Here is a 52,352-nt window from a genome sequence, read left to right as displayed (position 1 = left end):
GCATCAACGGGCGGGAAATCACGCGCAAATGGGATAATCTGACAGGACGTCCTGTCAGCGAAAGTGTGGATGGCAATACCCTGCATTTCGGTTATAACCTGTCGGGGAGTCTGAATCACTTTCAGCTTAACCAGCATGCGCCACTGACATTCCAGCATGATGCACTGGGACGGGAAACGGTGCGCGAAAGTGCCAACGGGTTTATCCTTGCCAGCCGCTATACAGCAACCGGTTTACTGGCACATCAGTCGGCAGGGCAAGCCACCCAATTTTTCAGGGAAACACTGGCGCAAAACGACCCGCACTTCCCGCCACAGGCCACCGCCGTCAACCGGAGCTGGCAATATGACCGTGCGCATAACGTCCGGGTAATTGACGACAGCCGCTGGGGACAAACCCGTTACCGTTACAATACTAACGACCAAATACTGCATACCCTGTTCGAGGGTACGCGTCCGCATGAAGAGCAATTCAGCTATGATGCCAATGGCAATCTAAGCCAACATCTACCGACCGATGCACACGGGGCGGTGGCACAAATCAACCAATGCCAGCAAGCCGGTCGCGTCGTGCAGCAAGGGAATGTCCGTTATCGCTATGATGACAATGGGCGTCTGGTGGAAAAAAACGAACACCGTGATGGTTTCCGTCCGCAAATCTGGCGCTATCGCTGGGATACGCAAAACCAGCTGACCCACTGCGAAACTCCGGATGGCTCACGCTGGCATTATCGCTACGATGCGTTTGGCCGAAGAGTTCGGAAGCTGAAAGTGCATGATGGTAAGCTGACTGCTGCTAACCTCCAGCGCTGGCTGGATGGCAAACCGGATTTAGCGCCGAGAGCCAATGCAATCATGGGGCAGGATTACCTATGGAGCGGTGACCAACTTATCGAGGAAACACCGATTTATGCGGATGGTACACCGGCGGAAGGTCAACGTATCCGTTGGTTATATGAACCCGGCACACTAACGCCTTTGGCACGTTTTGAAAAAGGTAAACTCCACTATATCGTCAGCGACCATCAGGGCACCCCGCGTGAGATGCTCAATGAGGAAGGCCAGCTCATCTGGGCGCAGCGGCTAAGAACATGGGGACAAGTAGATCGTTTTCAGGTGCTCGCTTCCAATAATGCAGATTATCATGTTAACTGTAACCTGCGCTTTATGGGCCAGTATGAGGATGAGGAAAGCGGGTTATACTATAACCGCTTTCGGTATTATTCGCCGAAGACCGGGCAGTATATAAGCCCTGACCCGATTGGGTTAGAAGGTGGGCTGAATCCTTATGCTTACGTACATAATCCAGTTAACTTCATTGATCCCTATGGGCTGGCAGGTGGGCCGGGGAATAAAGGGGATCTTATTACCTATAGAGGTGATACACGAAGTCCTGATGAGATTTTTAATGATGGATTTAAACCATGGGGAACTAGCAAAGATCTGTACAAACATACATTGGATGCTCAGGATCCACCTAGTTATTTTATAAGCACTACAACTTCGCCGGGTGTTGCAGCCGAATTCGGCTCCGAATTTTACACATCCAAAGGTTTTGTATATGCAATAAAAGATAAAAAAGGTGTAGGAATAGATGTTAATGCAACACTTGGTAAAGCTAGTGAGTTTGGTAAAGAAGCAGAAATTGCATATCCTGGCGGGATTACATCAGAAAAAATATTAGGTGCAAGTCCTGTCAGCGAAAGTGGGGATTTCATAGGTTATAGTGTTTTAAACCCAAACAGGTATGGAAAAAAATGAAAGAGCGAAAAGCTGAAATCAAAGTAATAATTAATGGTAAAGAAGAAAATGCCAAACTGTCTCTAATTTCAACCGAAAAAAGAGAGTGTTTTTTGCAAATTTCAATTTCTAATATCTACCAAGGAGAGTTTTCTGGTAGGGATTTTTTTGATTGTTTTGCAAACTTAAGAAAAGAATTAAGAGATGTTATTTTTCTTTGTAAGGGAGCAAAACTAAACGTATATCCATCAGGTATGGCTAGAGATATGGCTATGGGGCTGGCTGCTTATGAATATACTTTAGGAAAAGAAGTGGGCCGTGAAAACCTAGTAGGTACTTTTGACTTCGAAGACCAAGATGTAGAAGTTTCTCCTCATAAGCAAAAAGAATATTTTTATCAGTGGATTGAATCAGTAAGAAAAAATAGGTAATAAATTGATATTATAAACCGGAAAGATCACCATGATCTTCCGGCTTTATGGGGCAATATATCTCGCCTGATCCTCTGAATCTCGAAGGGGGCTTGAATCCTTACGGCTATGTCGATAATCCGGTCAATTTTGTCGATCCATTTGGACTAGCAGGGAAAGATTGTGGTAATGCGTTAGAGCAAGAAAGCAGACTAGCGAAGCAAGACCGTGTAAGAAGACATACTTCAAGTTCAGCGGAATATCCCAAACATACTCGTGCGAGAACTCAAGAAGAGGCAATGGGGCTTTCTAGCAAAGGGGGGCAGCTCAATATTGGGATGAGAGTATCGGTCGTGGGAAAACAACAAGTGATCAGGTAACTAAATTTAGAAACAGAATAGAAAAAGAAGCTTTGCAAAAAGGTACACATTCTCCTCAATCAGGAGGTTTCGATTATTATATTTATGATTCTGGGAGAAATATTGGGTATAACAATGGTAAACCCACTCAATATATGCGAGTTGAAGTGACAAAAAGTACAAATGAATTTCATGGGCATCCTATTTCTGCTCAGGATTATTATGGTTATTTGAAAAAGGTTAAATGATGATTAATATTTTCCAGAAATACAAACCGTTAGAATGCTTTCATATTCCGGCAGGTTGGCTTACTATGAAAAACAACATGTATGATGTACCTCCAAGTGTCTTAGATGATATATCTTGTGAGGAGGAACGTTTTTTAGTAGAAGACGCTTTCTTTCGTAATGATATATTTATTGCTAGGACTGACTATCCATTATCTACGACTAATGAAATTAGAGGGGTAGTATCTATACATGGTAGGTTGTTTAATTCTAGTGATTATGAAGGTAATTATTCTTGTTTTTATGATGTTGAGATTTCTATCTTTATTGGAAAGAAAAAGCATGAGAATATTTATTATGAGGAAAAAGTGGCAAATAATAGATTTGATGCTGCAAGAATAACATCAAAATATATGTTTGTTTTTTCTAATTATATATCTTCAGCATTCGCCCTTGGTAAGTTAAATAAAAATAGTGATTTTGGAGAGTTTATATCTATGGCTTTTTCTGATAAAGGCCAGATATAAAATATCATCTTAAAGTGGTGATCAATAAACCTTGAAATCAGCCGGAAAGATCCCCATGATCTCCCGGCTTTGTTCTTTTTAAGAGCAGCTCAGTCCCTGCCCTTAGCGGCTTGTATAGTCACCAAGCAGTTCCCGCATCCGCAGCTTAATCTCACTGAGCTGATCTTGCTGGCGCTGGTACTGTTGCCGGATAGCACGGGTGTTATCGCTGTCAGGGAGCAGCACCAGACAGCCATCCATAATCTTCACGGTCAGGGTGCAACCCTTATCGAACCCAGCCGCCTTAAGCCACTGGCCTTTAAGATGAATGGCAGGCGGAGCGGTGGTCTTGTTATTTTGCGGCACGTATCCCACGGTGTAATAACGTTCGGTTTTGGCGGCTTTATTTACCGCGCGGTTTTGCTTAGAATGCGCCTTAGCCATGTTCAACTCCTCGTTAGTTGCTTATGGTAAGCGGTGTTGATGTGTTGCAACCACATCATCCAAATATGGCACAGTAATTTTGGTCATCGTAATAAAGGTGATATTTTCACTGGCTCACCACGTTCGATTACAATCCTGACGGTGCGCTGACTACAATGGTGCTGCCGGCCGGTGACACCTTTGCTTACGGTTATGATGAACACGGGCAACTTATCGAAAGTGCCCTGCCAACCGGTGAGTGTTGGCAATTTCACTATGATGAGCAGGGCAACCTGACGACACTGACCAATCCGCTGGGGCACAAAGAAGAATACCAATATGGCACCCACGGTGAATTGCGCCAGCGCCTGTTGCCGGATGGTACCACTCAGCAACTGGCCTATGACAGTGAACGGCGTGTGGTGGCAGTGACTGATGGCGAAGGCCGCACTACTCGCTACACTTACGGTGCGTTTGACTTGCTCAATCAGGTCACACGACCCGATGGCACCATGTTGTACTTTGGGTATGACCGTTTGACCCGGTTGAATTCCGTGACCGCCTCCACCGGCGAAACCTACCGTTATGAGCGGGATGCCGCCGGGCAGATTATCCGGGAAACTGATTTTACCGGGCGTACCATTGATTATCAGTACGATAAGCTGGGCCGCCGCACACTGACTCAATATCCCGACGGTCAGCAGCTTCGCTGGCACTATTCGGCGGTTGGTTTGCTGGTCAAACAGGAAAGCTGGCAGCCGGAAGAAAATCAACTGGTGCTGAAAGCCACGACTCGTTATGAATACAACAAGCGGCATCAGTTGGTGAAAGCCACTAATGCCGATGCCGTGGTGGAATACGAATATGACAAGGCCACTGGCCTGCCGACCTGTGAGCGTATCAACGGACGGGAAATCACTCGCGAATGGGATAACCTGACCGGACGTCCGGTCAGTGAAAGTCTGGACGGCAACACCCTGCACTTCGGTTATAACTCAATAGGTGCACTGAACTATTTCCAGCTGAACCAGCATACACCGCTGACGCTCAAGCATGACGCATTGGGACGAGAAACTGTACGTGAAAGTGCCAACGGTTTTATCCTCGCCAGTCGCTACACTGCGACCGGATTGCTGGCACATCAGTCTGCGGGACAGGCCACCCAATTTTTCAGGGAAACGCTGGCACAAAACGACCCGCACTTCCCTCCGCAAGCGACTGCCGTCAACCGGAGCTGGCAATATGACCGTGCGCATAACGTCCGGGTAATAGACGACAGTCGTTGGGGGCAAACCCGTTACCGTTACAATACTAACGACCAAATACTGCATACCCTGTTTGAGGGGGCACGCCCCCATGAAGAGCAATTCAGTTATGATGCCAATGGCAACCTGAGCCAACATCTACCAGCCGATGCACGCGGGGCGGTGGCGCAAATCAACCAACGCCAGAAAGCCGGTCGCGTCGTGCAGCAAGGGAATGTCCGTTATCGCTATGATGACAATGGCCGTTTGGTGGAAAAAACCGAACAGCAGGATGGCTTCCGTCCACAAATCTGGCGCTATCGCTGGGATACGCAAAACCAGCTTACCCACTGTGAAACCCCGGACGGTTCGCGCTGGCATTATCGCTACGATGCTTTTGGCCGAAGAGTTCGGAAGCTGAAAGTGCATGATGGTAAGCTGACTGCTGCTAACCTCCAGCGCTGGCTGAATGGCAAACCGGATTTAGCGCCGAGAGCCAATGCAATCATGGGGCAGGATTACCTATGGAGCGGTGACCAACTTATCGAGGAAACGCCGATTTACGCCGATGGTACATCGGCGGAAGGTCAACGTATCCGTTGGTTATATGAACCCGGCACACTAACGCCTTCGGCCCGTTTTGAACGCGGCAAGCTCCACTATATCGTCAGCGACCACCAAGGTACACCGCGTGAGATGCTCAATGAGGAAGGCCAGCTCATCTGGGCGCAGCGACTGAGAACATGGGGACAGGCAGATCGTTTTCAGGTGATCGCTTCCAATAATGCAGATTATCATGTTAACTGTAACCTGCGGTTCATGGGCCAGTATGCGGATTAGGAAAGTGGGTTATACTACAACCGCTTTCGGTATTACGCGCCGGAGACGGGGCAATATCTCAGTCCTGACCCCATTGGGCTGGCGGGGGGATTTAATCCGTATTCCTATGTGCATAATCCGGTATCTTGGGTTGACCCATTTGGATTAACAAGCTGCCCTCCACCAGAAATAAGAGGCACTCAAACTGGATTTAGGAATCCACAACAAATAGACGGCATAAAAAGAGATATGCTTAATGGATCTTTTGATTTTCAACATATAGAAAAGAGGATTGGTGGATATCTAGATTCAAAAGGGACTTATCATGTCACGGAAGGTCATCATAGAATGGCTGCTGCTCAGGAAATATATAAAGAAACTGGTGACTCTAAATATATTAAGCAGTTATTAAATGAGGGAAGATGGACTAAACAAGACTTACCACCTATAGAATCCAGACCAATGCCATCAAGAGGTTTTTTTGGTAATTTAAGAAATAAATTAGGGTTTTAGTTATGAGAAAAATCGATATATATTCCAATATGTTATGGAGATCTCTTTCATATATAAGAAATATTCAAACTCAGACTTTCATTGGAAAAGCTTTTAATAAATCGTGCTATTACGAGGCGGAGTTATTGCATAATGTTGTGATGTCTATTACCGAAGAAGAAATGACTTCTAATGATATATATTTCCTGAATACTCAAGCCAGATTCTATTTGGAAAATGCTGACAAAAGAAAATGTACAAATTATTTCTCTCATGAAAATGATATAAAAAAGCTATTTAGCATCGTTCCTGAGCACTTGAAAGAAAAGCTCGAATGGCATGGCCCAGAGTAATATTTTGTAGTAATTAAATCTAGCCGGAAAGATCCCCATGATCTTCCGGCCTTGTTCTTTTTTAGAGTCGCTCAGCCCCTGCCCTTAGCGGCTTGTGTAGTCGCCAAGCAGCTCGCGCATTCTCAGCTTAATCTCACTGAGCTGGTCTTGCTGGCGCTGGTACTGTTGCTTGATGGTGCGGGTGTCGTCACTGTCAGGAATAAGCACCAGACAGCCATCCATAATCTTCACGGTCAGGGTGCAACCCTTATCGAACCCGGCCGCCTTAAGCCACTGGCCTTTAAGATGGATTGCAGGCGGAGCAGTGGCCTTGTTGTTTTGCGGCACATATCCCACGGTGTAATAACGTTCTGTTTTGGCGGCTTTTATCCTTACAGTTATGTGCATAACCCGGCTAACTGGATCGACCCCCTTGGATTAATGATGTTATACCGAGGAATGCATCTTGATGAATATGATGAATTGATGAAAACAGAGAAATGGGCCGGAGGGAATGGTTCTATGGAAGGCAAATGGTTTGCTGAATCCTATAAAGATGCTGTTACTTGGGGAAAAAGAATGGGACATAGTGGTAACTTCCAAGTTGTTCAAATTCATGTACCAGACCGCGTAGCGAATGCTGCTTATTCAGTTAAGAACTTAGATAATATAGGTAATGCTCGATATATTGAGGTAACTGATCTTAATAAGGTACAGGCTAAACCTCAATGGACTAAGCTGATTTCTGTCTCATCATGTTAAGTAGAGAACATTTTATGGAAAAATTAACAGTTAATGTCAAAGTTAATTGGGTTGCTGAAGCTCAGGGTGGAAAAGCCACGTTACCACTTAATGTATTATATTATGTTATTACTGAACCAATGAGAGGCAAGGTTGGTGAACCAACATCTTGGAGCTTAGTATTAGACATAAAAAGTAACTCTCATGATGAAGGAGGCAGCAGAATAGGGTTAGGTAAGGCTTATTTTTTAGTTGAGAATGCCCCTGATTTCTTACTTACTCAAGGGCTTACTCTAAATGTCTATGAGGGACCTAAGTTTGTTGCCATAGTTGAAGTTCTTTAAGGGTAGTAATGGAATATTTCGCTGATTAAAATTTTTTTAATTCAAGCCGGAAGATCACAGATATCTTCCGGCTTTCTTCTTTTTTAAGAGCGGCTCAGCCCCTGATAAGCGTCCGGTGATCTCACATTGCTTTATCAGATAAGGTACAAAGTGGGATTTAGCTAAATGGGTTCTCAGGCCAAGGAAGGAATTCATTCAACCAGTTGTTCGGCCAAGTGCGTAGCATAGCAAAAGCAAATCGGGGAAATTGCTGGGATAATTCCCCAATGGAAAGAGTCTTTCGCAGCCTGAAGAGTGAATGGGTTCCCCCGGAAGGGTATCTGGATATCCATGATGCCATACGGGATATCACGCCATATTTGGGCGGCTATTACAACCATGATCGTCCGCATAGTTTTAATGGTGGACTTTCACCGGTTGAATATGAAAAGCAGTGGGAAGAGGCTAAAAATGTGTCCAGTATTTCTTGACCACTACAAGTATAGCGGCGGGACTATTCATGGACACCCAATATCACAGAACGAATTTAAGAAGCTGACAAAAAAATGAACATTAATTTTTCAGAAAAGAGCGGAGTAATCACTTTTAATGACTTTTATATTAGTGATGATATTCCACTTGAGAATCAACTTGATGAATTAAAAGAAGATATGTTGCAGGTAGAATTTCCTAATGGATATCTTTTAGACATAGGCTGGAGACCTTCATTTGATATCGATGGGCAGTTTAACTTGATGTTAATTAAAGATTTTAACTGGGAAAATCCTGTTTATTTAGGTTCAGCGAAAAATTTATCTGAGCTAGAAGAAAAGATTCAATCAGCAATGCATAAATTATAGTTGATGAAATTTAATAGCCGGAAAGATTCCTCTGATCTTCCGGCTTTGTTCTTTTTAAGAGCCGCTCAATCTCTGTCCTTAGTTGCTGTTGTAGTCGCCAATCAGTTCCCGCATTCTCAGTTTAATGTCACTGAGCTGGTCTTGCTGGCGTTGGTACTGTTGCTTGATGGTGCGAGTGTCATCGCTGTCGGGGATCAGCATCAGACAGCCCTCCATGATTTTAACCGTCAGTGTGCCGCCAATATCAAAGCCGGCCGCCTTAAGCCATTGCCCTTTCAGGTGGATGGCAGGCGGACCGGGGAATAAAGGGGATTACCTTATAACGTATCGCGGAGATACACGAAGCTTCACTGAAATTTTTGATAAAGGATTTGAAACCCGTGGCCCAAGCATGGATTTGTATAAGCATGCATTAGATAATCTAAATCCGCCGAGCAATTTTGTCAGTACTACTATTGATCCGAGTAAAACTATTGGCTTTGCAACAGATTATGGAAGCAAAAGCGGATATGTGTACACCATGAAAACTAATAATGGTATAGATGTAAACAAGGTACTAGGTTCAAAATCGCCATATCCTGGAGAAGCAGAAATTGCAATACCCGGCGGGGTCAAATCTGAAAATATATTAGGCGCAAGACCAATTAATGCCGACGGTGAAATGTGGGACTATACAATTTTAAATCCAAAGAGGTATGGAAAATGACAGGTGTTGATAAAAGAAAAATCAAAATAATAATAAATGGAAAAATGGAAGAAGCTGAATTGCACCTGATCACCTCTCCTAATAGAGATTGTTGTTTGAAAATATTTCATAATAATAATCAGTTAGCAGAATCAAATGATACCGATTATTTTTCATGCTTTATAGATTTGAGAAACCAATTAAAAGATATAGTTTTTCTTTGCAAAGGAGCAAAAATAAATGTGTTTCCATCTGCAATGCAGAGAGATATGGGGTTAGGCAAAGTGGCTTATGAGACTACATTAGGTCAGCATGGTTTACCTCAAGATATGGTTCATATATTTGACTTTGAAGATAAAAATGTTGATGTTACCCCAGAAGAACAAGGTAAATTTCACCTTCAATGGTTTGAATCGCTACGATAAAATAACTGATTTATGAGCTTAGATTAAGCAGGAAAGATCTCCATGATCTTCCTGCTTTATTCTTTTTAAGAGCGGCTCAGTCCCTGCCCTTAGCGGCTTTTGTAATCCCCAATCAGTTCCCGCATTTTCAGCTTAATTTCACTGAGCTGGTCTTGCTGGCGCTGGTACTGTTGCCGAATGACAAGAGTGTCGTCACTGTCGGGGATCAGCACCAGACAGCCATCCATGATTTTGACGGTCAGTGTGCCACCAATACCAATATCAAAGCCTGCTTCCTTTTATCTGAATCCGCCACTTGCTATTATTATCACTCCACTCCGCCATCATCAACGGTGGAGTGGTTAATTTCGGTTGTTACGTTCTCAACCCCCGGCCAGATTCAATTAAGTACCAAGCCAGAAAATAAAATAAAGCAATAAAGATACTCAACATACCTAATGTCATCGCCAGAGAGACATCCGAAATACCCAGAAAACCATAGCGGAAACCACTAACCATATAGACAATCGGGTTGAGCTTTGACACGATTTGCCAGAAGGTAGGCAACAGGGTAAGGGAATAAAATACGCCTCCCAGATAAGTCAGTGGTGTCAAAACAAAGGTTGGGATGATGCTGATATCATCGAACGTTTTCGCAAAAATGGCATTCAACAGCCCCGCCAGAGAAAACAAAATAGACGTTGCCAGCAAAGTAATCACTACCATGCCCCATGAATGTATCTGTAACGGTACAAACAATAAGGAAACCAATGTCACCAGAATGCCAACACATACACCACGAGCTACCCCACCGCCAACGAATCCAGCAATGATGACATGGGTTGGAACCGGAGCAACCAGTACTTCTTCGATACTGCGCTGAAATTTGGCGCCAAAGAAGGACGAAGAGACATTCGCGTAAGAGTTGGTGATTACTGACATCATTATCAGCCCGGGCACAATAAACTGCATGTAACCCACCCCGCCCATTTCACCAATGCGAGAACCCACCAGATTGCCGAATATAACGAAATACAGAGACATGGTGATTATAGGCGGTAATAATGTCTGCACCCAAATACGACCAAAACGAGTGACTTCCTTAATCCAAATGGTTTTCAGGGCCACCCAGTACAATTGGATCATTATCTATCTCCTTGATTATTATTGGTCAACCCAACAAACAGCTCTTCCAGGCGATTCGCTTTATTGCGCATACTGCTAATCTGAATGCCCTGTGTACTTAGCTGGGAGAAAATATCATTCAGCCCCTGTCCACGTTTTACATCAACTTCCAACGTGGCTGCATCAACCAGACGATAATCATAACCATCAACGATAGGTACTGTTCCTTTAAGCTCTAAATCAAACAAGAAAGTTTCACGTTCAAGCTGACTGAGCAGGCTTTTCATACTGGTGTTTTCTACCAATTCACCATGCTGGATGATACCAATATTGCGACACAGCATTTCAGCTTCTTCCAGATAATGAGTCGTCAGAATGATCGTGGTTCCCTGCGCATTCAATTCTCTCAAAAATTCCCACATAGATCGGCGCAGTTCAATATCCACTCCCGCTGTAGGTTCATCAAGGATGAGCAATTTCGGCTGATGCATCAAAGCACGAGCAATCATCAAACGACGTTTCATACCGCCGGACAAACGAATAGCCCGTTCGTCGCGCTTTTCCCATAGATCCAGTTGGTTAAGATAGATTTCAGCCCTGTCCTGTGCAACATCGCGCGGAACGCCATAATATCCCGCCTGATTCAGTACTATCTGAATCACCGTCTCAAATTGATTAAAATTAAATTCCTGAGGAACAAGACCAAGCTGACGTTTGGCATTAACGATATCTGTATCAATATCGTAGTCAAATACCTTAACCTTACCGCTACTTTTATTGACCAAAGAACTGATAATACCAATCGTAGTGGATTTCCCTGCACCATTTGGCCCCAAAAGCGCGTAAAAATCGCCAGCTTCTACATGCAAATCAATCCCCCGCAGCGCTTTCACTCCACTTTCATAAGTTTTAGTGAGCTGCGTTAACTCTAATGCGTAAGCCATAAGTAAAAAACACCTTTATTCTTTGCTATTTTTGAGTGCAAGATGGGAATTATGCCATGATTCTTCCCGCCTTTCTTAGCAATGACAGGGATCAAATAAAAAACATTCTTCAATTAAATATTAAATTCTCAATTAATGTTGTATATGATTCTATCTCAAAAACGTTGTCAGGCTATTAGTTATGATGAGAAAAATTGAAGAGCTTTTTGCCAGGAACAAACAGTGGTCAAAGTCCGTAAACGATGAAAATCCGCTTTTTTTCAAAGAATTATCAAAGGCGCAAAAACCCCATTTCCTGTGGATAGGCTGTTCTGATAGCCGAGTACCTGCTGAAAAACTGATTGATGCTGCACCAGGCGATCTTTTTGTTCACCGAAACGTTGCAAACCTTGTTATTCATACCGATTTAAACTGTTTGTCCGTTGTACAATATGCTGTTGATGTCTTGCAGGTTGAGCACATCATTATCTGCGGTCACTACGGCTGTGGTGGTATTGAAGCTGCTGTGGATGGCACTGAACTGGGCTTAATCAATAACTGGCTGCTCCACATCCGGGATTTGTGGTACAAGCACAGTTCTATGCTTGGCGAATTGCCGCCTAATGATCGACTGAACCGCCTGTGTGAATTGAATGTCATTGAACAGGTTTACAACCTCGGCCACTCTACCATTATGCAATCTGCGTGGAAACGTGGTCAGAAGGTGATGATCCACGGTTGGGTATATGGTTTAAAAGACGGTGAATTACACGATCTGGATATTACGGCGGATAGCCGCGAGAAACTCGAACTTAATTATCGCCAGGCTATTTCCAAATTGTCTCAAGCCAAATAACAGGCTGATCTAAAAAACAAATGGCAGCTTTTCGCTGCCATTTGCTCATAACTCGACTGATTACTTAAAATTACCGCAAAAATCAATCTTCCAATAAGGTGACGTGCCCGATATAAGGCAGGTGACGATAATGCTGGGCATAATCAATGCCGTAACCAACGACAAACTTATCTTCAATCGAATAACCAATCCACTCAACGGGAACATCAACCTCACGACGAGATGGTTTGTTCAGCAAAGTACAAATCGCCAGTGAATTCGGTTCACGCAGCCCCAAAATCTCACGAACTTTGTTCAGTGTATTGCCTGAATCGATAATATCTTCAACGATCAACACATCTTTGCCACGAATGTCCTCATCCAGATCTTTAAGGATTTTTACATCGCGGGTAGAACTCATCTCATTGCCATAGCTGGATGCGGTCATGAAGTCCACTTCGTGAGGAACCTGTACTTCACGGCATAAATCTGCCATAAAGATAAATGACCCTCTCAGCAAGCCGACCAGCACGAGTTCACGATCGCTCTTACGATAATGCTCTGTAATCTGTTGCCCCAGCTCAGCAATACGTTGCTTAACCTCCTGTTCGGAGATCATCACATCTACAATATGTTTCTTCATCAATATAACCAGTTGATTTTGTTTTAAATAATCACAATACAAACCCAATGATAAATGTGATTATTTATACACCGCTCAATACCATAAGCTCACCAAGCGCATAAAATAACACTCTATGCCATCAGAACAAACCCTATTCGTTAATGCTCAATTAAATTTTTTTATTGGCAGAAAAAATGGCAATTTTCCCAACATTAAGTAAATTAAGTTTGGCTAACACAGATATTAATATGATAATTTAAGTAAAACAGTAGAAAATCAGTATAATAGAAATTATGCAAAAAATTGCCTTATTGACTTACATCCTGGTTCTGTTCGGTTTTGCGCAACCCGCAAAAGCCCTGTCTGAAAGTGAAGCTGAAAATCTTGCTGATTTGACTGCGGTCTATATTTACCTGAAATATGACTGTGGCTATAGCCAGATCCCAGATCGTGAGATCAGACGCACAATTATCTATTTTGCCCAACGCCAGAATTGGGATCTCAGTAACTATGATGGTCAGTTAATGGAGGAATTGAATCAATTAGGTTATAACGACTTAAAGGAAATTAACTTACCTCATGAAGTTAAATGTCGTTCTCTTGCACGACGTTCTCTTAGCCTACTCGCTTATGTAAAATAGTTCCCTAACAAAATATCTCTATAGGTCAATTTCGCAGTGCAACTAAGTTAATAGTTGGCTATTATGTGTGCCCAATTCCTGGGAACATCACAATGGAGAAATGCCTAAACATGTCACAAAAAGAAATTTGGTATGAAACGTTGCATTCCAATTTCGGTCAATATTTTACAGTTGAAAATGTGCTTTATCATGACAAAACAGAGCACCAAGACCTAATCATTTTCGAAAATACAGAGTTAGGTCGCATTATGGCGCTTGATGGTGTAGTTCAAACCACGGAGCGCGATGAATTTATCTATCATGAAATGATGGCTCATGTGCCATTATTTGCCCACGGTCAAGCTAAAAAGGTTTTAATCATTGGCGGTGGTGATGGTGGAATGCTACGTGAAGTCTGTCGTCATCACTATCTCGACAATATCACAATGGTAGAAATTGATGCTGGTGTAGTTGAGTTTTGCCGCCAATACTTACCAAACCATAATGCAGGGGCTTATGACGACCCTCGTTTCAAACTGGTGATTGATGACGGTGTTAGTTTTGTCAAAACCACGTCTGAAAAATTTGATGTCATCATTTCTGACTGTACCGATCCCGCCGGGCCAGGTGAAGGCCTATTTACCTCTGAATTTTATGAAGGCTGTGCCCGTTGCTTAAACGAAGGCGGTGTTTTTGTAGCCCAAAATGGCGTCTGTTTCCTGCAACAGGATGAAGCCGTCAATAGCCATAAAAAATTGAGTCGTTATTTTGCTGACAGCAGTTTCTATCAGGCTGCCGTTCCGACCTATTATGGTGGGATCATGACATTTGCATGGGCAACCCAAGACTCTGCCTTGCGTCAGGTTCCTTTGATAACACTGCAACAGCGCTTTGAAAGTGCGGCCATAGCCTGCCGTTACTATACACCTGCCATACATGCAGGAAGTTTTGCATTACCACAATACTTACTGAATGCACTGTCTGGAAACCAATAATCCCCCATTAGCCGGGAGGTGAATTAAATTGCTCAAACTGAAATTGCACGGCTTTAATAATCTCACAAAAAGCTTAAGTTTTTGTATTTATGATATCTGTTATGCAAAAACAAACGCCGATCGCGACAGTTATATCGCGTACATTGATGAACAGTATAATGCAACCCGCCTGACTGAGATTCTCAGTGAAACCTGTTCAATCATTGGTGCAAACATTCTTAATATTGCTCGCCAAGATTATGACCCACAAGGAGCGAGCGTTACCATTCTGATTAGTGAAGAACCCATTGACCCTAATTTAGTGGATAATACAGAAAATCCAGGCCCACTTCCTGATTCTGTCGTCGCCCACTTAGACAAAAGCCACATTTGTGTACACACCTACCCAGAAAGCCACCCAGATGGTGGTATATGTACCTTCAGGGCAGATATTGAGGTATCAACTTGTGGTGTAATTTCCCCTCTTAAAGCACTAAATTATCTGATCCATGAATTGGAATCTGACATTGTGACGATGGATTATCGTGTTCGTGGTTTTACCCGGGATGTCAGTGGCGTAAAACTCTACATAGACCATGAAATTAATTCCATTCAGAATTATGTGACAGAAGAGATCCAATCTCAGTACCATATGCTGGATGTAAATATTTTTCAGGAAAACCTTTTCCATACCAAAATGATGTTGAAAGAATTTGATCTGAATGAGTATTTATTCAATACCACAGCAGAAGAATTAAGCGAAATGGAAAAGAAAGAGATCACCCGCTTACTTAAAAAAGAGATACAGGAAATTTATTACGGCAGGAATTTACCTAATCTATAAATATTTGCATTCTATCTAACCTATTTGACTGGCAGCAAATTAATCTGCCAGTCATTAAATTCCATTTCGGTGAGAGTCTCGTTACCCTATTCTGACGGAACACCTAACTCAGCACTCGTTATAATTTCAGCATTATACATATTTTTTAAATAATTAAGGGCGGTATTCTGGTCAACCCCCGGAAAGACGCAAACAGCATCTGACAATACTTTAATATCATAACCTCGGATAAATGCGCCATAAGCGGTATGCTGAACACAACAATGAGTATGTTGCCCTGTCAGGACAACTTCTTTAACACCATATTGCTTTAAAACTTCTTCCAGATCAGTTCCATCAAAAGCGCTATAAAAATGCTTGGGCGAAATAATTTCACGAGCTGCGCCGATAGGGGCTAATTCCGCGACAACTTCAGCGCCCCTCGTTCCTGCCAACGCATGTTCTCCCCAAATATCTATTTCTTGATCACTTGCACAATGAGCATCATTGGCATACACCACCAACCAATCGTTCCGGCTTCTGGCATAGTTGATCGTCCGCTGGATCACGGGAATAATTTTCAGCGCGCTTTCTTCATTGGCGAGAGCACCTGTAACAAAATCATTCAACATGTCGATTACAATAAGAGCTTTCATCTGTAAGACCTTCTTTTACTTTTGCATGTGGAATTTTTCAGAAAAAACCATAATCAAAAAAAATCTTATTTGATAATAGTGTTATATTGTTTTATTTTGTAAAAAAATATTGAATATTTAATTACTTTAAATGAAAAAATCATAACTCCCTAATATACAAAATGATATGATATTCTTACCTCATGCATAATAATACCACAACCAATTTAATCAAATAACTTTACAATGTGAAGTTGGATTTACTTTCAATGATATAAATCAATTTATTTATATAAGTAATAATGTTAATCCATGTCATACATACGATACTAAAATGAAAAGCTGATAATATAGTAATGTAGTCCTATACATAAGGCCACTTAAATACGGTTATAAATATTAAGGAACAGTAATGATTAAAACCTAACAATACATATCTAGTAAAATTTTCCGATACTGATGTTGATGGATTGTGATGGATGTGAAGCCCAACTTGAAGGTAAAGGCATGTGACTATTGAAAGAGTAATTTCGTTTCAGCATAATCCGACCAATAAAGAATCATGGTAAAAATTTAACGCTATCAGATACTGAAAAACAACATATAAAACAAAGTAAATATCTTTAAATATAGTTTAATTTGTTTTTTAAATTTATTTATTTCATTTTGCAAAGCAAAAAAACCAATTAATGTAATTGGAACGATCTTCCACCTACTAACGACCGACTAAATAAAAAGTAATTACTATGTTATGGCGCATATAAAAACAACAGTTAAAATAATAAAAAAAAATCCAAGGTAATATAATTTAGTTGTTTTACAACAAAAATTGTTATCCAATTAACAGTTTTGGTTTAATTATTTGCATGATTTTTATTTTATGAACATTATGATATATAACTAGATTTATAATAAACACCCTACAATAAACAATAAAAATGAAGATAAAAATTGCTCTTATTGATGACCATGTTGTTGTCCGTTCAGGCTTTGCTCAATTATTGACTCTTGAAGATGACATTATAATCGTTGGTCAATACAGCAGTGCCAGTGAAGCATGGTCAGATTTACTAAAAAAAACGATTGATATCGTGATCATGGATATTTCCATGCCCATTGAAAGTGGTTTACAGCTTCTATCACGGTTACGCCCCACATGCCCTAATTTTCGTACTATCATGCTCAGTATTCATGACACTGCGGCTCTGGTACAGAGTGCACTTGATGCAGGTGCACGCGGCTATCTGACAAAATGCTGTGGGCCAGAAGAATTAATCCAAGCTGTACGAACTGTTCATAAAGGAGAAATTTACCTCTGCTCTGACGCATTAAAGGCCCTGCGTCAGAGACCCCAAGAAGTTACCGTATTACAAATACTAACCTCACGGGAAAAAGAAATTTTTAAATTGCTAATCAATGGTGTTAGCGTAAAAGATATAGCTGAACAACTTGAGCTAAGCCCCAAAACAGTACATGTTCATCGTGCTAATATTCTTAGTAAATTGCAGTGCGATTCCACTATTGAGCTTGTTCATTACGCATTACAACATCAAATCATTACGGGTTAGTAAATGAATTGGAAAGCACGTTTCGGTTTACAATCTCTATTTATATTTATTTTCTATTCAATTAGCTGGATTTCACTTTGGATCATTAGTTTTTATTTACATGAGGATGGGCAACAGGCAGTGCTTTTCCTACCACAAGGATTGAGGCTGGTTCTGATGATTCTGTTATGGAGGCGTTATTTACCGCTCCTCATTATCAGTGAAATCAGTATGCTGTCATGGTTAATTAACGAACAGTTAATTACCAACCCAGCTATATTATTTTCTCCAGGGATCAGCCTGATCACGGTCTTAATGATTCAACAAATCTGGAAACGCTATTCTCTTTATTGGCAACAACTTTCCATTCTGTTAATTGGCGTTATTATTAATAGCCTGTTACAAACTTTTTGCCTAAGTTTTTCACCATCATCTAAAGTAAATCTTTTTTTTCTCGCTTCAATCACCGGAGGTGTTCTTTTATCTCCGTTTGTTTATCTGATTTACATCTATTTATATGAGCAAAGTTTAAAAAACAACCATATTACAGACGATTCATTCTATCCACAATTACGATCATCTTTCTTAATGTGGTGTTTTCTATTCAGTTTATTAGGGATCAGTGGGCATTTCTTTTTATCCCCAAAAATTGAAGGACTTTTATCAATTTTAGTCTTTATTCCCAATGTTTTTATGGCTTATCGCTATGGTTGGCAAGGCGGTGTTTTTTCTGCATTATTAGGTAGCTTGATAGTAACTTTTGCTCGTCAATCCAGTGGCTCATTTAGTGAACTCCAAGAATTGGAAATCTTTTTGACTACCCAGGCTTTATTAGGTATTGGGCTTGGTATAGCTATCAGTCGGCAGCAACAGCTAGCAAGTAACCTAAGTCATTATCGTGCACGATTGGAAAAAGAATTAGTTGCACGTTATACCTTAATGCAAAACCTAGTACACATTGAAGAAGAGATCCGCAAAAATATTGCCAGAGAATTACATGATGAAATTGGACAAAATATCACTGCGATTCAAATCCAATCTACCTTGGTAAAACGTACAGCAAACTCACCACTGGTAATAAAAGCAGCAGAGCAGATCAAATATCTATCCCAACAAATTCATCAATCTACTCGTCAACTACTACGCGAACTACGCCCACCAGCCTTAGATGAAATGTCATTCGAACAGGCCATTCGTCACTTGGTAAATGAATTCGCTTTCGAGGAACAAAACATTATTTGCCAGTTTGATTATCGACTTCCACAAGAGCCGAAGAATAGCACCATCACCTTAACTCTTTATCGGCTTATTCAAGAATTACTGAACAATATCAGTAAACATGCCAACGCTAATACCATTACGATCATCTTAAAACAGAAAGAAAATTTAATTCAGCTCCAAGTCAGTGATAATGGAGTTGGCATCATAGATGATAAGAAAAATACAGGGTTTGGTTTGAAGGGTATTGAAGAACGAGTTCGTGTCCTTGGTGGTAACTGGAGCTTAAATACTCAACTAGGAACTCATGTTGTTGTTAATTTACCTATAAATTCTGATGAGAATATTAAATCATCAGAAATCATTTCTGACGTACTAAAACTATAGCTTCTAAGGCTTTTATGGAGATTTATTATGCAAACCAATAGCAATGAGCAGATTTCACAAAATTATCGCTATTGGAGAAGCCATCTGTTGATATCAATGATTGTGGGTTATGCCGCATTTCAATTAACACGTAAGAGCTTGAATATTGCTATGCCTGAAATGCAGATAGAATTGATGCTAAATAAAGATGATATTGGCTGGATAGCCAGTCTCTTTTATCTTGCTTATGGCTGTTCAAAATTTGTATCAGGAATTTTCCATGACCATACTGGATATAGCTGGTTTATGGGAGCTGGATTATTAGTAACTGGAATACTCAATATCATTTTCACCTTTTGCTCATCACTAACCGCTTTGTTGATTGTCTGGACACTAAATGGCTTTTTTCAGGGATGGGGATGGCCTCCCTGTGCACGACTATTAACTCACTGGTATTCCCGTAATGAACGAGGTTTCTGGTGGGGATGCTGGAATATTTCTATAAATATAAGTGGAATTCTTCTAACACTACTATCCGCACTGTTAACAACAACCTATAGCTGGCGAGCTGCTCTACTGATCCCTGGAGTTATTAGCATTATATTGGGAATCTGGTTATGCCAAAAACTACCAGGCATTCCACAACAACACGGTTTACCTAGCATCGGACATTGGCGGCAAGATGCAATGGAGCTAAGACAAGAACACTCATCTCCACCAATGTCAATGATGAAAATCCTACAAGAAACAATTTTGTTCAATCGTACCATTTGGATCCTTGGATGTTCCTATATATTGGTGTATTTCATTAGGATCGCAATACATGACTGGGGTAATCTTTGGTTATCAGAAAAACATGGAGCCAACTTATTCAGCACTAATGTTACCCTTTCACTATTTGAGCTAGGTGGTTTGTTAGGTGCACTTTGTTCAGGATGGGGATCTGACATATTCTTTCGTAGCCGACGAACTCCAATGATTCTGCTATTTTCTATCGGACTGTTTTTTTCAGTAACCGCTCTTTGGTTAGTTCCTATACAACACTATATTTTATTGTCCACTTGTATTTTCAGTATCGGTTTTTTTGTTTTCGGCCCGCAAATGCTAATTGGATTAGCCGCAACGGAATACTGTCATAAGAAAGCTGCCGGTACAGTCACTGGGTATTTGGGTCTATATGCCTACCTTAGCGCAGCTATCGCAGGATGGCCGCTAAGTCAAATAATTAACAACTACGACTGGTCTGGTATGTTTGCTTTGCTCACGTTAGCTGCTGCACTGATGGGATTATTACTAATGCCACTATTAATCGCAGATATTAACAAACACAGTAAAAAAACCTAACAAAATAGTCATATTTAATTCCAAAAGATCACCGATAGGTTTACTGAATCTATCACATTAGAGTGTAGGCAGCCCGATTCTACATACACTACGGCTGTTTCCGCTCTAGATATGTTTTATACTTCACAAAATGTCACTCGTATTCTACAATTTCCCTAATGAATTGAATGTTAATAAAAAGTCATAGCAATGATAAATAGAAGTGTTTTATATTTTCATTCAAACTTATTTTCTTCACAGAAAAATAAATATGCTAGAATATATTTTATACTGCAAAACAATGCCTGTTCATTAAACACTCTATTGTTGATTTTCACATTCGACATCAGTTGTTATAAAAATCCGGATATTAATACTACTTATGAGGTAATTATCATGTGGTAAGTATTATAAAGTAAATAATATGGAGTGCTTTGAAAAGAGATAAGACATGAAATTATCTCACTGGCCCATAATAGTTGGAAAATTTATTCTTTTATAAGTCAACATTCGACCAAATAGTTAAATAAAAAATTAATATTCTAAAAACAAAGTTAAAAGTAATTATTTAACATTAGACGCTTAACAAAAATAATAACACCTCATTAATTAAACTTTATAAAAACAAATAAAACCAACAAGTTTTGCTTCCTATTTAACATAGTCCAATACTCTGTAAAATAAAAAGAATTCAATAGAAATTATTGATTTTGTTATCTGGTTTGCAAATTTACTCTATTAATTTGCATAAAAAATTTAACCTTATCATGATGTCCAAAGAATGAATCGGCAGGACTCTATTTTAAAATTAATAATAAGAGTTTCGTTTATTAATATTCATCTTAACCCACCCAAAGTAGAAATTCTGAAAGTAAGGACATCATTAATGAAACTCAATTATATCGCCGCATTAATCACTCTGGGGCTAACAGCAGCTACTATAACCAGCAATACCCAAGCAGCAGGCAGACTGATTGTTTATTGCAGCGGTACTAATGCCCTATGTGAAACAGAAACGCGTGCTTTTGGCGAAAAATACAATATCAAAACTACATTTATTCGTAATAACACAGGTAGTACATTAGCTAAAATAGAAGCAGAAAAACGCAACCCACAAGCAGATGTATGGTATGGCGGTACACTTGATCCCCATTCCCAAGCCGGTGAATTGGATCTCCTGCAACCTTATCAATCACCGAACTTATCTCAAATCATGCCTCAGTTCCGCGATCCGGCAAAACGCAAAGGAAATTATTCTTCTGCCGTCTATATGGGAATTCTGGGTTTTGGTGTGAATACAGTACGTTTGAAAGAAAAAAATCTCCCCGTCCCGACATGCTGGAAAGATCTGACTAAACCAGAATATAAAGGTGAAATTCAAATTGCCGATCCACAAAGTTCCGGCACTTCCTATACCGCATTGGCAACTTTTATCCAATTGTGGGGTGAGAATGAAGCTTTTGATTATCTGAAAAAACTTAACAGTAATATTTCCCAATACACCAAATCCGGCATTGCTCCTGCACGTAATACCGCACGTGGTGAAACAGCCATTGGAATTGGCTTCCTGCATGATTATTCACTGGAAGTCGAAAATGGTGCACCAATGAAATTGATTTCCCCCTGTGAAGGCACTGGCTATGAAATCGGTGGTGTCAGCATTATCAAAAATGCCCGCAATATGGATAACGCCAAGTTGTTTGTTGATTGGGTACTGTCCAAAGAAGCTCAAGAGCTAAGTTGGAAGCAAGGGAAATCCTACCAGATCCTCACCAATACCACGGCAGAATCCTCCCCCATTACACTGAATCCTACTGAATTGAATCTTATCAATTATGACATGGATAAATATGGTTCCAATGACATGCGTAAGCAACTGATCAATAAGTGGCTCACAGAAGTTAAAATGGGAAAATAACGTTTTAAATCAAAATAATACCTATTCAGGCAGTGAGCCATAGACATCTATTCGCTGCTTGATCATGTGATTTACGTACTCTCTTCGTGAAATTTTATTGGGGGAATTATGTCTCATACCCTTACCTTGCAGAAAAAGCAGGGGCGGGATTCTGTTTTCTGGTGGGTTATATTGGCATGGTTGTCATTTGCTCTGCTGCCATCATGGAGTCTGGATTACGGCCTTTTTGATTCAACACAAGAAGAAATTCTGGCAGCTTATGGCTGGAACGATTTTAATATCAGCATATTATGGTTTTTGCTGCCATCAGTATTGCTATTGCGTCCACGGCTTCCCGCCGATCGCAACTCTCGTCAACGTCACTATTTTGACGCGGGATATGCCCTGCTATGCACACTGTTCATTATCACCAGTGCTACATTAGCCGGACGCGGGTTAGGTTACTCCTCCATCGCTTTGTTTATCGCATTGGGAGCAATTATTACCTTGGCTCTCGCACGCTTGGAATGGCTTGGCGGTGACAATTTCGTCATTGGTTCTCTGGTAGCAATCATTGCGTTGATTGGGGTATTTATTCTTTTCCCCAGTATCGCCATCTTTATTCCCATGTTTACGGATGAGTCCGGTCATTTCGCACCCTTCGCGTTTTTATCGATACTCGGACAATCCCATATACTGAAAATTATTGTCAATTCTGTGCTGCTCTCTGTTGCAGTCGGTTTTGGCTGTACATTCTTTGGATTGGTGCTGGCGATTTACACCGCCAGAATCGCCAAACGTTCCGCCATCATTGGGCGGGTGTTCTCCATTTTGCCAATCGTAACACCGCCATTTGTTGTCGGATTGGGTGTCACTCTAATGATGGGACGCTCCGGTTATATCACAGAGTTTCTGTCTACATGGTTTGGTTTAACTAACACAAACTGGTTATATGGTTTCACGGGGATTTGGATTGCCCAGGTGTTGGCGTTTACACCAATGGCGTTCATGATTTTGGATGGTGCCATCAAGACAATTCATCCTTCTTTGGAAGAAGCGGCCTATACCCTGAGAGCCAATCGCTATCAAACTTTCTTCCATGTTTTTATACCGTTACTCAAACCGGCTCTTGCCAATGCTTTCCTGATCGTCATTGTTCAATCTCTGGCTGATTTCAGTAATCCTCTGGTATTGGGCGGTAACTTTGACGTACTGGCTACCCAAATTTACTTCTATATCACAGGCTCACAGCTTGATTATCAAGCCGCCAGCACACTGGGCGCATCACTGTTGGTTTTCTCACTTCTGGTCTTCTGTGTTCAATATCTCTGGATTGGCAAACGTTCTTATGTCACGGTTTCCGGTAAATCTTACCGTGGCGATGTGCAGCCTTTGCCCGTTTCACTGGTGTGGGGTGTTTGCTCCCTGCTATTTGTCTGGGTGGTATTCAATATCCTGCTCTATGGCAGTATTTTCTACGGCAGTTTTACCGTCAACTGGGGCGTGGATTACTCTCTGACTCTGGATAATTTCATCAAGCTATTTGGTCAAGGAATGAGTGATGGCGCATGGCCTTCGTTGTTAGATACGCTGCTATATGCTGGCATTGCCGCTCCAATTACTGCCGTTTTCGGGCTATTAATTGCCTATATCGTGGTGCGCCAGCAATTCCGGGGCAAGAAAGTCATTGAATTCACTACGATGCTCTGTTTTGCAGTTCCCGGTACGGTAGCGGGAATTTCTTATCTTCTGGCTTTTAATAATGCACCATTCTATATCACAGGTACGGCATTCATTATCATCATCTCCATGACAATGCGAAATGTACCTGTGGGTATTCGAGCCGGTATTGCAGGGCTTGGTCAGATTGATAAATCGCTGGATGAAGCCTCTCTCAGCCTGCGGGCGGGTTCGATGAGAACAATATTGCATATTCTGCTGCCACTCTTACGTCCTGCTATCTTATCTGCATTGGTTTATAGCTTTGTGCGCGCCATAACCACGGTTAGTGCCATTGTATTTTTGGTGACCCCTGATACGCGTGTAGCAACAGCTTATATCCTGAATCGTGTTGAAGATGGCGAGTATGGTCTGGCTATCGCATATGGCTCCATTCTGATTGTGGTCATGCTGGCGGTAATTTTCCTATTTGACTATTTAGTTGGCGAAGCGCGTATTTCCCGCTCAAAAGCTAAAAATACCCAGTAATCATGGAGTGACGATATGACACTGCGACATTTTGTCGAATTAAAAAATGTGACCAAACGGTTCGGTAACAACACAGTAATCGACTCGCTGGATTTATCCATCCCACAAGGGCATATGGTCACTTTATTGGGGCCATCAGGATGCGGTAAGACGACGGTACTCAGGCTGGTGGCAGGGTTGGAAAAACCGACCTCAGGCAACATTTTCATTGATGGAGAGGATGTTACTGATCGCTCTATCCAGCAACGGGATATTTGCATGGTATTTCAGTCTTATGCCCTTTTTCCGCATATGTCGTTGGGGGAAAACATTGGTTATGGATTAAAAATGCTGGGGCGACCAAAAGCAGAGATCCGTGAACGTGTCAGAGAGGCATTGGAACTGGTAGATTTGAGTGGTTTTGAAGATCGCTATGTTGATCAGATTTCTGGGGGACAACAACAGCGTGTTGCTTTAGCTCGCGCCCTCATCCTCAAACCTAAAGTTCTGCTGTTTGATGAACCCTTAAGTAACCTTGACGCTAACCTGCGCCGCAATATGCGTGAAAAAATTCGTGAATTACAACAACAGTTCAATATCACTTCTCTCTATGTCACACATGATCAGAGTGAAGCCTTTGCTGTATCTGATACTGTCTTGGTCATGAACAAAGGAAAGATCATGCAGATGGATTCACCACAAACTTTATATTGCCAACCTGCATCAAAATTTATGGCGAGCTTTATGGGAGATGCCAATATTTTCTCTGCCACACAAGATGCAGATTATGTGGAGATTTTCCAATACCGGATACCACGCCCGGCTAATTTCACGACAACACAGGCATCCATTACTGTTGGCGTTCGCCCGGAGGCGATTACCCTTCGCCAACAAGGGAATGAAAGTCAACGTTGCCAAATCAACCATGTTGCCTATATGGGAGCACAATATGAAGTGACCGTTGACTGGCATGGACAAACATTATTGTTGCAGGTCAATGCCTCTCAACTACAACCGAAAGTTGGTGAAAATTATTATCTGGAAATTCATCCTGTTGGAATGTTTATTTTAGAAGAGTAACTACAAGCAAAATGTGTGTTCGGTAAGAGTCAAAATCCGTCACACAAAGCGCCTGCGGTCATCACCGCAGGCGCTTTTTTATCCGGCCAAATTCTTCACAAAACCATAGAGATAAATCACCTATTCTGCCTATCAACTCACCAATAAACCCTGTAAAATCTTCTACACTTTCTGGGTATGTCACACCACAAAAAGTCCATTCATTTCACTTCTAATAAATAGGTTTTACAATGCATCAGTCTGATGTTGTTGATCGTTCGCTTTTCTCATTAAGCTGGCCGATTTTCATTGATATCTTTCTGCATATGGCGACGTTATTAATTAATACGTACATGGTCAGCCATATTTCTTCTTCTTATCTCGCCGCGATGGGAGTGGGTAATCATGTTTTTGATCTCTTCATTACGATTTTCAATTTCATTAGTGTAGGTTGCAGTGTTGTCATCGCACAATATCTGGGATCAGGGAAGCGTGATAAAGCCAGTCAAGCGATTCATATCTCTATTGCATTTAATTTTTTGCTGGGTTTCAGTTGTGCGCTGATCACGATTTTCTTCGGTTATAAGATCCTGCATATCATGAATCTGCCCGAAAATCTGATGGAGGATGGGTTTGCTTATCTGCATGTTCTTGGTATCTGTCTGATACCTGAAGCTATTTCGATTATTTTGGCTGCCTGTTTGCGGGTTTATGGTAAAGCGAAAACGGCGATGTATGTCACGCTGATTGCCAACTTGCTGACGGTTGTCGGCAATATGATCGTTCTGTATGGGTTCTTCGGGCTGCCTCAATATGGGCTGGAAGGCGTGGCGTGGTCTACCGTATTTGGTCGTACTGTTGCCGTTATTTTACTCTGCGGATTACTGTTCTGTGGCTTGAGAATTAAATTTGAGCCTAAGTTGCTCGTACATTGGTCTAAGAATATGTTGAGCAAAATCCTGCATATCGGCTTACCCGCCGCCGGTGAAAATCTGGTCTGGATCCTGCAATATATGACCGCACAAGCGTTTATCGGCCTGATGGGGGAAACTTCTCTGGCTGCACAGACGCTTTATTTCCAGTTGTCTCTGTTCATTATGTTGTTCGGTATCTCCACCAGCATTGGTAATGAGATTATGGTTGGTCACCTTGTTGGCGCAAAACGCTTCGAGGATGCCTATATTCGCGGTATCAAGAGCCTGAAAATCGGCGTTATCGTCACAATCGGCGTCGTATTGGCCTTCTGGATTTTCCGGGAGCCGCTCCTTGAGCTTATGACGGAAGATAAGAAGATTATCGAGCTTCTGCTGCCGCTATTCCTGCTCTCCGTCTTTTTGGAGCCGGGACGTACCTTCAACATTGTGATGGTCAATGCCCTGCGCGCTTCCGGTGATGCCCGTTTTCCACTCTGTACCGCAATAATTTTCATGTGGGGCATCTCCATTCCTGTCGGTTATTTTCTGGGAATAACGATGGGGATGGGAATTCTGGGAATTTGGATAGGGTTCTTCTGCGATGAATGGATCCGTGGGTTAGTTAACGCATGGCGCTGGAAGTCTAAAAAATGGCAGACCAAGCGATTGGATATCTGATTTAAATATAAAATGCCGCATAGCGTTGCGGCATTTTTATTTCAAAACTTATAACTTTTCTTTACCATAGAATTCAGAGCGTGGGCCATACAGCAAATGACCATTTCCACCTGCACTTAACAGGCGATTAGTGGTAATGCCTGCAATATCATAGCCTCTGTCCGTAATGGTATTCGCGATCTGAGAAATAACAGCCGATACCAACATACCAACCAGACCACCACTAGAATAATTATCATTTTCTGTGGAAGATGCCGTCGCAATACCATTCCACAGCTGTTTACCCGTACGCAAATCCACTAAACGGGCTGTTGCACTAACACGAGTATCACTGTTAATAATTTGGTATTGCGTGCCGTACTGTGTGATATTCAGGTAAAGAGCGGAATCCGCACCAAAAATGTCATACAGTTTTTTATAACTGAGATTATGGATATCCTGTGCTTCTGTCACGCCATTTTGACGGAAGGTTTCTTCAACCACAGCAACGGGATAAACATAATAACCGGATTCTGCCAGCGGATAAGTCACTTGAGACAGCAAACTGCCGGAAGCCTGTACTTCCACCGATTTATTGACCGCAGGCAGTACCAGAATAGATTTAGGTTTACTTTCCCTCAGTGCTGAATAGTCATACGGTTTATGTTGGACACATCCTGACAGAACCAGCAATAATAAGGCACCCATTGCCCCCAGAAAACGGTTCATTATTTCACTCCCTTATTCTTGCTTAACAGAAAATCCATGTAAGGCGCTGATTCAGGAAATAAATTTTTCTCTATTTCAAACTGCTGGAAAGCATCTTCGATATTACCAACCTTGCTGTAAAGCAGTCCCATTTGTGCATGCAAACCAGGCGGAACCGGTTTATCTTTAGCTTTGGCCTGTTCAATCACTTTTTGCAATGCCTGAAGCTGCTCTTGTGGCCCGGTTTTATCCTGCTGGTAATACTGATAAAGCGTTTGCTGATAATCACCCCATACGTACATGGTTTTCGGTGCTTTTGCACATCCCACCAATAGCAGTACGCCTAACAACATCCCCGTCTTTTTCATCAAAAACATACAGCTCTCTTTCTTGTATAAACTTTCCGAAATACACTTACCTAAGTAAATTAGATAGTTGGCTTCCATGCCCCGCTTTCAATGCCAGCTACCAGATCATTGATCGCCTCGCGGATTGCCAAATCCAACACCTTGCCATTCAGGGTAGAGTCATAGCTGGAAGTACCGCCAAATCCAATGATTTCACGACTGGAAAGTTTATATTCCCCTGCTCCGGCAAAAGAAAAAACAACTTCGGCGGTTTCAACATTCACAACATTCAGCATCACTTTTGCGTAAGCAACTTGTGATTTACCACGGCCTAAAATGCCCCATAATTGATGATCACCGACTTCTTTGCGGCCAAATTCAGTCACGGAACCCGTAATAATATAATTAGCCCCTTTCAGTTTCTGAGCCTTGCCCTGCAAACCGGCTTCAGCTTTCAATTCAGCCAGATTGGTACGTTCCAACACGTTAAAACGGCCGGTTTGCTGTAGGTGAGTCACAAGAATTGTTTTTGACTGATTTCCTAAACGATCAATGCCGTCAGAAAAAATGCCATTTTGATAGCTTGAACGGTTTTCGAATTTCCCGACAGCGATTGGGCTGCGAATGCCTGCATAAGTAGTCTTATAAGAAGTGACTTTTTGTACCGGCAGTGTTGATGAAGATTCTGTCGCACAACCAGCCAACATAAGAGAAGCCAGACAAAGCGAGGCTAATGTGAGTTTGCTTTTCATTATTATGTCTTCCTGAATGAATGTTTAAATAAAAGTGCCCGATTTTTTGTACAGGCGGATGCTGCTAACATCAGTCCCACTAACACCAATGCTACTAACATCAAACGAAATAATAATAAATATTGTTATAGGAAAAGTCTATTTAATTCAAAAGTCAGGAGAGCAAACCATTCACTAACCTAATGTTTTATAATGATTAAAAATCACAAATTCAGTAAGACTCATTCAGGAGGGAATTAGTTCCCCAGTATTAATGTCAATCTTTTATTGATGAGTTAAATTCAATCGCTTTTATTATATAAAATCCACTAAAGGAAATAATATTATAATCCACCGGATTATTATTGATAAACTAAGGAATTAAGATAGCTATATTACTTATAGTGATACAGTCAGTCTATTTTATTATCTGAATCAAACAAAATCACCTTTGATATTCAATGAAAAATTATACTTTAAATAAAAATAAATTTTAACTCTCTTGGATATATCTGTTTAACCATAATAAACGAAAGCCTATTAACGTCGGATAAGGTGCTATTTCCAATCCATGTACCCAGATAAAGTTCATATACTGAACAATTTCACCAGTAAAAAACTCTAGATTAATATGCTGAACTACATCATAATATTAACAATAAAAAGGATTTAATACTAACAAGGTGTTTTGAACAAAAATAAGCGTGATAAAGTACACAATTTTTCCCTCTGGTTGTTTCAATTGTTAATATCACAAATACTCATAAGACCTTCTTACTTAAATTCAATTACTTTATTTATCAAGATGATACAAGAAAACCAGTTTTCTTTTTTGCACAATCTCCCTTTGCGGTTTTTCATTGAAAACAATAAGTAGCCATTTCTTCTTTATGAAGAAGTTGTTCTCTCTGAAATCGTATCAGATGGAGTGTTTAGGGAAATTTTTTCTCTTTGAAATCATTTACTATCAGCACACGACAATAACGTCACTAAAAGAGTGGTTAATCGTGTTTACGTGATGTATTTCCCCTTGTGCCTGTTCTATGCCCATTAAAATACCAAAGATGTAAGCGAGTGCTATTATGAAAACAGCAGCAAAAAACAATGATGTCACGCCCCACTTATCTCCGGCAGCCAAGTGCGCCAACATGACAGAAGATGAATGGAAAAAGGCGATAAAATTCGATAATACCGATACCGGTTGGGTTATCATGAGTATTGGTATGGCTATCGGAGCGGGCATTGTTTTTCTGCCTGTCCAGGTCGGATTAATGGGGTTGTGGGTTTTCCTGCTTTCTTCCATTATTGGCTATCCTGCCATGTATCTTTTTCAGCGACTTTTTATCAACACGCTTGCTGAATCACCAGAATGCAAAGATTATCCCAGTGTCATCAGTGGTTATCTTGGTAAAAACTGGGGCATTTTATTGGGAGTGCTCTATTTTATTATGCTGGTGATCTGGATGTTTGTTTATTCCACCGCCATAACCAATGACAGCGCTTCTTATCTACAAACCTTTGGCATTACTGATGAGTTAATGTCGGAAAATCCATTTTATGGGCTGGTGTTAATCTGCCTGCTGGTCGCTATTTCATCCCGTGGTGAACGATTACTGTTCAAGATATCCAGCCTGATGGTGATGACAAAATTATTTGTCGTTGCCGCACTGGGGCTTTCCATGATAGGCATGTGGCATTTATACAATATCGGGGCATTACCTCCTCTCGGTTTATTAATCAAAAAAGCCATTATTACGTTGCCTTTTACGCTCACTTCTATCTTGTTCATTCAAACACTAAGCCCGATGATCATCTCTTATCGTAACCGGGAACAAAAACGTGAAGTTGCCCGCCACAAGGCATTGAGAGCCATGAACATTGCTTTTGGCATCCTGTTTTGTACCGTATTTTTCTATGCCGTCTCTTTTACGCTGGCAATGGGACACGATGAAGCTATCAAAGCCTATGAGCAGAATATTTCTGCACTAGCGGTTGCCGCTCAGTTCTTTCCCGGCGGTTGGGTCATTGTCGTCAGTGTCATGCTCAATATCTTCGCTGTGATGACTGCCTTTTTTGGTGTTTATCTCGGATTCCGCGAAGCCAGTCAGGGGATTGCCATGAATATTCTTAGCCGCCTGATGCCTGTCGAAAATATCAATGAAAAATGGGTTCAAAATGGCATTATGGTTTTTGCCATTTTATTGGCATGGAGCGCCATCATCCTGAATGCGCCGGTATTGAGCTTCACTTCCATCTGTAGCCCAATCTTTGGCATCGTTGGTTGTTTAATCCCCGCCTATCTGGTCTATAAAGTTCCCGGCCTGCACCACTATAAAGGAGCATCGCTCATTTTGATCATCTTTACCGGGGTCTTGTTATGCGTTTCTCCTTTTCTGGCCTTTTCCTGACATGGAAAAAATTCATGTTTAAGAAGTTTTATATGTGAAAGGCCAATTACGATCAGTTTTGTCATTAAGGTTTGTTTATATGAGTCAGAAACAACACACACGGTTGTGGAATGAGTTTATTCGTGCCGTCAAAAAGGAAGTTAAACCAGCCATCGGGTGCACTGAACCCATTTCACTGGCCCTTGCTGCGGCCACAGCCGCATCTTACCTATCCGGCCCTGCACAGCGGATCAGTGCACGAGTTTCACCTAATCTGATGAAAAATGGTATGGGTGTCACCGTGCCGGGTACGGGAATGGTTGGGTTGCCAGTTGCTGCTGCACTTGGTGCATTGGGTGGCAACCCCGATGCGGGTCTGGAAGTCTTACAGCACGCCACCCCTGAAGATATCGCGCAAAGTAAGGCATTATTACAGCAAGGTGCTGTCAGCGTCAGTATCCAACAACCGTGTGATGACGTTCTGTATTCAGAAGCCACAGTGTTTTATGAGAGTGAATCGGCAACAGTCACTATCGCGGGAAACCACACCAAAATTGTGAGAATTGAGCATAATGGCCGTGTGATATTTGATAAGCAATCTCAATCCAACGATACAGCGGTCGGTCATTCCGATGAAAATAACACCGACGGATATGTTGCCAATCATGAAACTGAATATTGCCTTGAGCAAGCCACCGCTTTTAAGGTTTATGAGTTTGCAATAGAAGCGCCTTATGAGGATATTCACTTTATACTGGAAGCCGCGCGTTTGAATGATGCTCTATCTCAAGCAGGGTTAACCACACAGTATGGCTTACACATTGGCATGACTCTACAACGCCAACGTGACAGAGGATTATTGGCACGGGATCTCCTTTCCGACATTATGATCCGCACTTCCGCAGCTTCAGATGCCCGTATGGGTGGCGCTGTTTTACCGGCAATGAGTAATTCCGGTTCAGGCAATCAAGGGATCGCAGCAACTATGCCCGTTGTTGTTGTAGCTGAACATCTGGGGTGCAATAAAGAACAGTTGGCACGAGCGCTAATGCTGTCACACCTGATGGCGATTTACATTCACAACAAATTGCCAACGCTTTCCGCTCTTTGCGCAGCAACAACGGCATCAATGGGGGCAGCAGCAGGAATTGCATGGTTGATTGAACAACGCTATCAACCTGTTGCAATGGCAATTTGCAGCATGATAGGTGATATCAGCGGCATGATTTGCGACGGAGCTTCAAACAGTTGCGCAATGAAAGTATCTACCAGCGCCAGCGCTGCCTATAAAGCCGTTTTGATGGCGCTGGATAACAGTTGTGTCAGTGGCAGTGATGGTATTGTTTCCAATGACGTAGACCAATCCATCGCAAATTTATGTTCACTTGCACGACATGCCATGCAGCAAACAGATATACAAATCATTGAGATTATGGCGCACAAGGCCAGCTTTGCCTAAATAACCTGATGAGGCCAGAAAATGCTCAGGAGAGTATTTTTTGGTCCAAATAAAATCATCTTCTACACTATTCGTTCCAGTAAATAATCATTGTAATGATGAAGCTATATTTAAATAATCATAGAGGATATCTATTTAATTAAATTTCACAAACTGAATAAGAATTAATGATTTTTAACCTCCCAACCAAAGCAACATACATTAGAAATAGTAACCAATGATGTTATCCTGACTTAAATCCTGCCCATCGTTTTAATTCACCTCTTAGTGTCTTAGAGCCTTAACGCCATCCCTTTGATTTCCAAAAACCTCGTTTTGATTAACACTTCCGCTTAAAACTGAAGAATAAAAATTCAATATTGAAATAAATATCAGAACATTAAACTAAAAGCCACGCACCGGTGATAATTTTTAATCAAAAACAGCTCATTACATGAGCGAATTAGATAAATCATTTACTTTTTCTAGTAAATGCAGTAAAAATACAAAATCAATACACCTAAAAGGAAATTTAGAAGAATAAAAAACTAAAAGAAAAACTATGCGAAATGATTAGTTGTAAAATTCAATAGAAAAGTTTTTTTATATGGAATTCTATTTATGATTGCTCCATTCTGTACTTAAGAATCAAATAACACACATTTATACGATTTCAATTAATATTTTCATGAAAAATAAGACGAACAGAAGACGCAAATTTTTTATTTGCGGTATTTCAATTAAATCAATTCGGTATTTTTCCAATCACATTCAAAAAACACGGGTGGCTTATTGTATTCGATTGGCCAGAATACTTTGCTATTCACAATTAATCTCTCTGATTTCATAGGAATGATAATTTCATGAAACAACGTAAATTTTTAACACGATACGAAATAGACGCAATTTTGGCAGAAACAAAAAAAGGACGTCACGCAGAACGGGATTACTGCATGCTATTAATGTGTTTTATTCACGGTTTTAGGGTTAGTGAGCTGTGTAATCTATGTCTTTCTGATCTCGATCTAAATTCAGCGATTATTCATATCAGGCGGTTAAAGGGTGGGCTTTCAACTACACATCCCTTGATTCCAGAAGAAATTGAAGCATTGAAAAAATGGCTTAATGTTCGCCAAAAATGGCGCGAAGCCGATTCCCCTTGGGTGTTCCTTTCCCAAAAATCCGGGGCCGTTTCACGGCAACAAGTCTATGGATTACTGAAACGTTATGGAAAACAAGCATCAGTCAGTGTTTCTCCACATCCCCATATGTTAAGGCATGCCTGTGGTTATGCGTTAGCCGATCTTGGTCGTGATACACGTCTGATTCAGGATTATCTTGGGCATCGTAACATTTCACATACCGTGATTTATACAGCCAGTAATGTGAAACGTTTTTCCAGAATTTGGGAAACTCAATCTAAATAAACGATTCCACTATCATCTAAATAAGTCGTTCTCTTATACGTATGATAAACTCCGTTTATGGATAGATTTTATTTTTATTGTTTGAGATTTGTTAATATATTGCTATATTTTTTCACATAACCTTAGACTCAAAAGATAAAATATAAAATAAACTTCTAATTAAACACGAGCAGCGAATTTATATAGATTATTTCACTGCTCAATAAGGAATAAAAAACAACCGATTACAATTCTACAGACAGTTGCGAAAATTTCTCACGAATTTTCTGTTCCGGCAGATCTATTCCAATAAAAACTAACACACTTTCACGTAATTCATCATTACGCCATTCTCTGTCCCAATCCGCACTATATAGGCGCTGTACACCCTGAAACAACAATCGGCGCGATTCATCTTTAATAGCAAGAATGCCCTTGTAACGCAGCAGATTGTCTGCAAAACTCAGCAACAACTCTTCCATTAAGCCGGAAATATCTGATAATTCAACCGCATGTGATAAGTTAACAACAATCGACTGGACCGTGTTTTGCTGCTTGGGAATAAAGCGGAACACCGGTGCTGAAACCGTCAATTTGTCATTCAGCATAAAACCTTCAATATCAAACAGCACGCTTAAATCTGCTTCACCCTGAATCACTTTATGAATCGGTGCCTTAGCATTAATTCGCTGTAAACGCTCGACTAAAGCGTCATGAGTCGGAGCAACATCTGTTTTCGTCAGAATAACCCTGTCAGCATAGCCTACCTGAGACTGTGCAATGGAAAAGCGATCTAACTGTTGGTCGGCATGAACAGCATCAACCAAGGTAATAATGCCATCCAGTAAAAAGCGTTGGCACAAGACTTCATGGGAGAAGAAAGTCTGCGTAATCGGCCCGGGATCAGCCATGCCGGTACACTCAATAATCAGGCGATCAAAATAGATTTGCCCTTTATCCATGCTATCCAATAAATCCAGCAATGCATCTTCCAAATCATTCGAGCGGCTACAACAGATACACCCGTTACTTAATGTCTTAATCTGAGTGGCACGATCGCCAATCAATTCATTATCAATAGGCACTTCACCAAATTCATTTTCGATGACGGCGATTTTATAACCATGATTGGCATTGAGAATATGACGCAATAGCGTCGTTTTACCTGATCCCAAAAAACCGGTCAGGATCGTGACTGATATTGGTTGCATTTTCGTTTCCTGCTGACTGCTCAATAATTTTGCTGACTTGTCGTTTTGTGTTCTATCCACAGCATCGTATTTTTCATTAGCTCTTTTCATTAGCTCTTTTCACTAACAGCAGCGCATTCCCCCTTTTCCATCACCACCATAGCGGGCATTCTGGCGTTCACGGAAAAATTCTTCATAGGTCATGTACGGTTTATCAGGATGATTTTCTTTCATATGCTGTACATATGTATCGTAGTCAGGAACACCCACCAGCATACGGGCCGCCTGCCCCAAATATTTACCTGCCCGGCCAAGATTACCAAACATAATGATTCTCCAAAAAAATACCCCACATAATACAAAGCCGATTATGCGGGGTATAGGGATATAGCTGTTACCGATACAGAATCATTGAGTCAGTATCAGCGTAAGTATCACATCAGTGCGTAGAAGAAACTTTTACCCCACCCTCTGGAATCGGAACATAAGGTGTTTCGTTATCGGTACGCTCTGGTGTTTTGCTCGCTTTTATCGCAGTTTTGATGCCATAGATAATGATGCTATACACCACCACGAAGAACAGGATACTTAAACCCGCATTGGTATAGTTGTTCACAACAATGTGGTTCATGTTGCTGATTTGCTGGGCCGTTAATTCTGCGCCACCTTCAGCAATCCGCTGTTTATACTCTTTCGCAAGGAAAAGGAAACCTTCAAGCCGTGGGTCATCACTAAACAGTTTCAGCCCCAGCGCCCAAGTCGTACAAATCAGCAACCAGACCGCAGGGATCACCGTTACCCAAATGTATTTGGTACGTTTCATCTTGATTAGCACAACTGTACCCAATACCAACGCAACGGCTGCCAGCATCTGGTTAGAGATACCAAACAGTGGCCACAGGCTCTTCACGCCACCCAATGGATCAACCACGCCTTGGTACAACAGGTAACCCCACAAGCCAACACAACCCGCTGTACCGATAATGCCGGCAACCAGAGAATCAGTCTTTTTCAGGAATGGAACAAAATTACCCAAAAGATCCTGCAACATGAAACGCCCTGAACGCGTACCTGCATCCAAAGCTGTCAGGATAAACAATGCTTCAAACAGAATACCGAAGTGATACCAGAAACCCATATCCGCCGCAGGGATGATTTGGTGGAATACGTGGGCAATACCTACCGCCAGAGTTGGCGCGCCACCCGCACGGTTCAGGACAGACGGCTCACCAATGTCTTTTGCCGTTTGCAAAATCTGATCTGGTGAAATTACAAATCCCCAGGAACTAACGGTCGCGGCCGCATGCGTTGTCACTTCCTTTAAGGAAGCCATGATCATGGGTGCTTCTGCCGTGCCCAAGTTATGCAGATCAGGCATGGTAATGCCCAGCGCTGCCGGAGGCGTATTCATGGCAAAGTACAGGCCCGGTTCGATGATGGATGCAGCAACCAATGCCATGATCGCAACAAATGATTCCATCAGCATCGCGCCGTAACCAATGAAACGTGCATCTTTTTCATTTGCCAGCAATTTAGGTGTCGTTCCCGAAGAGATCAGAGCATGGAAACCCGATACCGCACCACAAGCAATGGTAATGAACAGGAATGGGAACAGCGTACCTTTCCAAACTGGCCCTGTACCATCAATATATTGTGTGACGGCAGGCATTTTCAGTTCAGGATTCAGAATAACGATACCAATCGCAAGACCAACAATGACCCCGATTTTCAGGAAAGTTGCCAGATAATCACGCGGTGCCAAAATTAGCCAGACGGGTAATAGTGCAGAGATAAACGCATAACCAATCAGTGCATAAGTGATGGTAGTATCTTTGAAAGTCAGCGCAGGTCCCCAATAAGGATCGGCCGCAACCACTCCGCCAAACCAAATAGCAGCAACCAGCATGAGAATACCAATCACGGAGACTTCACCAACACGCCCCGGACGGATATATCGCATGTAGATCCCCATGAAAAGCGCAATTGGCACTGTAGAACAAACCGTAAAGACTCCCCACGGGCTTTCCGCCAATGCTTTCACGACGATCAAGGCCAGTACCGCCAGAATGATGATCATGATTAAGAAGCAACCAAACAGGGCGATTGTTCCCGGCACCCGTCCCATTTCTTCTTTAATGATCTCACCAAGCGATGCACCATTGCGGCGGGAGGAGATAAACAACACCATAAAGTCCTGTACCGCACCAGCGAGCACCACTCCGGCCAATAACCACAATGTTCCCGGCAGATATCCTACCTGTGCCGCCAATACTGGCCCGACTAATGGCCCCGCTCCTGCAATGGCCGCAAAGTGATGGCCAAACAGGACATTCTTATTGGTAGGAACATAGTTCAATCCATCATTGTTGACAACCGCAGGGGTTGCCCGTGTCGCATCCAGTTTCATCACCTTAGCGGCGATATAAAGGCTGTAATACCGATAAGCAACCAGATAAACCGCTACGGAAGCAACAACGATCCATAAGGCGCTAATGTGTTCTCCCCGTCGTAGCGCAACAACGCCAAGGCAAAATGCGCCAATTATCCCCAATATCATCCAGGGAATATGTTTTAACAATTTATTATTGTTCATAAAACTTCCTTTTCAAGGTAAGACGAACAGCAAGTCACTATTTAATTTTTTACTTCCTTCTCCACGAGATAACTCTCTGATGGCCGAAAGGAAGCAATACCTATTAAAGGTAAATACTCCTCGCCACACTGCACTATGATATAAAATCCCACTCGCAATATTGGAAGGATCTAAGCCAGCGGTTGAATACCGCATTAAACGGTCAAAATCCCCCCATCAGTGGTTATGACTTAGAAAATCCGTCTTGAATTTGTGACGTAACTCACTGTTCATAAACCAAAATTAACTATTTACAAGCTAAATTACTATTTGTAACCGAAATTACTATTTATAACCGAAATTAATAGTGTCATCCTTCAGTTGATTAAAGTCCTTATATTCGTTACTGAATGAAATCACGGTATGTTGGTTCTGACATTCTTGGTTAGAAAACCAATCACAGTCGGATATCAAACGGGGTTCTTCAACTCCCAACCATGTGGATAGCATGGATAAAAGGTACAAACCGCTGCGTGACGCATCGATTTTATCTTTGCCAGATTGGTTGGAAGCCACGTTTTTTGTGGAATAATCATAACCGGTGATGATAAAAGGAACTTGATAGTTCTGTTTATGGCTGTCGTTATGAGTCACGTTTTCACCATCCGTGTTTTTATTCACAAATGACAATCCATGATCCGCGAAATAGAGCATCGTCCAATGCAATTGGTTTTGATTGGCAATATTTTCAATTTCAGCCAGAAGTTTATCCGTATTCTGGATACTCTGGATATAACACGAGATGTTTTGGGAATGAAAATAGCTGCTGTATTGTTCATTAGTTCTGGCACAAGGCTGTGGATGCGAACCCATTAAGTGAATGACAACCAGTTTTTTCTGTTTATCTTTCATCAACGCGTTACGGATATAAGGCACTAAATTTTCATCCGGCATATAACTACGATCATCTGAGCTGCCTGCTTTTAAAAAAGTATGATATTTGGCCTGTTGCCCAATCAGTGCCACCGGAGAATCAAAGCCTCCTTTCATGCCTTGATTAGAAAGCCAGTAAGTTTCAAATCCGGCCTTTTTCGCCAATGAAACTAGGCTGTTATTCAATTGAATTTCGTTTTTTTCACGAATTGCCAGAGAGTTCGTCAATGACAATTGTGTTGATGGAGCAGCAGAAATATAGTTGGTCAATATTGTTGCATTGGTTTTATCCAACCACGGGGTATTTTTATCCGGAAAACCATAAGCACTCAAAAAGTCTTTTCGGACACTCTCTCCAATCACCATAATGTATGTGTCATATTTCTCTTCTTTGACAACAGGTTGCCAGTCATCCTGAGTCTTAATAATCTTGGCAAACCGACTATTTTCAGACACAACTTCTGTATAACTCCGATAAGCGTCACTAAAAAAGCGGGCCTCAGGCAAACTGGTATTCAAAAGTTCCGAACCATCTTCAAAATCCGATTTAATGTAGCCTTTAACTGGCGACCAGAAAGCAGAAATAAAAAATAGGGCGAGTAACCATTTCTTACTTTTATCGGATAAGGTGATGTTTAATTTAAAGGCAAACATCATCAAAACAAAAATGGCTATGGCAGTTAGATAAGTCGATAGAGAAAGCCCACTAATATACTCCAATGTTTCATTCTGATTAGTGTAGAGTAATGAACCTACCGCATTAACATCAGGATAACCATAGTTGAGACCAATGGGAGTGTAGAGTATTCCCACAAGGGAAAAAAAGGCAATCAGAACGGTATATATTCGTTTACTGACCGCAGCCACAAATAGAAATAATGAAAATGCACTAAAGACATATATCAGCTTTAATTGATAGCCCAAGCATTTATGTATTAGAAATATAAGTAAAAAAAGAACAATAAAACAAGAGACGTTCTTATTTTTATAAATAGAAAACATAGTAACCCTGTAGTTTTATATAGCGAAGATAAATATCCACTTAAGTAAATTCGTTATTTTTTGAACAAACACTATCCACGTCTGCTGTTCGAAAATTCAGCATAGCGCAATTTTAGCTAAACATGGGAATGAAGATAAGTTTACCTAAATCCGCTAAACAGTAAACTAACTGATTTCATAAAGAAAATTTTTTCTTCTTAGAAAGAGTTCTAATAGATTAAAAGAAAAGAAGTTTACTTAATGACAAAATAAAACCCAATACTATATCCAACATCATATTAATCAGCATTGGGTTTACCATCATTCAATAGAATGCAGATTACCGGGTGATCGACAGGTAACGCTCAAAAGCCTCACGTTCTTCATCCCGCAAAGTCAGTACCTTGAAGCCATCACGGGTCACCAAAATCGTATGCTCAAACTGAGCCGATAACCGGCGATCTTTAGTCGTTACTGTCCAACCATCTTTATGCAGTTTCACGTCCTTTTTACCTTGGTTAATCATAGGCTCGATCGTGAAAGTCATGCCTTCCTCCAGCAATGTGCCTTCACCAGCCCGGCCATAGTGCAGGACTTGTGGCTCCTCATGCATACTGCGGCCAATGCCATGACCACAATATTCACGCACCACAGAGTAATTATTGGCTTCAGCATGTTGTTGTATCGTATGGCCGATATCCCCCAACGTGATACCCGGCTTAACGATCTTAATCGCTTTGTATAGACATTCTTGGGTCACATTGACCAAACGCTTGGCATGGGATGGTACGTCGCCAACACAAAATGTGATACTGCTGTCACCATAATATCCCTCTTTTTTAACTGTCACATCTACGTTAACAATATCTCCATTTTTCAGACTCTTCTCAGAAGGCCAGCCATGACAAACAACGTGATTCACTGAGGTATTGACTGTATAAGGGAAGCCATACTGCCCCAGACTACCGGGTATCGCATCAAGGGTATTAACGATGTAATCATGGCAAAATGAATCGATTTCCAGAGTCGTTATACCTGGCGCGATAATCGAGCGAACCGCTTCAAGTACCTGACCTGTCAAACGCCCCGCAATTTCCATTTTCTTTATCTCTTCCGCATTCTTTATCAATATTCCGTTGCTTTTTGTCATGTGTTCTTCTCTTAATTCAAGTTATGTAGGTTCCGTTTTAATAATGCACTTGCATTAGTACACAACTCAAGCCAACATTTATCTCAAATTTCTCTAATTTTGCGGTGAAAGATGAAAATTAAGCGTCCCCCTGCACTTACAGATATCGCAGAAATGGCCCCATCTGTCTTTTCCATCAATATATCCAATGCAAAAGCCATTGATGATGAAGGTCGCTATCTTCCTTGGGATAAATTACGTCATCGACTACCTGTAGGAACAGATCCCATTGCCTATTGGTCAATTGTGCGTTTTCTGCGTAATAAAAATATCCAACAACTGTCATTGACAGGTGATAGCTCGGATCAACTGGCTAAACTTTTCACAACACCAATTATTAAACAAATTTGTTCTAAAATAGATCGGCTAACTTCCTCAGCCGGACAAGCTGAGTTGCTGGAACCACTCAATGCTTCAAGATATTTATTCGATGAACTCATTGCTGAGGAGTCAATTTCATCCAGTCAGTTGGAAGGCGCAGCTACAACCAGCCAAGTCGCTTTAGAAATGCTCAAAATCCAACGCCCTCCGAGAGACGAAAGTGAGCGTATGATTATGGGTAATCATCGAATGATGGCGTATATTACAGAACACTGCAATGATAAGTTGACCCCTGCTTTTATCAGAGAAATTCATGCTATTGCAGTTGAGGGAATTAACGATGATAAATATAAACCAGCCCGATTCCGCACAACCAATGATGTTGTTGTTGCAGGCATAGACGGTGAAATTATACACACTCCACCTTCCTACAAAGAAATCGAACAGAGAATAGAAGAACTCTGTCTTTGGGCAAATACCTCCCATGAACGACAGGCTGGTATTGATTATTTACACCCATTAATAAAAGCTATTGTTCTCCATTTTATGATGGGATTTATTCATCCCTTTAATGATGGAAATGGCAGAACGGCAAGAGCCTTATTTTACTGGTACATGCTGCGCTGTGGTTATACTGCATTTAAATACATCTCCATCAGTAAGCTACTGAAAAAATCCTCAACTGCTTATGCAAAGGCATACTGTTATACAGAGACTGACCAGTTTGATCTCACTTATTTTGTTGATTATCAGTGCCAGATTGTTGAGCGGGCAATCGAAGAATATCTTAATTATGTAAAACATATTATAAAAACCCGGGCGGAAGTAGAAACATTCCTTTACGAATCAAACATCGTCTCTGAATTAAATGCCAGACAGCGCGCATTGCTAAATATTGCTTTTGCCAGACCGGGAAATATTTTCACTGTGGCAGAAATTCGCGGCAGAATGGGGGTATCAGACAATACAGCCCGAAATGATCTCAACCAATTGGAAAAATTAGGTTTATTAAAAACACACAAAGATGGCCGGGAAACGATTTATGTTGCACCTAAGAATTTATCACAAATCTCAAAATGGAAAGAAAAAATATCTGTTAAATCAAGTGGGTGGTAACTAACTATTTTATGAGTACAAAAATAGTTCGTATTTCAATTCAAACCACACCATACTATGACTAAAATAAGTAAACAGTACGCTGATTTTTCTATCAACTCATCAAGTTAGAAGGACGATAAATGGAAAAGTTCTACCTGTTGAAAATAACACTTATAGAAACGAATCCAAGCATATGGCGTCGTTTTGTTGTTCCATCCAATATTTCATTGGATAGATTACACGATATAATACAAATCGTGATGGGTTGGAATGACAGCCATTTACATGAATTCTCTTTTGGTATCAAACGATTCACTGAAAGACCTGAAGAACCTGAAGAGGGTAAAGAAGAAAGAAAAGTGAGGCTGGATGCATTACTCAAAAGAAAAGGGAGCAAATTCACTTATCTTTATGATTTCGGCGATTACTGGGAACATGAAATCGTACTTGAAAACAGTAACTATTCTCCTAATGAACTCCCTATGCCTATTTTCTGCTGTGAAGGTCAAAGAGCCTGCCCGCCAGAAGATTGTGGTGGAGTATATGGCTATATGGAACTGGTTGATATCCTCAATAAACCAACACATAAAGATTATCAGGAAATGTTTGAATGGGTTAATGGAAAAACCGGAATTTCCCCTGATACCGCTTTTTCTCCTGAAAAATTTAATGTGGAAGAAGTAAACAATATGCTGGCCTTATATTATCGCTGGTCAAGAGATCGCTATTTGTCACTATTCGAATAACTGTTTTATTATACTCGCCATTTTGTGAACCCTAATTCTATTAGGGCTTTCTCAATAGGCGTTTTTTGTTGCAGGCAGTTTGAACACCCCAATTTTTAGGGTGTTACCAAATCAGCTAACCCGCCAATATCCCCCTTTCTTCGCGCCAATACGAACCAGATATCCATTATCTTGTAATATCTTTATATTCCGCTCGATTGTGCGACGGCTTACACCTAATTCATCAGCCAATTGAGTGATGGTAATAACAGGATGAAGTGCAATAACCGATAAGATTTTTTGCGAGGTAGCATTGAGTGGCTGTAAATTTTCTACCGACATTTCTACCGACGTTTTTACCGACATTGCGACAGAGTTCTTTTGTACACAAAGGCTTTCTTTAAGCGCTTCAGCTAATTTTTCTAACATAAAATCGATAAATAACGTACAGTCGCTTGTCCGATCACATTCCCTAAGAACCTGATAATAAGCCTGTTGCTGATGATGAATCAGAGTTTCCACGGGTAACCACGCCAACTCTGGGCGCCATTCACTCAGAATCAACGTTTGCCATAGACGCCCCATACGGCCATTTCCATCAGTAAATGGATGAATAAACTCGAATTCATAATGAAAGATCGAGCTGGCAATTAGCGGATGAATATCCGTGTGTTTCAACCACATCAGAAGATCCCCGATTAATCGCAATATTTGATTAGCAGGTGGAGCCATATGGATTAGCTGGTTTTCTCGATAGATCCCCACATTCCCCTGACGTAACTGCCCCGGCAAATCAACCAATCCAGTCATTAGTAACCTATGTGCCGCCAAGAGATCCGTCAAACGAGAGCTACGCCAATCCGGTAACTTCTCGTAGGCCAATATAGCATTACGCACTTCCTGAATATCCTTTACAGGCGCCAATACTCGTTTCCCATCAATAATTGCCGTGACTTGTTCAGTAGACAAACTATTATGCTCAATCGCCAATGATGCTTGTATAGTACGAATGCGATTTTCTTTACGTAACAAAGGCGAAGAGCACTCTGCACTCACAGACCAACGCCCTAATAATTCAGCTATTTCTGCCACGCGATTCAGCATGGTTGGTGTAATAGTGTAAGGGGGTTGGTAAACAGCCACGATAATTTCCTCTTCAAGCCGTTCGATTCTCAATGGTACATTGATTTCTGTGCCATACTTATAAACTCAATAAGATAAAGGAACAAGCGCACTATTTCTTATCATCTATTTTCCTGCCATCTATATTTTCTGTTATTTGAGAGAATTTTTTGTAACTTGTTAAAAATTATATCTTTTTACGTAGATGTCAAGAATGGACAACAACAAATAGCAATGTGAACAACAATTATTATCACCCTCACGAATTTAGAATTAACTTTCTAAAAGTTGAGATTAAGAAGCATAATATTTATGACAGAGAAGTCGGTGAGGCGAAAGGGATTAAGTCGAGCCGCTTCGCAATCCTGCTGAATAATGAAAAAATCTGATACATTCCTGCGAGTAATCCTGCTAACCTAGCACCCAAATCTTCCTAATCTAATCCATAGATGAATCACACAGATTATCAGTGATAAGATAGCTTTTTCGCCCAGGATGAGGTTCATTAACGTTCCATCCTTAGCTGATCATATTTAGGTTTTGTCATTTAGATGGGTTGACTGAGCGTCGATGGCCCAACTGAGTCAACAGGAATTAATGAAATTGAATAACATCAATACGAAAGAATCCCCAGCAAAAGATATAGATAGCCATACTCCCATGATGCAGCAGTATCTGCGACTGAAATCACAGCACCCAGATATTCTACTGCTTTATCGGATGGGGGATTTTTATGAGTTGTTCTATGACGATGCCAAAAAGGCCGCGAAGTTACTGGATATTTCTCTGACCAAACGCGGGCAGTCGGCTGGGCAGCCTATTCCTATGGCGGGCGTTCCTTATCACGCGATCGAAAACTATTTGGCAAAACTGGTACAACTCGGTGAATCCGCTGCGCTCTGTGAGCAAGTCGGAGATCCGGCAAGCAGCAAAGGCCCTGTTGAACGCAAAGTTGTACGTATTGTCACACCCGGTACAGTGACTGATGAGGCTTTGCTGCAAGAGCGTCAGGATAATCTTCTGGCGGCTATCTGGCATGACAACCAAGGTTTTGGTTATGCGACATTGGATATCACTTCCGGCCGTTTCCGCGTGTCTGAAATGGCCGATGAAGATACCATTGCCGCAGAATTGCAACGCACTCGTCCCGCGGAATTGCTTTACCCTGAAACATTTGGGCCTATGGCGCTGATCGAGCGCTGTCATGGTTTACGTCGCCGTCCAATGTGGGAATTTGAACTGGAGACAGCAAAGCAACAACTGAATCTGCAATTCGGCACTCGTGACCTGATTGGCTTCGGCGTGGAAAAGGCGACGCTGGCTCTGCGTGCTGCGGGTTGTTTGCTGCAATATGTTAAAGATACTCAACGCACCGCCCTCCCCCATATCCGTAACCTTACGATGGAACGTCAACAGGAAACGGTCATTATGGATGCCGCAACCCGTCGTAATCTTGAGCTAACGTTAAATCTATCCGGTGGCACGGAGAACACGCTGGCTTCGGTACTCGATCAGTGTGTGACACCGATGGGCAGCCGTATGCTAAAACGCTGGCTGCATACGCCGATTCGCAATAAAGACATACTGGAAAACCGCCAGCAAGCCATTTCCGCATTGCAGGAAATTGGCTATGAGTTACAGCCATTTTTACGTCAGGTCGGTGACTTAGAGCGTGTACTTGCCCGCCTTGCACTTCGTTCTGCCCGTCCCCGTGATCTGGCCAGAATGCGTCACGCTTTCCAGCAATTGCCAGACATTCATCAGATCATGGCATCTTCCGATTTTCCTTATATTCAGGCGTTACAGCAACGTGTGGGGCATTTTGATGAACTACAGACGCTGTTGGAAAATGCGGTTGTCGAAACACCGCCTGTTTTAGTTCGTGACGGCGGTGTTATTGCTGCCGGCTATAATACTGAATTAGACGAGTGGAGAGCATTGGCCGATGGTGCCAGTGATTATCTGGACAGACTGGAAATCCGTGAGCGTGAAAAGCTCGGCATAGACACCCTGAAAGTCGGCTTCAATGCGGTGCATGGTTACTATATTCAAGTCAGCCGCGGGCAAAGCCATTTAGTGCCGATCCATTATGTTCGTCGTCAGACACTTAAAAATGCAGAACGCTATATCATTCCTGAATTAAAGGAATATGAAGACAAGGTTCTGACTTCTAAAGGCAAAGCACTTGCCATTGAGAAAGCGCTGTATGAAGAATTGTTTGATTTGTTGTTGCCTCATCTGGCTGAGTTGCAGGCCAGTGCGGAAGCATTGGCAGAACTGGATGTGCTGGCAAATCTTGCTGAACGTGCTGAAACACTGAATTACACTTGTCCGACACTGACGGATAAGGTCGGTATTCAAATCACTGGCGGTCGCCATCCCGTTGTTGAGCAGGTATTGAGTGAGCCATTTATTTCTAACCCATTAACGCTCTCATCACAGCGTCGTTTGCTGATTATCACAGGGCCGAATATGGGCGGTAAAAGTACCTATATGCGTCAGGCAGCCTTGATTACGCTACTGGCCTATATTGGGAGCTTTGTCCCTGCCGAGAAAGCGATCATTGGCCCTGTAGACCGTATTTTCACTCGTGTAGGTGCATCTGATGATCTCGCGTCAGGGCGTTCTACCTTTATGGTAGAAATGACCGAAACTGCCAATATTTTGCATAATGCTACTGAGTACAGTTTAGTATTAATGGATGAAATCGGTCGCGGCACGTCCACTTATGATGGTTTATCCCTTGCCTGGGCCTGTGCTGAAAGTTTGGCCAACCGCATCAAGGCGATGACACTGTTTGCAACTCACTATTTCGAACTGACAACCCTGCCAGAAAAACTGGAAGGTGTCGTCAATATTCATCTGGATGCCGTCGAACATGGCGATACGATTGCTTTCATGCACAGTGTGCAGGAAGGCGCAGCAAGCAAGAGCTATGGGTTGGCGGTTGCCTCCTTAGCAGGTGTTCCTCGTGATGTCATTAAACGTGCACGGCAGAAACTGAAAGAGCTGGAATCGCTCTCCAATCATGCGACGGCAAGCCATGTTGATACGCCGCAGTTGACTCTGCTGACAGAAGAAACTTCTCCGGCAGTAGAAGCATTGGAAAATCTGAATCCGGATACGTTGACACCACGCCAGGCACTGGAATGGATCTATCGCTTGAAGGATATGGTATAGCAATAAATGGCATAAAAATGGCATAGGAATGGATGGAGTGCTGACACCTTATTGGCATGGTTTCAGCCCCATGAAGATTTTGCTTATAAAAAAATAGGTAACACCCACTCACTAAAGGGAAAAAGTCAGGTTACCAACCATGAACCTTATACGTTGGTAGATAAGCTGATTATTGGTGCTTATATTGAAGCGCGTTCATGTGAACGTTTCGCAAAACTGGCTCCGCACTTAGATGAAGATTTAGGTAAGTTTTATATTTCTCTGCTGCGATCAGAAGCCCGCCACTATCAAGACTATTTGTCATTGGCTCAATTGATATCTAAAGAAGATATTACAGAAAGGGTGATTTATTTCGGCCGGATTGAAGCAGAACTTATTCAAACGCCGGATCATGACTTTAAATTTCACAGTGGCGTTCCTATTATTGAAAATAGATAAATAGAAGACTAAGTGATAATAAAGCTATAAATAAGTGAATAAATGGATAAGTGAAAGAGAAATAAAAGGTGGGCTAAATAAGCCCACCTTTGGATTAACACCAAATATATCACTTTAACTTTCAATTACTAATTTGAGGATCACGGCCACGCACTCCAGGTATACAGTCACCCCTGCCTCTGGAAATTTGTTTAGTTTTCACCTCGCAGTAAATTGAAATCAAATGGATATAAATATAATTAAGTACGGAATAATGATTCTATATTCAAGCCTTGGGTATGCAGTATATCTCTAAGACGACGCAATCCCTCAACTTGAATTTGACGAACTCTCTCTCTTGTTAAACCTATTTCTCGCCCAACATCCTCTAATGTTTCCGCTTCATACCCAAGCAAACCGAAACGTCTGGCCAGAACTTCACGCTGTTTTGCATTCAGTTCAAACAACCACTTAACGATACTCTGTTTCATATCATCATCTTGGATGGTTGTTTCTGGCCCTGAGTCGTTTTCATCAGATAAAATATCCAATAATGCTTTATCTGAATCACCACTAATTGGCGTATCGACAGAAGTAATGCGCTCGTTAAGCCGCATCATACGGCTCACGTCTTCAACGGGTTTATCCAGTTTCTCCGCAATTTCTTCGACACTGGGTTCGTGATCCAATTTGTGTGCCAGTTCTCTTGCAGTACGTAAATAGACATTTAACTCTTTGACTATGTGAATAGGCAGACGAATTGTGCGAGTTTGGTTCATGATGGCACGTTCGATTGTTTGACGTATCCACCATGTTGCATAAGTAGAAAAACGGAAGCCCCTTTCAGGATCAAATTTTTCTACCGCACGAATAAGCCCAAGGTTGCCCTCTTCAATCAGATCCAGTAAGGCTAATCCCCGATTGCTATATCGGCGAGATATTTTAACAACCAACCGCAAGTTACTTTCAATCATGCGTTGGCGTGCAGCCATATCTCCTCGAAGTGCCCGTCTCGCGAAAAGAACCTCTTCCTCTGCGGTCAGCAGAGGAGAAAAACCAATCTCTCCAAGATATAGCTGTGTTGCATCAAGAACACGTTGGTTTACCCCTTGCAACACATCCAAATCTTCATCAAGACTGGCTACATCATCCTCGTCTTTCAGCAACGCTTCATCAAAGTCATCAGCTTCCATGCTATTTTCGTCTACATCCGCATCATCATACAACTTATTAACTTTAAGCGTACTTTGGCTCATCAGCTGCTCCTACCCATGATAATGCGGGCAGGAATTTCAGATCCTGCCCCGGTTTATCGCTGCGGAAGATAACGCAGCGGGTTTACGGATTTTCCCTTATAGCGAATTTCAAAATGCAATCTTACGGAACTTGTTCCGGTACTACCCATGGTGGCAATTTTTTGCCCCGCTTGAACATCCTGCTGCTCACGAACTAACATAGTGTCGTTATGGGCATAGGCGCTCAGGTAGTCATCGTTATGTTTTATAATTATTAAATTTCCATATCCACGTAATGCATTACCGGCATAAACTACTTTCCCACTGGCTGTTGAGAATACGGGTTGGCCACGATTGCCCGCAATATCAATGCCTTTATTTCCCCCCTGAGAATCAGAGAAGCCTTCAAGAATTTTGCCTTCTGCCGGCCATCTCCAACTATTAATCGTGCCGATGCCAGCACTACTACCAGCACTACTAATAGTGTTATTTACATTCGTATCTGTTGCTGCAGATACTTTTTGAGCGGCATTTTCACTACCAGAAATAGTTGCTCTTGGCAACATCTTTCCTGAGCTTGGTCTATCAATATTTGCAGGATACGCATTAATTTTTTGAAAATCAACCTGCTTAATTTTAGATTGAGTGCTATTTGATGCTATTAATACACCATTCTTGGAGTTTACATTATCTATTTTCAGGACTTGCCCAACATTTAAGTCATAAGGTTCTGAAATGCCATTTCTTTGAGATAGATCACGAAAATCATTACCTGTAATCCAGGCTATATAAAACAAAGTATCGCCATGTTTGACCGTATAAGTGCTTCCGCTGTAGCTTCCCTTGGGAATATTTTCGTAGTTACGGTTATAGACAATCCTTCCCGGATATGAACCATTATCGGTAGCATGATTCACTAACTGACGATTTTTGGCAGCATGATTATCTGATACGCGATGAGTTGAAATCACAGGAGGAGAAGATGGCAATGGAGCCGAAATTGATGACGGTTTAGAGAATATTTCTCTATTTTTCTCCTTATTATCAATATTCACTATTGGTGCCGGGCGATCTGGTGTATTGCTACAACCTACCAGCACAATTCCCATAACAGTACTGGTAATTATCCACTTTATTTTTTTCACTGGGTTTCCTGAATTCATACCTTATCCCCCCATAAAGGCAAATATAAGTGCAAAGAATGATGATTTATAAAGAAATTTAGAATTACAAAAGATTTAAAGCGAAATATTTTGCTTAATTTCAGAAAAAATGACAGCTAATTTAAAAGTTATCGCCACAAAAAATTAGCTGATTATGCTAGCTCGCCTTGAATTAGGGGTACAAAACGGACTGATTCGATAACTTCGCTATGAAAATCATTCCCATAACGATGTACCACTTTCAACGACTGAGAACGCTCACCGACAGGCAAAACCATCACACCGCCATCGGCAAGCTGATGGAGCAAAGCCTGTGGAACTTCTGGTGGTGCAGCGGTAACAATGATGGCATCAAATGGCCCTTTTGATGGCCATCCATGCCAACCATCACCGTGACGAGTTGAGATATTATGTAAGTCTAGTTGTTTCAATCTGCGTTTGGCCTGCCACTGTAATCCCTTTATACGTTCCACAGAGAAAACATGTTTGGCTAAATGGGCAAGTATAGCAGTCTGATAACCAGAGCCTGTGCCTATTTCCAATACATTGGATTCTGGCGTTACATTCAGCAACTCTGTCATGCGAGCAACAATATAAGGCTGGGATATGGTCTGCCCATGCCCAATGGGCAGGGCTGTATTCTCATAAGCCTTGTGCGCCAGGGCTTCGTCAACAAAACTTTCCCTGGGTACTTTGGCTATAATTTCCAACAGATGCTCATTGTGTATTCCTTGCTGGCGCAATTGCGCCAGCAAATTTTTCATTGATCGGATTAACATTCGCCAATATCCCCGACTTTTGCCAACCAATCGCTTATCAGTTCCTGAGCTTTATAAGCCGTCAAATCCACCTGTAATGGAGTGATGGAGACAAACCCTTCCTCTACTGCTGCAAAATCTGTTTCAGGCCCAAAGTCACTCTTTTCTCCCGGAGGGCCTATCCAGTACAGCATGTTTCCTTTGGGATCTTCCAAGGTATAAACTTCTTCAGCAGCACAGCGACTACCACATCGGGTCACCCGGAACCCTTTGATTTGCTCAATAGGGATATCAGGCACATTGATATTGAGAATATTGCCCGCTCTCAATGGAAACTTTTGCAGCAACGTTAATAAGCGTACTGTTACTTCTGCCGCTGTTTCATAATGTTTATCGCCATTGAGTGATACCGCCAGTCCAGGTAATCCCAGATGGCGTCCTTCCATCGCAGCCGCAACCGTGCCGGAATAAATCACATCATCCCCGAGATTGGGGCCACAATTGATTCCTGAAACAACAATGTCAGGACGAGGGTGAACCAGATTATTTACGCCTAAGTAGACACAATCCGTCGGTGTCCCCTCCTGAACGGCAATATCACCATTGTTCAGTGTATGAATGCGCAAGGGGCGATCTAGTGTTAAGGCGTTCGACGCACCGCTACGGTTACGATCAGGTGCAACCACCTGAACATGATAGTGTTCCCGCAATGTAGCCGCTAAGGTTTGAATACCCGGTGCGGTAACACCATCATCGTTACTCAGCAATATCCGCAGCATGTAAGTATCTCATTGATTTTATTAAGTGAAACATAGCTTAATACTGTAACTTATCCTGTCAGTTATCCTATTTGTCTGGCGTGAACTATGATTGGACAATATTAAAGCTGTTAGAAAATCGTTTGATCTTAGCATGACGTTACCGGTTTTGTAGAGTGCTTTACGTTCAAGCTGAGTAAATGAAAACAGCAACCGCAAGAAACATCGCCCTGCTTTTCTGGCTCCAGTAATTGGCACTGCCACACGCTTCCATCACTATCCTTGACGGCGGCTGTGGAGCAGTGAAAGCGGTGAGTTTGTTCTGGAGCGGTTTCCCAGATGGAGACGCGATATATAACTAAAAAATGCGCTTATTTAATTACTGTCTCTTATAAACATCT

The 52,352-nt window shown here is 41.7% G+C and carries 47 protein-coding genes and 5 pseudogenes; 30 read left to right on the top strand and 22 right to left on the bottom strand.

Annotated features, from left to right (window positions below; all coding sequences use genetic code 11):
• The 4 genes and pseudogenes from AB204_RS06780 to AB204_RS06765 all read left to right on the top strand — a co-directional run.
• A partial coding sequence (locus AB204_RS06780; protein ID WP_047962619.1) for an RHS repeat-associated core domain-containing protein occupies positions 1–1,760 on the top strand: 1,760 nt, incomplete at its 5' end.
• On the top strand, positions 1,757–2,170 hold the full coding sequence (locus AB204_RS06775) for a hypothetical protein (RefSeq protein WP_047962618.1): 414 nt from the start codon (positions 1,757–1,759) through the stop codon (positions 2,168–2,170). The genes AB204_RS06780 and AB204_RS06775, both read left to right, overlap by 4 nt.
• A 41-nt stretch (positions 2,171–2,211) precedes the next feature.
• A pseudogene (locus AB204_RS23905) lies at positions 2,212–2,322 on the top strand (RHS repeat-associated core domain-containing protein); the annotation flags it as partial.
• Between the two features lie 499 nt (positions 2,323–2,821).
• The gene (locus AB204_RS06765) at positions 2,822–3,262 is read left to right on the top strand and encodes a hypothetical protein (RefSeq protein WP_152671507.1); all 441 of its coding nucleotides are present in this window, start codon (positions 2,822–2,824) and stop codon (positions 3,260–3,262) included.
• A 102-nt stretch (positions 3,263–3,364) separates the two neighbouring features.
• Here AB204_RS06765 and AB204_RS06760 read toward each other — a convergent pair whose 3' ends face one another.
• Positions 3,365–3,685 (bottom strand): SymE family type I addiction module toxin, encoded by a 321-nt coding sequence (locus AB204_RS06760; protein WP_047962616.1) that lies wholly within the window; start codon positions 3,683–3,685, stop codon positions 3,365–3,367.
• Between the two features lie 1,217 nt (positions 3,686–4,902).
• Here AB204_RS06760 and AB204_RS23900 point away from each other — a divergent pair.
• Positions 4,903–5,931 (top strand): annotated as a pseudogene (locus AB204_RS23900) (RHS repeat domain-containing protein); the annotation flags it as partial.
• 311 nt (positions 5,932–6,242) lie between these two features.
• Entirely contained in the window at positions 6,243–6,572 is a 330-nt protein-coding gene (locus AB204_RS06750; RefSeq protein WP_047962615.1) for a hypothetical protein, read from the top strand.
• 84 nt (positions 6,573–6,656) lie between these two features.
• Here AB204_RS06750 and AB204_RS06745 read toward each other — a convergent pair whose 3' ends face one another.
• Positions 6,657–6,959, bottom strand: a complete 303-nt coding sequence (locus tag AB204_RS06745) for a SymE family type I addiction module toxin (protein WP_047962614.1) — start codon at positions 6,957–6,959, stop codon at positions 6,657–6,659.
• 51 nt (positions 6,960–7,010) lie between these two features.
• On the opposite strand from AB204_RS06745, the gene AB204_RS06740 reads away from it, so the two are divergent.
• The 4 genes from AB204_RS06740 (at position 7,011) to AB204_RS06725 (ending at position 8,475) form a co-directional block, all read left to right on the top strand.
• Positions 7,011–7,313: a hypothetical protein gene (locus tag AB204_RS06740; protein ID WP_152671506.1), complete on the top strand. Its 303-nt coding sequence runs from the start codon at positions 7,011–7,013 to the stop codon at positions 7,311–7,313.
• Between the two features lie 14 nt (positions 7,314–7,327).
• Positions 7,328–7,636, top strand: coding sequence for a hypothetical protein (locus AB204_RS06735; protein WP_047962612.1), 309 nt, complete (start codon positions 7,328–7,330; stop codon positions 7,634–7,636).
• A 215-nt stretch (positions 7,637–7,851) separates the two neighbouring features.
• The gene (locus AB204_RS06730) at positions 7,852–8,106 is read left to right on the top strand and encodes an integrase core domain-containing protein (RefSeq protein WP_411354707.1); all 255 of its coding nucleotides are present in this window, start codon (positions 7,852–7,854) and stop codon (positions 8,104–8,106) included.
• A gap of 75 nt (positions 8,107–8,181) precedes the next feature.
• Entirely contained in the window at positions 8,182–8,475 is a 294-nt protein-coding gene (locus tag AB204_RS06725; RefSeq protein WP_047962610.1) for a hypothetical protein, read from the top strand.
• Positions 8,476–8,553: 78 nt separating this feature from the next.
• On the opposite strand, the gene AB204_RS21265 is transcribed toward AB204_RS06725, so the two are convergent.
• Positions 8,554–8,760 (bottom strand): SymE family type I addiction module toxin, encoded by a 207-nt coding sequence (locus tag AB204_RS21265; protein WP_072061403.1) that lies wholly within the window; start codon positions 8,758–8,760, stop codon positions 8,554–8,556.
• On the opposite strand from AB204_RS21265, the gene AB204_RS06715 reads away from it, so the two are divergent.
• The gene (locus tag AB204_RS06715; protein ID WP_047962608.1) at positions 8,759–9,181 is read left to right on the top strand and encodes a scabin-related ADP-ribosyltransferase; all 423 of its coding nucleotides are present in this window, start codon (positions 8,759–8,761) and stop codon (positions 9,179–9,181) included. The two genes, AB204_RS21265 and AB204_RS06715, sit on opposite strands and share 2 nt — an antisense overlap.
• Positions 9,178–9,585 carry a hypothetical protein gene (locus AB204_RS23405; RefSeq protein ID WP_053067842.1) on the top strand — a complete coding sequence of 136 codons (408 nt, stop codon included), beginning with the start codon at positions 9,178–9,180 and terminating at the stop codon, positions 9,583–9,585. Before AB204_RS06715 ends, AB204_RS23405 begins: the two co-directional genes overlap by 4 nt.
• A gap of 89 nt (positions 9,586–9,674) precedes the next feature.
• Here the strand turns inward: AB204_RS23405 and AB204_RS23400 are convergent, their stop codons facing one another.
• The 3 genes from AB204_RS23400 to AB204_RS06700 all read right to left on the bottom strand — a co-directional run bounded on the left by AB204_RS23400 (position 9,675) and on the right by AB204_RS06700 (position 11,633).
• Positions 9,675–9,812 carry a hypothetical protein gene (locus AB204_RS23400; protein ID WP_235428042.1) on the bottom strand — a complete coding sequence of 46 codons (138 nt, stop codon included), beginning with the start codon at positions 9,810–9,812 and terminating at the stop codon, positions 9,675–9,677.
• Positions 9,813–9,939: 127 nt separating this feature from the next.
• Positions 9,940–10,710: an ABC transporter permease gene (locus AB204_RS06705; protein ID WP_047962607.1), complete on the bottom strand. Its 771-nt coding sequence runs from the start codon at positions 10,708–10,710 to the stop codon at positions 9,940–9,942.
• A complete protein-coding gene (locus AB204_RS06700; RefSeq protein ID WP_047962606.1) occupies positions 10,710–11,633 on the bottom strand; it encodes an ABC transporter ATP-binding protein in 924 nt (307 codons plus the stop codon). Before AB204_RS06700 ends, AB204_RS06705 begins: the two co-directional genes overlap by 1 nt.
• Positions 11,634–11,814: 181 nt before the next feature.
• On the opposite strand from AB204_RS06700, the gene can reads away from it, so the two are divergent.
• A complete protein-coding gene (can, locus tag AB204_RS06695) occupies positions 11,815–12,468 on the top strand; it encodes a carbonate dehydratase (RefSeq protein WP_047962605.1) in 654 nt (217 codons plus the stop codon).
• Between the two features lie 82 nt (positions 12,469–12,550).
• On the opposite strand, the gene hpt is transcribed toward can, so the two are convergent.
• A complete protein-coding gene (gene hpt / locus AB204_RS06690; RefSeq protein ID WP_047962604.1) occupies positions 12,551–13,090 on the bottom strand; it encodes a hypoxanthine phosphoribosyltransferase in 540 nt (179 codons plus the stop codon).
• 275 nt (positions 13,091–13,365) lie between these two features.
• Between hpt and AB204_RS06685 the strand changes: the two genes are divergently transcribed.
• From AB204_RS06685 to speD, 3 genes are all read left to right on the top strand, one after another.
• Complete coding sequence (locus AB204_RS06685) at positions 13,366–13,713, top strand: YacC family pilotin-like protein (RefSeq protein ID WP_047962603.1); 348 nt, start codon at positions 13,366–13,368, stop codon at positions 13,711–13,713.
• 110 nt (positions 13,714–13,823) lie between these two features.
• Positions 13,824–14,687: a polyamine aminopropyltransferase gene (gene speE / locus AB204_RS06680; RefSeq protein ID WP_047962602.1), complete on the top strand. Its 864-nt coding sequence runs from the start codon at positions 13,824–13,826 to the stop codon at positions 14,685–14,687.
• Positions 14,688–14,709: 22 nt separating this feature from the next.
• Positions 14,710–15,510, top strand: coding sequence for an adenosylmethionine decarboxylase (speD, locus tag AB204_RS06675; RefSeq protein ID WP_200898208.1), 801 nt, complete (start codon positions 14,710–14,712; stop codon positions 15,508–15,510).
• A gap of 86 nt (positions 15,511–15,596) precedes the next feature.
• On the opposite strand, the gene AB204_RS06670 is transcribed toward speD, so the two are convergent.
• The gene (locus AB204_RS06670) at positions 15,597–16,145 is read right to left on the bottom strand and encodes a cysteine hydrolase family protein (RefSeq protein ID WP_072061402.1); all 549 of its coding nucleotides are present in this window, start codon (positions 16,143–16,145) and stop codon (positions 15,597–15,599) included.
• A gap of 917 nt (positions 16,146–17,062) precedes the next feature.
• On the opposite strand from AB204_RS06670, the gene AB204_RS06665 reads away from it, so the two are divergent.
• From AB204_RS06665 to AB204_RS06635, 7 genes are all read left to right on the top strand, one after another.
• Positions 17,063–17,692, top strand: coding sequence for a response regulator transcription factor (locus AB204_RS06665; RefSeq protein ID WP_047962600.1), 630 nt, complete (start codon positions 17,063–17,065; stop codon positions 17,690–17,692).
• A gap of 3 nt (positions 17,693–17,695) precedes the next feature.
• A complete protein-coding gene (locus AB204_RS06660) occupies positions 17,696–19,276 on the top strand; it encodes an MASE1 domain-containing sensor histidine kinase (RefSeq protein ID WP_047962599.1) in 1,581 nt (526 codons plus the stop codon).
• Positions 19,277–19,303: 27 nt separating this feature from the next.
• Positions 19,304–20,599, top strand: coding sequence for an MFS transporter family glucose-6-phosphate receptor UhpC (uhpC, locus tag AB204_RS06655; protein ID WP_047962598.1), 1,296 nt, complete (start codon positions 19,304–19,306; stop codon positions 20,597–20,599).
• A gap of 865 nt (positions 20,600–21,464) precedes the next feature.
• Complete coding sequence (locus tag AB204_RS06650) at positions 21,465–22,496, top strand: ABC transporter substrate-binding protein (protein WP_047962597.1); 1,032 nt, start codon at positions 21,465–21,467, stop codon at positions 22,494–22,496.
• Positions 22,497–22,604: 108 nt separating this feature from the next.
• Positions 22,605–24,683, top strand: a complete 2,079-nt coding sequence (locus tag AB204_RS06645; protein ID WP_047962596.1) for an ABC transporter permease — start codon at positions 22,605–22,607, stop codon at positions 24,681–24,683.
• 15 nt (positions 24,684–24,698) lie between these two features.
• Entirely contained in the window at positions 24,699–25,742 is a 1,044-nt protein-coding gene (gene fbpC, locus AB204_RS06640) for a ferric ABC transporter ATP-binding protein (RefSeq protein ID WP_047962595.1), read from the top strand.
• 230 nt (positions 25,743–25,972) lie between these two features.
• Positions 25,973–27,313, top strand: coding sequence for an MATE family efflux transporter (locus AB204_RS06635; RefSeq protein ID WP_047962594.1), 1,341 nt, complete (start codon positions 25,973–25,975; stop codon positions 27,311–27,313).
• A 48-nt stretch (positions 27,314–27,361) separates the two neighbouring features.
• Here AB204_RS06635 and AB204_RS06630 read toward each other — a convergent pair whose 3' ends face one another.
• From AB204_RS06630 to AB204_RS06620, 3 genes are read right to left on the bottom strand one after another with little or no spacing between them, the layout of a single operon-like run.
• The gene (locus AB204_RS06630) at positions 27,362–28,021 is read right to left on the bottom strand and encodes a DUF799 domain-containing protein (protein ID WP_047962593.1); all 660 of its coding nucleotides are present in this window, start codon (positions 28,019–28,021) and stop codon (positions 27,362–27,364) included.
• Complete coding sequence (locus tag AB204_RS06625; protein WP_047962592.1) at positions 28,021–28,377, bottom strand: DUF4810 domain-containing protein; 357 nt, start codon at positions 28,375–28,377, stop codon at positions 28,021–28,023. Before AB204_RS06625 ends, AB204_RS06630 begins: the two co-directional genes overlap by 1 nt.
• Positions 28,378–28,427: 50 nt before the next feature.
• A complete protein-coding gene (locus AB204_RS06620; RefSeq protein ID WP_047962591.1) occupies positions 28,428–29,099 on the bottom strand; it encodes a CsgG/HfaB family protein in 672 nt (223 codons plus the stop codon).
• A 1,061-nt stretch (positions 29,100–30,160) separates the two neighbouring features.
• Here AB204_RS06620 and AB204_RS06615 point away from each other — a divergent pair.
• The 3 genes and pseudogenes from AB204_RS06615 to AB204_RS06605 all read left to right on the top strand — a co-directional run.
• Complete coding sequence (locus AB204_RS06615; protein ID WP_047962590.1) at positions 30,161–31,486, top strand: SLC5/6 family protein; 1,326 nt, start codon at positions 30,161–30,163, stop codon at positions 31,484–31,486.
• A gap of 79 nt (positions 31,487–31,565) precedes the next feature.
• On the top strand, positions 31,566–32,924 hold the full coding sequence (locus tag AB204_RS06610) for an L-cysteine desulfidase family protein (RefSeq protein WP_047962589.1): 1,359 nt from the start codon (positions 31,566–31,568) through the stop codon (positions 32,922–32,924).
• A gap of 839 nt (positions 32,925–33,763) precedes the next feature.
• Positions 33,764–34,330: pseudogene (locus tag AB204_RS06605) on the top strand (tyrosine-type DNA invertase); the annotation flags it as partial.
• 224 nt (positions 34,331–34,554) lie between these two features.
• Here the strand turns inward: AB204_RS06605 and yjiA are convergent.
• The 5 genes from yjiA to map all read right to left on the bottom strand — a co-directional run bounded on the left by yjiA (position 34,555) and on the right by map (position 41,135).
• Positions 34,555–35,520 (bottom strand): GTPase, encoded by a 966-nt coding sequence (gene yjiA, locus AB204_RS06600; RefSeq protein ID WP_047962622.1) that lies wholly within the window; start codon positions 35,518–35,520, stop codon positions 34,555–34,557.
• Between the two features lie 102 nt (positions 35,521–35,622).
• A complete protein-coding gene (locus tag AB204_RS06595) occupies positions 35,623–35,826 on the bottom strand; it encodes a YbdD/YjiX family protein (RefSeq protein WP_047962587.1) in 204 nt (67 codons plus the stop codon).
• A 112-nt stretch (positions 35,827–35,938) separates the two neighbouring features.
• Positions 35,939–38,092 carry a carbon starvation CstA family protein gene (locus AB204_RS06590; protein ID WP_047962586.1) on the bottom strand — a complete coding sequence of 718 codons (2,154 nt, stop codon included), beginning with the start codon at positions 38,090–38,092 and terminating at the stop codon, positions 35,939–35,941.
• Positions 38,093–38,416: 324 nt separating this feature from the next.
• Positions 38,417–39,928, bottom strand: a complete 1,512-nt coding sequence (locus AB204_RS06585) for a phosphoethanolamine transferase (RefSeq protein WP_161796540.1) — start codon at positions 39,926–39,928, stop codon at positions 38,417–38,419.
• Between the two features lie 397 nt (positions 39,929–40,325).
• Positions 40,326–41,135, bottom strand: a complete 810-nt coding sequence (map, locus tag AB204_RS06580) for a type I methionyl aminopeptidase (RefSeq protein ID WP_047962584.1) — start codon at positions 41,133–41,135, stop codon at positions 40,326–40,328.
• A 111-nt stretch (positions 41,136–41,246) separates the two neighbouring features.
• On the opposite strand from map, the gene AB204_RS06575 reads away from it, so the two are divergent.
• Together AB204_RS06575 and AB204_RS06570 are read left to right on the top strand one after the other, a co-directional pair.
• Positions 41,247–42,611, top strand: a complete 1,365-nt coding sequence (locus AB204_RS06575) for a Fic family protein (RefSeq protein ID WP_047962583.1) — start codon at positions 41,247–41,249, stop codon at positions 42,609–42,611.
• Positions 42,612–42,733: 122 nt separating this feature from the next.
• Positions 42,734–43,339, top strand: coding sequence for a plasmid pRiA4b ORF-3 family protein (locus tag AB204_RS06570; protein ID WP_047962582.1), 606 nt, complete (start codon positions 42,734–42,736; stop codon positions 43,337–43,339).
• A 111-nt stretch (positions 43,340–43,450) separates the two neighbouring features.
• Here the strand turns inward: AB204_RS06570 and AB204_RS06565 are convergent, their stop codons facing one another.
• Positions 43,451–44,461, bottom strand: coding sequence for a Fic family protein (locus tag AB204_RS06565; protein ID WP_047962581.1), 1,011 nt, complete (start codon positions 44,459–44,461; stop codon positions 43,451–43,453).
• A gap of 576 nt (positions 44,462–45,037) precedes the next feature.
• Here AB204_RS06565 and mutS point away from each other — a divergent pair.
• On the top strand, positions 45,038–47,620 hold the full coding sequence (gene mutS, locus AB204_RS06560; RefSeq protein WP_047962621.1) for a DNA mismatch repair protein MutS: 2,583 nt from the start codon (positions 45,038–45,040) through the stop codon (positions 47,618–47,620).
• Positions 47,621–47,656: 36 nt separating this feature from the next.
• Positions 47,657–48,058 (top strand): annotated as a pseudogene (gene miaE, locus AB204_RS06555) (tRNA isopentenyl-2-thiomethyl-A-37 hydroxylase MiaE); the annotation flags it as partial.
• A 239-nt stretch (positions 48,059–48,297) separates the two neighbouring features.
• Here miaE and rpoS read toward each other — a convergent pair.
• The 5 genes and pseudogenes from rpoS to AB204_RS24115 form a co-directional block, all read right to left on the bottom strand.
• Positions 48,298–49,293 carry an RNA polymerase sigma factor RpoS gene (gene rpoS, locus AB204_RS06550; RefSeq protein WP_047962580.1) on the bottom strand — a complete coding sequence of 332 codons (996 nt, stop codon included), beginning with the start codon at positions 49,291–49,293 and terminating at the stop codon, positions 48,298–48,300.
• A 53-nt stretch (positions 49,294–49,346) separates the two neighbouring features.
• Positions 49,347–50,435 (bottom strand): murein hydrolase activator NlpD, encoded by a 1,089-nt coding sequence (nlpD, locus tag AB204_RS06545; protein ID WP_047962579.1) that lies wholly within the window; start codon positions 50,433–50,435, stop codon positions 49,347–49,349.
• 152 nt (positions 50,436–50,587) lie between these two features.
• A complete protein-coding gene (locus AB204_RS06540; protein ID WP_047962578.1) occupies positions 50,588–51,214 on the bottom strand; it encodes a protein-L-isoaspartate(D-aspartate) O-methyltransferase in 627 nt (208 codons plus the stop codon).
• On the bottom strand, positions 51,208–51,972 hold the full coding sequence (surE, locus tag AB204_RS06535) for a 5'/3'-nucleotidase SurE (protein WP_047962577.1): 765 nt from the start codon (positions 51,970–51,972) through the stop codon (positions 51,208–51,210). Before surE ends, AB204_RS06540 begins: the two co-directional genes overlap by 7 nt.
• A gap of 214 nt (positions 51,973–52,186) precedes the next feature.
• Positions 52,187–52,303 (bottom strand): annotated as a pseudogene (locus AB204_RS24115) (IS110 family transposase); the annotation flags it as partial.
• Positions 52,304–52,352 lie beyond the last annotated feature (49 nt).

Source organism: Xenorhabdus khoisanae, assembly GCF_001037465.1.
Lineage (GTDB): Bacteria > Pseudomonadota > Gammaproteobacteria > Enterobacterales > Enterobacteriaceae > Xenorhabdus > Xenorhabdus khoisanae.
This window is presented reverse-complemented; position numbering and strand designations above follow the sequence as displayed.

Bases quoted from the DNA above. Each gene is read 5' to 3' on its own strand.
- AB204_RS06775 (WP_047962618.1), top strand. From the start codon at position 1,757: ATGAAAGAGCGAAAAGCTGAAATCAAAGTAATAATTAATGGTAAAGAA.
- AB204_RS06765 (WP_152671507.1), top strand. From the start codon at position 2,822: ATGAAAAACAACATGTATGATGTACCTCCAAGTGTCTTAGATGATATA.
- AB204_RS06760 (WP_047962616.1), bottom strand. From the start codon at position 3,685: ATGGCTAAGGCGCATTCTAAGCAAAACCGCGCGGTAAATAAAGCCGCC.
- AB204_RS06750 (WP_047962615.1), top strand. From the start codon at position 6,243: ATGAGAAAAATCGATATATATTCCAATATGTTATGGAGATCTCTTTCA.
- AB204_RS06745 (WP_047962614.1), bottom strand. From the start codon at position 6,959: ATGCACATAACTGTAAGGATAAAAGCCGCCAAAACAGAACGTTATTAC.
- AB204_RS06740 (WP_152671506.1), top strand. From the start codon at position 7,011: ATGCATCTTGATGAATATGATGAATTGATGAAAACAGAGAAATGGGCC.
- AB204_RS06735 (WP_047962612.1), top strand. From the start codon at position 7,328: ATGGAAAAATTAACAGTTAATGTCAAAGTTAATTGGGTTGCTGAAGCT.
- AB204_RS06725 (WP_047962610.1), top strand. From the start codon at position 8,182: ATGAACATTAATTTTTCAGAAAAGAGCGGAGTAATCACTTTTAATGAC.
- AB204_RS06715 (WP_047962608.1), top strand. From the start codon at position 8,759: ATGGCAGGCGGACCGGGGAATAAAGGGGATTACCTTATAACGTATCGC.
- AB204_RS23405 (WP_053067842.1), top strand. From the start codon at position 9,178: ATGACAGGTGTTGATAAAAGAAAAATCAAAATAATAATAAATGGAAAA.
- AB204_RS23400 (WP_235428042.1), bottom strand. From the start codon at position 9,812: ATGGATGGCTGTCTGGTGCTGATCCCCGACAGTGACGACACTCTTGTC.
- AB204_RS06705 (WP_047962607.1), bottom strand. From the start codon at position 10,710: ATGATCCAATTGTACTGGGTGGCCCTGAAAACCATTTGGATTAAGGAA.
- AB204_RS06700 (WP_047962606.1), bottom strand. From the start codon at position 11,633: ATGGCTTACGCATTAGAGTTAACGCAGCTCACTAAAACTTATGAAAGT.
- can (WP_047962605.1), top strand. From the start codon at position 11,815: ATGATGAGAAAAATTGAAGAGCTTTTTGCCAGGAACAAACAGTGGTCA.
- hpt (WP_047962604.1), bottom strand. From the start codon at position 13,090: ATGAAGAAACATATTGTAGATGTGATGATCTCCGAACAGGAGGTTAAG.
- AB204_RS06685 (WP_047962603.1), top strand. From the start codon at position 13,366: ATGCAAAAAATTGCCTTATTGACTTACATCCTGGTTCTGTTCGGTTTT.
- speE (WP_047962602.1), top strand. From the start codon at position 13,824: ATGTCACAAAAAGAAATTTGGTATGAAACGTTGCATTCCAATTTCGGT.
- AB204_RS06670 (WP_072061402.1), bottom strand. From the start codon at position 16,145: ATGAAAGCTCTTATTGTAATCGACATGTTGAATGATTTTGTTACAGGT.
- AB204_RS06665 (WP_047962600.1), top strand. From the start codon at position 17,063: ATGAAGATAAAAATTGCTCTTATTGATGACCATGTTGTTGTCCGTTCA.
- AB204_RS06660 (WP_047962599.1), top strand. From the start codon at position 17,696: ATGAATTGGAAAGCACGTTTCGGTTTACAATCTCTATTTATATTTATT.
- uhpC (WP_047962598.1), top strand. From the start codon at position 19,304: ATGCAAACCAATAGCAATGAGCAGATTTCACAAAATTATCGCTATTGG.
- AB204_RS06650 (WP_047962597.1), top strand. From the start codon at position 21,465: ATGAAACTCAATTATATCGCCGCATTAATCACTCTGGGGCTAACAGCA.
- AB204_RS06645 (WP_047962596.1), top strand. From the start codon at position 22,605: ATGTCTCATACCCTTACCTTGCAGAAAAAGCAGGGGCGGGATTCTGTT.
- fbpC (WP_047962595.1), top strand. From the start codon at position 24,699: ATGACACTGCGACATTTTGTCGAATTAAAAAATGTGACCAAACGGTTC.
- AB204_RS06635 (WP_047962594.1), top strand. From the start codon at position 25,973: ATGCATCAGTCTGATGTTGTTGATCGTTCGCTTTTCTCATTAAGCTGG.
- AB204_RS06630 (WP_047962593.1), bottom strand. From the start codon at position 28,021: ATGAACCGTTTTCTGGGGGCAATGGGTGCCTTATTATTGCTGGTTCTG.
- AB204_RS06625 (WP_047962592.1), bottom strand. From the start codon at position 28,377: ATGTTTTTGATGAAAAAGACGGGGATGTTGTTAGGCGTACTGCTATTG.
- AB204_RS06620 (WP_047962591.1), bottom strand. From the start codon at position 29,099: ATGAAAAGCAAACTCACATTAGCCTCGCTTTGTCTGGCTTCTCTTATG.
- AB204_RS06615 (WP_047962590.1), top strand. From the start codon at position 30,161: ATGAAAACAGCAGCAAAAAACAATGATGTCACGCCCCACTTATCTCCG.
- AB204_RS06610 (WP_047962589.1), top strand. From the start codon at position 31,566: ATGAGTCAGAAACAACACACACGGTTGTGGAATGAGTTTATTCGTGCC.
- yjiA (WP_047962622.1), bottom strand. From the start codon at position 35,520: ATGCAACCAATATCAGTCACGATCCTGACCGGTTTTTTGGGATCAGGT.
- AB204_RS06595 (WP_047962587.1), bottom strand. From the start codon at position 35,826: ATGTTTGGTAATCTTGGCCGGGCAGGTAAATATTTGGGGCAGGCGGCC.
- AB204_RS06590 (WP_047962586.1), bottom strand. From the start codon at position 38,092: ATGAACAATAATAAATTGTTAAAACATATTCCCTGGATGATATTGGGG.
- map (WP_047962584.1), bottom strand. From the start codon at position 41,135: ATGACAAAAAGCAACGGAATATTGATAAAGAATGCGGAAGAGATAAAG.
- AB204_RS06575 (WP_047962583.1), top strand. From the start codon at position 41,247: ATGAAAATTAAGCGTCCCCCTGCACTTACAGATATCGCAGAAATGGCC.
- AB204_RS06570 (WP_047962582.1), top strand. From the start codon at position 42,734: ATGGAAAAGTTCTACCTGTTGAAAATAACACTTATAGAAACGAATCCA.
- mutS (WP_047962621.1), top strand. From the start codon at position 45,038: ATGAAATTGAATAACATCAATACGAAAGAATCCCCAGCAAAAGATATA.
- rpoS (WP_047962580.1), bottom strand. From the start codon at position 49,293: ATGAGCCAAAGTACGCTTAAAGTTAATAAGTTGTATGATGATGCGGAT.
- nlpD (WP_047962579.1), bottom strand. From the start codon at position 50,435: ATGAATTCAGGAAACCCAGTGAAAAAAATAAAGTGGATAATTACCAGT.
- AB204_RS06540 (WP_047962578.1), bottom strand. From the start codon at position 51,214: ATGTTAATCCGATCAATGAAAAATTTGCTGGCGCAATTGCGCCAGCAA.
- surE (WP_047962577.1), bottom strand. From the start codon at position 51,972: ATGCTGCGGATATTGCTGAGTAACGATGATGGTGTTACCGCACCGGGT.